Annotated in this window: 42 protein-coding genes and 1 pseudogene; 17 read left to right on the forward strand and 26 right to left on the reverse strand. The window is 45.4% G+C overall.

Annotated elements, in window-relative coordinates; all coding sequences use genetic code 11:
- Positions 1 to 450: 450 nt before the first annotated feature.
- Entirely contained in the window at positions 451 to 648 is a 198-nt protein-coding gene (locus QT979_RS19130) for a hypothetical protein (protein WP_333311401.1), read from the reverse strand.
- A 179-nt stretch (positions 649 to 827) separates the two neighbouring features.
- A complete protein-coding gene (locus QT979_RS19135; RefSeq protein ID WP_333311402.1) occupies positions 828 to 1865 on the reverse strand; it encodes an NADP(H)-dependent aldo-keto reductase in 1038 nt (345 codons plus the stop codon).
- Positions 1866 to 2053: 188 nt separating this feature from the next.
- Here QT979_RS19135 and QT979_RS19140 point away from each other — a divergent pair, with 188 nt between their 5' ends.
- The 5 genes from QT979_RS19140 to QT979_RS19160 all read left to right on the forward strand — a co-directional run bounded on the left by QT979_RS19140 (position 2054) and on the right by QT979_RS19160 (position 9060).
- Positions 2054 to 3193: a DegT/DnrJ/EryC1/StrS family aminotransferase gene (locus QT979_RS19140; protein WP_333311403.1), complete on the forward strand. Its 1140-nt coding sequence runs from the start codon at positions 2054 to 2056 to the stop codon at positions 3191 to 3193.
- A gap of 149 nt (positions 3194 to 3342) precedes the next feature.
- Entirely contained in the window at positions 3343 to 4218 is an 876-nt protein-coding gene (gene crtB, locus QT979_RS19145) for a cyanoexosortase B (protein WP_333311416.1), read from the forward strand.
- Positions 4218 to 4937 carry a cyanoexosortase B system-associated protein gene (locus QT979_RS19150; RefSeq protein ID WP_333214492.1) on the forward strand — a complete coding sequence of 240 codons (720 nt, stop codon included), beginning with the start codon at positions 4218 to 4220 and terminating at the stop codon, positions 4935 to 4937. The genes crtB and QT979_RS19150 overlap by 1 nt, the downstream gene beginning before the upstream one ends.
- A 128-nt stretch (positions 4938 to 5065) precedes the next feature.
- Positions 5066 to 6643, forward strand: a complete 1578-nt coding sequence (locus QT979_RS19155) for a polysaccharide biosynthesis/export family protein (protein ID WP_333311404.1) — start codon at positions 5066 to 5068, stop codon at positions 6641 to 6643.
- A gap of 137 nt (positions 6644 to 6780) precedes the next feature.
- Positions 6781 to 9060, forward strand: coding sequence for a lipopolysaccharide biosynthesis (locus QT979_RS19160; protein ID WP_333214496.1), 2280 nt, complete (start codon positions 6781 to 6783; stop codon positions 9058 to 9060).
- 385 nt (positions 9061 to 9445) lie between these two features.
- On the opposite strand, the gene QT979_RS19165 is transcribed toward QT979_RS19160, so the two are convergent.
- Positions 9446 to 9724, reverse strand: coding sequence for a hypothetical protein (locus QT979_RS19165; protein WP_333171805.1), 279 nt, complete (start codon positions 9722 to 9724; stop codon positions 9446 to 9448).
- Positions 9714 to 9884 (reverse strand): hypothetical protein, encoded by a 171-nt coding sequence (locus tag QT979_RS19170; protein ID WP_333214498.1) that lies wholly within the window; start codon positions 9882 to 9884, stop codon positions 9714 to 9716. The genes QT979_RS19165 and QT979_RS19170 overlap by 11 nt, the downstream gene beginning before the upstream one ends.
- Positions 9885 to 10161: 277 nt before the next feature.
- Here QT979_RS19170 and lpdA point away from each other — a divergent pair, with 277 nt between their 5' ends.
- Complete coding sequence (gene lpdA, locus QT979_RS19175) at positions 10162 to 11598, forward strand: dihydrolipoyl dehydrogenase (protein WP_333214500.1); 1437 nt, start codon at positions 10162 to 10164, stop codon at positions 11596 to 11598.
- 56 nt (positions 11599 to 11654) lie between these two features.
- Here the strand turns inward: lpdA and QT979_RS19180 are convergent, their stop codons facing one another.
- The 4 genes from QT979_RS19180 to QT979_RS19195 all read right to left on the reverse strand — a co-directional run bounded on the left by QT979_RS19180 (position 11655) and on the right by QT979_RS19195 (position 14634).
- Positions 11655 to 11828, reverse strand: a complete 174-nt coding sequence (locus QT979_RS19180) for a hypothetical protein (protein ID WP_333311405.1) — start codon at positions 11826 to 11828, stop codon at positions 11655 to 11657.
- Between the two features lie 263 nt (positions 11829 to 12091).
- A complete protein-coding gene (locus QT979_RS19185) occupies positions 12092 to 12520 on the reverse strand; it encodes a DUF202 domain-containing protein (RefSeq protein WP_333214502.1) in 429 nt (142 codons plus the stop codon).
- Positions 12521 to 12739: 219 nt separating this feature from the next.
- The gene (locus tag QT979_RS19190; protein WP_333214504.1) at positions 12740 to 14155 is read right to left on the reverse strand and encodes an LCP family protein; all 1416 of its coding nucleotides are present in this window, start codon (positions 14153 to 14155) and stop codon (positions 12740 to 12742) included.
- 104 nt (positions 14156 to 14259) lie between these two features.
- Positions 14260 to 14634, reverse strand: coding sequence for a hypothetical protein (locus tag QT979_RS19195; protein ID WP_333085806.1), 375 nt, complete (start codon positions 14632 to 14634; stop codon positions 14260 to 14262).
- Between the two features lie 245 nt (positions 14635 to 14879).
- Here QT979_RS19195 and rpe point away from each other — a divergent pair, with 245 nt between their 5' ends.
- Complete coding sequence (gene rpe, locus QT979_RS19200; protein WP_190744589.1) at positions 14880 to 15581, forward strand: ribulose-phosphate 3-epimerase; 702 nt, start codon at positions 14880 to 14882, stop codon at positions 15579 to 15581.
- Positions 15582 to 15677: 96 nt separating this feature from the next.
- On the opposite strand, the gene QT979_RS19205 is transcribed toward rpe, so the two are convergent.
- Entirely contained in the window at positions 15678 to 16460 is a 783-nt protein-coding gene (locus QT979_RS19205) for a DsbA family protein (RefSeq protein WP_333214508.1), read from the reverse strand.
- Between the two features lie 1000 nt (positions 16461 to 17460).
- On the opposite strand from QT979_RS19205, the pseudogene QT979_RS29065 reads away from it, so the two are divergent.
- A pseudogene (locus QT979_RS29065) lies at positions 17461 to 17601 on the forward strand (winged helix-turn-helix domain-containing protein); the annotation flags it as partial.
- Positions 17602 to 18514: 913 nt separating this feature from the next.
- Here the strand turns inward: QT979_RS29065 and QT979_RS19210 are convergent.
- Positions 18515 to 19921 carry an NB-ARC domain-containing protein gene (locus QT979_RS19210; protein WP_333214510.1) on the reverse strand — a complete coding sequence of 469 codons (1407 nt, stop codon included), beginning with the start codon at positions 19919 to 19921 and terminating at the stop codon, positions 18515 to 18517.
- A 217-nt stretch (positions 19922 to 20138) separates the two neighbouring features.
- On the opposite strand from QT979_RS19210, the gene QT979_RS19215 reads away from it, so the two are divergent.
- Both QT979_RS19215 and QT979_RS19220 read left to right on the forward strand, forming a co-directional pair.
- Positions 20139 to 21578 carry a hypothetical protein gene (locus tag QT979_RS19215; RefSeq protein WP_333311406.1) on the forward strand — a complete coding sequence of 480 codons (1440 nt, stop codon included), beginning with the start codon at positions 20139 to 20141 and terminating at the stop codon, positions 21576 to 21578.
- Positions 21579 to 21764: 186 nt separating this feature from the next.
- Positions 21765 to 22502 (forward strand): hypothetical protein, encoded by a 738-nt coding sequence (locus QT979_RS19220; protein WP_333311407.1) that lies wholly within the window; start codon positions 21765 to 21767, stop codon positions 22500 to 22502.
- 94 nt (positions 22503 to 22596) lie between these two features.
- Here the strand turns inward: QT979_RS19220 and QT979_RS19225 are convergent, their stop codons facing one another.
- The 6 genes from QT979_RS19225 to QT979_RS19250 all read right to left on the reverse strand — a co-directional run bounded on the left by QT979_RS19225 (position 22597) and on the right by QT979_RS19250 (position 25682).
- On the reverse strand, positions 22597 to 23220 hold the full coding sequence (locus tag QT979_RS19225) for a type II toxin-antitoxin system antitoxin SocA domain-containing protein (protein WP_333311408.1): 624 nt from the start codon (positions 23218 to 23220) through the stop codon (positions 22597 to 22599).
- Positions 23221 to 23337: 117 nt separating this feature from the next.
- Positions 23338 to 23565 carry a hypothetical protein gene (locus tag QT979_RS19230; RefSeq protein ID WP_445250970.1) on the reverse strand — a complete coding sequence of 76 codons (228 nt, stop codon included), beginning with the start codon at positions 23563 to 23565 and terminating at the stop codon, positions 23338 to 23340.
- Entirely contained in the window at positions 23555 to 23893 is a 339-nt protein-coding gene (locus tag QT979_RS19235; protein WP_333218586.1) for a DUF6972 family protein, read from the reverse strand. The genes QT979_RS19230 and QT979_RS19235 overlap by 11 nt, the downstream gene beginning before the upstream one ends.
- A 437-nt stretch (positions 23894 to 24330) precedes the next feature.
- Complete coding sequence (locus tag QT979_RS19240) at positions 24331 to 24759, reverse strand: heavy metal-responsive transcriptional regulator (protein WP_333158165.1); 429 nt, start codon at positions 24757 to 24759, stop codon at positions 24331 to 24333.
- A gap of 103 nt (positions 24760 to 24862) precedes the next feature.
- Complete coding sequence (locus tag QT979_RS19245) at positions 24863 to 25156, reverse strand: hypothetical protein (RefSeq protein ID WP_333216198.1); 294 nt, start codon at positions 25154 to 25156, stop codon at positions 24863 to 24865.
- Between the two features lie 355 nt (positions 25157 to 25511).
- Entirely contained in the window at positions 25512 to 25682 is a 171-nt protein-coding gene (locus QT979_RS19250; RefSeq protein ID WP_172186391.1) for a hypothetical protein, read from the reverse strand.
- Positions 25683 to 25849: 167 nt separating this feature from the next.
- Between QT979_RS19250 and QT979_RS19255 the strand changes: the two genes are divergently transcribed.
- The 3 genes from QT979_RS19255 to speA all read left to right on the forward strand — a co-directional run bounded on the left by QT979_RS19255 (position 25850) and on the right by speA (position 30245).
- Positions 25850 to 26440: a DUF3611 family protein gene (locus tag QT979_RS19255; protein ID WP_333216200.1), complete on the forward strand. Its 591-nt coding sequence runs from the start codon at positions 25850 to 25852 to the stop codon at positions 26438 to 26440.
- Between the two features lie 333 nt (positions 26441 to 26773).
- On the forward strand, positions 26774 to 27925 hold the full coding sequence (locus QT979_RS19260) for a helix-turn-helix domain-containing protein (RefSeq protein ID WP_333311409.1): 1152 nt from the start codon (positions 26774 to 26776) through the stop codon (positions 27923 to 27925).
- 310 nt (positions 27926 to 28235) lie between these two features.
- Positions 28236 to 30245 (forward strand): biosynthetic arginine decarboxylase, encoded by a 2010-nt coding sequence (gene speA / locus QT979_RS19265; protein WP_333216203.1) that lies wholly within the window; start codon positions 28236 to 28238, stop codon positions 30243 to 30245.
- 231 nt (positions 30246 to 30476) lie between these two features.
- Here speA and QT979_RS19270 read toward each other — a convergent pair whose 3' ends face one another.
- The 9 genes from QT979_RS19270 to QT979_RS19310 form a co-directional block, all read right to left on the reverse strand.
- On the reverse strand, positions 30477 to 31637 hold the full coding sequence (locus tag QT979_RS19270; protein WP_333311410.1) for an NDP-sugar synthase: 1161 nt from the start codon (positions 31635 to 31637) through the stop codon (positions 30477 to 30479).
- A 151-nt stretch (positions 31638 to 31788) separates the two neighbouring features.
- Positions 31789 to 31935, reverse strand: coding sequence for a hypothetical protein (locus tag QT979_RS19275; protein ID WP_333311411.1), 147 nt, complete (start codon positions 31933 to 31935; stop codon positions 31789 to 31791).
- 19 nt (positions 31936 to 31954) lie between these two features.
- The gene (locus QT979_RS19280) at positions 31955 to 32770 is read right to left on the reverse strand and encodes a segregation/condensation protein A (RefSeq protein WP_333311412.1); all 816 of its coding nucleotides are present in this window, start codon (positions 32768 to 32770) and stop codon (positions 31955 to 31957) included.
- Between the two features lie 66 nt (positions 32771 to 32836).
- The gene (locus tag QT979_RS19285; RefSeq protein WP_333216210.1) at positions 32837 to 33226 is read right to left on the reverse strand and encodes a LapA family protein; all 390 of its coding nucleotides are present in this window, start codon (positions 33224 to 33226) and stop codon (positions 32837 to 32839) included.
- 198 nt (positions 33227 to 33424) lie between these two features.
- Entirely contained in the window at positions 33425 to 34249 is an 825-nt protein-coding gene (locus tag QT979_RS19290) for a DUF3153 domain-containing protein (protein ID WP_333311413.1), read from the reverse strand.
- Between the two features lie 224 nt (positions 34250 to 34473).
- Positions 34474 to 35778 (reverse strand): TldD/PmbA family protein, encoded by a 1305-nt coding sequence (locus QT979_RS19295; RefSeq protein WP_333216214.1) that lies wholly within the window; start codon positions 35776 to 35778, stop codon positions 34474 to 34476.
- 166 nt (positions 35779 to 35944) lie between these two features.
- Positions 35945 to 36580 carry a hypothetical protein gene (locus QT979_RS19300; protein ID WP_333231390.1) on the reverse strand — a complete coding sequence of 212 codons (636 nt, stop codon included), beginning with the start codon at positions 36578 to 36580 and terminating at the stop codon, positions 35945 to 35947.
- Positions 36581 to 36657: 77 nt separating this feature from the next.
- The gene (locus QT979_RS19305) at positions 36658 to 37179 is read right to left on the reverse strand and encodes a tetratricopeptide repeat protein (protein WP_333034929.1); all 522 of its coding nucleotides are present in this window, start codon (positions 37177 to 37179) and stop codon (positions 36658 to 36660) included.
- Positions 37180 to 37226: 47 nt separating this feature from the next.
- On the reverse strand, positions 37227 to 37586 hold the full coding sequence (locus QT979_RS19310; protein ID WP_333098950.1) for a single-stranded DNA-binding protein: 360 nt from the start codon (positions 37584 to 37586) through the stop codon (positions 37227 to 37229).
- A gap of 330 nt (positions 37587 to 37916) precedes the next feature.
- Here QT979_RS19310 and QT979_RS19315 point away from each other — a divergent pair, with 330 nt between their 5' ends.
- From QT979_RS19315 to mreD, 3 genes are all read left to right on the forward strand, one after another.
- Positions 37917 to 38924 (forward strand): rod shape-determining protein, encoded by a 1008-nt coding sequence (locus QT979_RS19315; RefSeq protein WP_006632285.1) that lies wholly within the window; start codon positions 37917 to 37919, stop codon positions 38922 to 38924.
- Between the two features lie 87 nt (positions 38925 to 39011).
- On the forward strand, positions 39012 to 39818 hold the full coding sequence (gene mreC / locus QT979_RS19320) for a rod shape-determining protein MreC (protein ID WP_333231392.1): 807 nt from the start codon (positions 39012 to 39014) through the stop codon (positions 39816 to 39818).
- Complete coding sequence (mreD, locus tag QT979_RS19325; RefSeq protein WP_333311414.1) at positions 39815 to 40381, forward strand: rod shape-determining protein MreD; 567 nt, start codon at positions 39815 to 39817, stop codon at positions 40379 to 40381. The genes mreC and mreD overlap by 4 nt, the downstream gene beginning before the upstream one ends.
- Positions 40382 to 40454: 73 nt before the next feature.
- Here the strand turns inward: mreD and QT979_RS19330 are convergent, their stop codons facing one another.
- Positions 40455 to 41246 (reverse strand): HAD family hydrolase, encoded by a 792-nt coding sequence (locus QT979_RS19330; protein WP_333311415.1) that lies wholly within the window; start codon positions 41244 to 41246, stop codon positions 40455 to 40457.
- Positions 41247 to 41492: 246 nt separating this feature from the next.
- Between QT979_RS19330 and argB the strand changes: the two genes are divergently transcribed.
- Complete coding sequence (gene argB / locus QT979_RS19335; RefSeq protein WP_015174152.1) at positions 41493 to 42404, forward strand: acetylglutamate kinase; 912 nt, start codon at positions 41493 to 41495, stop codon at positions 42402 to 42404.
- Positions 42405 to 42718 lie beyond the last annotated feature (314 nt).

The following is a 42718-nucleotide window of genomic DNA, read 5'->3' on the forward strand; positions in this document are numbered from 1 at the left end:
TTTACATAAATACTTGTGTTTTACATAAATACTTGTGTTTTACATAAATACTTGTGTTTTACATAAATACTTGTGTTTTACATAAATACTTGTGTTTTACATAAATACTTGTGTGCTAAACTACACTGATACTTTTGTACTAAAAAAAGTGACTTTTATTTACGATCGCCCCTACCGATCGACACTATCCAAGTCAACAAGCGATTTGGGAGACAGCAATGAGCAAATTTCAGTTATTCGATGCAGTGAGTTTAACCGAACCCATCGCCCAAAACATACTCTTTCATTGTGGTACGGGCGTCTCGCCCTTACATCATCTGCGGTTTAAATATTCATTGACAACAAAAAAGTGCGATCGCCTATTCCCAGCGCTGGGAAGGGATGTTAAAGAAGGTTAAAATATTCATTAACCACAAAAAGGTCGATCGCCCAAAACAGCGCCAAAACAAACTACTTGCCTAATACCACAACATCCGTACTGCTAGCAAAAGCCGGATGAATAAATTCCTCCTTCTCTTCCAGCGTGATGTAACCCTTATCTACAGCTAGCTGCATCACTTCCTGAAGAAAACCTCTGAGGGTATTTAATACGTGAGTGCGATCCCATTCAAAAACCTTTTCCCAACCAGAAGTTGTAAACTTCCTCAACTAAAACTTACGCAGGGGAAGTCAGAAACCGGGTTTTTTCGGTAAAACTTCGTTACAGCCGGCAGATTCACTAAAAAACCCGGTTTCTTTGGCGGAGTGCCTAAGTTCTGTCTATGTAATTTTCGCATATTAAAGTGGTAAGTTGGGTTTTGTTACCTCAACCCAACCTACTAATAAACTTACGGTGTCGGATTCGGATACTTAGCGTGCACCGCATCGATTTCCGCTATAATCTCCCGATCCAAATTCACCTCCAAACTACCGATATTTTCCTCCAACTGTTCGAGACTTGTTGCACCGATAATTGTGCTCGTGACAAACCAGCGCGATCGCACATACGCCAAAGCCATCTGCGCCGGACTTATCCCATTTTTACCCGCAATCTCAACATACGCTTTCACCGCATCATTCAGATTAGTTTTATCGTAACGCTGACCAAATCCCGCAAATAAAGCCAACCTAGAATTTTCGGGAATTCCATTCAAGTATTTCCCGGTTAACAGCCCAAATCCCAAAGGACTATAAGCCAGCAATCCCACATTCTTAAAACGGCAAGTTTCGGCTAAATTCAAGTGAAATGTCCGATTGCTCAAACTGAAAGCATTCTGAATCGAAACAACCTTCGGCAAGCCGTGTTTTTCAGCCAACGTGCAAAACTCGCAAACTCCCCAAGGCGTCTCGTTACTCAAACCCAAATAGCGGATTTTCCCAGCTTTAATCAAGTCAGCAAATACCTCTAACTGTTCGAGAATCGGTACAGTTTCGTGCTCTTGGGCGATGTCGTAATCCGGCGCACCAAATAAGGGTACGTAGCGGTCTGGCCAGTGGATCTGATAGAGGTCGATGTAGTCAGTTTGCAAGCGCTTCAGGCTGTCATTCAGGGCTTTTTCGACATTTGGGCGATCGATCTGATTTTTACCTTCCCGAATCCACTTTAATCGAGTGCTTCTGCCCGCCACTTTAGTCGCTATAATGACTTTATCCCGCTGCTGTTTCGCCAACCATTCGCCGATATATTCCTCTGTTTTGCCCTGAGTTTCCGCCTTTCCAGGGACAGGATACATTTCTGCCGTATCGATAAAGTTGATTCCTCTATCGATCGCAAAATCGAGCTGTTGGGCCGCTTCTGCAACGGTGTTCTGCTGGCCATAAGTCATCGTACCCAAACAGATTTCAGATACTGATAAGTCACTGTCGCCTAGTTTTTTGTATTCCATGAGTTTGATTGCTGGAAAATTATCTGATTCTATATTACAGAAAAAGTTTGATTTAATTGACAGCTCCAGAAAAGTGCGATCGGCTTTCTCCTCTCTTCCTCTTTTCCTCTGCGCCCTCTGCGGTTAAAAAAAATTAAAAGATATCCGCACTTAAATGTTAATATAAATAATTAGTATTCCTCTGATGTATGAGTAGTCGCCCGCCAAAAGTTCCGTTTGTAAATCTCTCCCTGCAACACCAACCAATCCAATCTCAAATAACAGAAACAATTGGAAAAATTATCGAGCAAGGAGATTTTATTTTAGGCCAAGCACTCGCCGAATTTGAAACAGCATTTGCAGCAGCTTCGGGAGTAAAATACGGCGTAGGAGTGGCTTGTGGAACAGATGCGATCGCTCTGGGACTCCAAGCTTGCGGCATTAATCCGGGCGACGAAATTATCATACCCGCGAACACTTTTATCGCCACCGTCATCGCCGTCCTCCAAGCCAAAGCTATACCTATTCTTGTAGATTGCGACCCGGAAACCGCCCTGATTGACCTCACAGCCGCCGAAACAGCAGTTACCTCGAAAACTAAAGCAATTATCCCCGTACACCTCTACGGTCAAATGGTATCGCCTCGGCAGCTTTTAGATTTTGCGAACCGCCACGATTTAATCATATTTGAAGATGCCGCCCAAGCGCACTTAGCCGAAAGAGAAGGATACCGCGCGGGTTCCATTGGTACAGCAGCAGCATTCAGCTTTTATCCCAGCAAAAACCTCGGTTCTTTTGGCGACGGCGGGATGTTCATTACTAACGATGCAGAGCTCGCAGAAAAAATGCGAACTCTCCGCAATTACGGAGCACCTACCAAATATTTGCACACAGAAATTGGCAGCAACAGCCGCCTCGACAATTTGCAAGCTGCCGTACTCAATGTTAAATTGCCTTACTTAGAAAAATGGAATCGCGATCGCACCGCCGCCGCCCAACACTACAATACTCTACTACAACCATTGAAACACAAAGGCATTGTACCGATCGCCAACCACAGCAGCAGCGGTCACATTTATCACCTATATGTTATCCAAATTACTGAGGAAAGCTCGATCAACCGCAACACCCTTCAGGAAAAACTCGGCCAACACGGCATTCAAACAGGTATACACTATCCCGTACCTTGTCACCTGCAACCCGCCTACCAAAACTTAGGCAATCGGGGCGACTTTCCCCACGCAGAAACCCTGTGCGAACAAATTTTATCATTGCCAATGTATCCCGGATTGAGCAATACTCAGATCGAGCAAGTTGTTCGGGCGATCGTACTATCATTGAATTGCTAATTGTTCATAAAACTTATGCTGGAGTTGTTTCAAGCAGTAGGGTGCAGTTCTCAAAGCGTTTGGGTGGGAAATTAACAAATCTTTAACTCACAGTTGAAAACCCGAAAGCGTTGCGAATCCAGCGCGGCAATCTTAAAACTTCTCAAACCATGCACATCCAGCGCAAAATTCGCATTGTTTTCAAGCGATACCTCCTGGCGGAAGGTATCACTGTGCTCCTAGTGCTGCTGTACGCCCCCCTGCTAGTACACTGGTACGACGGCTGGCTCAACAAAAGCATCAGCCTCGAACACGAATATTTCAGCCACGGACTAATTGGTTTGCCCTACGCAGCTTATGTTGCTTGGATGAACCGAAAGTCCTGGCGCAGCTTGCCCCACTCACCGCATCCTTTGGGAGGCTTTTTGCTGGTACTAGCCACGCTTTTTTATCTGAGTCGCTTGAGCGATTTAGTAAATTTATCCCTCCCCGTAATGCTAGCCAGCATTTGCTTATCTTTAAAAGGAATTCCCGGCTTACAATTGCAGGCGATGCCACTTTTGTTCGTATTTCTGGCATCGCCGAACCACATTCCTTACCTCCTAGAACCCTACGCCTTACCCTTACAGCAATTTATTGCTGAAGCATCAGGCTGGATATTAATTAAGGTTGGTATCAACGTGAGAGTGGAAGAAATTTATCTGTACGTAAACGAGCGCATTGTAGAAGTTGCTCCACACTGTGCAGGCTTAAAAATGCTGTTTACCAGTCTTTACGTCAGCTTAATTCTACTGGATTGGACGGGAGTTTGGAACTCTCGCAAAAAAAGTCTTTTGTTTTTAGTGATTACATCCATTATTAGCATTACTTCCAACATTTTTCGCAATACTTTGCTAACTTACTTTCACGGAACCAACAGAGAGGCGCTTTTTACTTGGCTACACGCCGGATGGGGCGGAGATTTGTATTCTGCTTGTATACTAGGGTTATTGGTACTTCTCCTCAACGGGATGGAAAAGTATTTCCCTAGTCAGTCTGGCAATTAATGAAACAGATGATTTCAGCACAGAAACTACTGCGGCGGTATCAATTATCTAAAATTATGGTGCTGGTGTTTTTGCTGGTATTAGTTGGGGCAGTAGCAATTCCCGGCTACGCGACGGGAAGATGGCCTTGGACAAACCCACCAACCCTTGCCAACCTCAAGCAATTAAGAAGTGTGCACCAAAACGGGATAAAAATTCCTGGGTGGCAAGTTATAGCCGTTCAGAATAACGTCCAAATTGGCGCTCACAGATGGTTAGTTCAAGAAATTAAAAAAGATAAAACAATTGCCATTTTATTGCTGTTGCCTCAAAATTACCCCAAAAACCAGCCCCAAGTAGAATGGCTAGATATCGATGGATTTCACCGATGGCAAACCGATTCTCATCGCACTTTGAGGTTTACAGTTAAATTAGCACCAATACCCGGCCAGCCAACGCCTAATGTCGAGGCGAGGTTTTTCCGAAGCTGGACTCGCCAACAAACTTTTGCTGTCGTGCAGTGGTACGCTTGGCCTAACGGGGGTTCTCCAACAACCAGCCGCTGGTTTTGGGAAGACAGTATTGCTAGACTCTCGAACCGCCGCGCCTCTTGGGTTGCTGTCAGTATCATCCTTCCCATTCAACCGCAGGGGGAGATTAAGATAGCTCAACCATTGTTGGAATCTCTTGCCGAAAGTGTCCAGGCTAAATTAATTACAGAAACTTTTCGGTTTCAGTAAGCAGGTATGTGCAAATAAATCGGCCTAGGGGGTGGGCGGATTTTGCCACAATCAACTGCTTCTTAGTAAATATCTGGGTTCAACCCGCCCGAAAATATCTTATTGTTTTTTCTCGTCGCTATATTTAGATGAAACTTACAAGTCAGACCATTATTCAAAATATTACTTTTTTAAATCCTCTGAAAATGTGGCAAAAATCCCCTATTAAAAATCGCCTCGCTTTTTACTTAGCAGGCCTGCATTCAACTGCTTGGACTCTATCTTTTGCTGCTGTATTCTGGGGTTTTAATAGCAAAAATTTTTCGGAAACGGCTTTAGCTCAATCTGTTGCTCCTGGTTCCGAGCGCCTCGTGGCGCCACCGCCATTGCGTTTACCGCCACCGCCCCCTGCCAATTTCAACCGGGATATTAACCCAGCTTTTCGGAATCGGCCCTACCGCCTCGGGCCGGGAGACCAGATTTCTGTTCAAGTTCAGCGCTTCCCAGAGCTAGGTTTTACGGGTCCAATCAGCCCTGAAGGCGTAATTGTACTACCGCTAATCGGAACAGTAAATGTGCGTGGTCTTACTGTCGAAGAATCACAGCAGCGCCTCCGGGAGCGCTTTGGCCAATTTATCAAAAATCCTCAAGTCTCGGCTGCTTTGCTGGTTCAGCGCCCCGTAGTGGTGACCGTGACGGGGGAAGTTGCCAGACCGGGTTTTTATCCGTTGCAAACCCCCCAGCTTCCTGCTGCTTTGGCGGCTGCTGCTGGGACTAATCCTACGGCGGAACTGCGGGCGGTGCGGGTGCGGCGGACTCTGCCGGGAGGTGCTGTCGCGGAGCAAGTTGTTGATATTTTGACACCGTTGCAAACTGGTATTGCTCCACCGGATTTGCGTTTGGAAGATGGAGATGCGATCGTCGTACCGTATAAACAGGTTAGGCCCGATCGCAAATCCGATCAAGATTTAGCATCCAGGTACAGCCTCGCTGCTGCTGCTGTCCCCGTCCAAATCACTGTCACCGGAGAAGTCAGCAAACCTGGTTTTTACACGCTTCCGGCGGGTTCGGGTCGAATTTCGGCTGCTTTGGTGATTGCGGGGGGAGTCACGGGAAAAGCCGATTTGCGGGAGGTGCGAGTGCGGCGGACGCTGATGAACGGCTCCTCGGTCGAGGAACCAATCGACCTCTACACTCCCCTAGCAAACGGTAACGATTTGTTCGATTTTCCTTTGGCATCGGGAGATGTGATTGTCATCCCGGAATTGGACGCTAGTACCAAAAACCTAGACTACGACAAAGCTCTAGTTTCGCGGTCTACTTTGATTAAGCCCAGGATCTACGTTCGAGTTTTGAGTTACGCTAGTGGTGGTTTGACCTCGTTCTACATAGAAAATGGCAGCAGGTTTTTGGATGCTCTCAACAACTTGCCTGTTAATCTTGCTGACTTGCGGAAAATAGCCCTGATTCGGTTCGACGAAAAGCAAGGTAGAGCAATCAACCGTTCGATAGATGCTAAAGCTGCTTTGGAGGGCAATGTTTCTCAGAACCCGATGCTCGAAGATAATGATGTGATTGTGATTGGTAGGAATCTGGTAGAGCGCATTGGTTATGTACTCAACACTTTTACTCGACCATTCCGGGATACTTTGGGATTTATTCTGTTCTTTGAGCAGTTGAGAAATGGAGTAACAGATTTGTTCGGCCCGTCACGTAATGATAGGTAGTCAGTTGGCAGTTGGCAGTTGGCAGTTGGCGGTTGGCAGTTGGCAGTAGTCATTAGTCATTAGTCATTAGTCATTAGTTATGATTTATCGTTAACAATTAGCAATCTAAAATCTAAAATCTAAAATCTAAAATCGTTATGACTTTATCCGTTGTTAAACGTTATTTAATTGCTTTTGACCAATACAAGTGGGTGGGACTGGCTACTCTCGCGGTGACTGTGGGCGTGTCGGGAGTAGTGGCTATGCAGCCAAAGCCTGCGCCAGTTTACGTTGCAATAGGTACGCTGGCCTACGACAGACCGAGCGTGATTTTTTCATCCACTACTACTAAAATTCAACAGGAAGGACAAGAAATAACTAAAGATATGCTGCTGGATACAAGGGTGGTTGAACCAGCAGCAAAAAAACTCATCAAACCCGAAGGAAAATTAAACAAAGAAGAAGCGGAAAAAGTACAAGCTTTGGCTGACAAGCTGGGAAAAGATGTGCAAATAAAGATGCCCAGTAAGAATAATGACCCCAGCGCTTTGATTCAAATATTGTACAAAAATGCCGAGCGTAAACAAGCAGAAGCGGTAGTAAAGACGCTGATGAACGAAATGGTGGAACACAGCAAAAATATTAATACTTCTAGACTGCGAGAAACGATCACCCAAATCAACCAGCGTTTGCCGAAAGTAACTCAGGAACTTAGAGAGACGGAAGCAAAACTTGAAGCCTACGAAAAACGAGAAGGAACTTCAATTTTAGCAGCTCAGAGCGGTGCTTTGCCGCAAGCGATTACCAGCATCCAACAGCAGCAGCGGCAACTCCGCGTGCAGTTGGGAGGAATTGAAGCTCAAATTAACAGTTTGCAGGATCGCTTGGGATTGAATGTGGAGCAAGCTTACGTCGCTCAAGCACTCTCAGCCGATCCAATTATTGCCCAACTGCGAGTGCAATTGTTTTCGATCGAATCTCAGCTCAAAATTCTCCGCAGCGACTTGCAGGAGGAACACCCGAAAATTGTAGAATTGCTTAAACAAAAACTTGCTTTTGAGCAGCAGTTGCAGCAGCGCCAGTCTGAGGTACTCGGCGGTAACGGGGTGGCGGCTCCGCTCAGAAGTGCCGATCGAATTCGGGTAGACTCTTCTTTAGATCCGGCCAGACAGCAGTTAGCTCAAACTTTGATTGCTTTGCAAACGCAGCGGGATACGGTGCAACAGCAACTCCAAGGAATCGAGAAAACTGAAAAAGAATTGCGTCGGGAACACGCGACAATCCCCAACAAGCAGTTAGAACAAGCCCGTTTGGCCCAGCAAGTGGCGTTCAAAAAAGCTCTCTACGACAAGATGTTGTCGGCTTTGGTAGATGCTGAGGCGGCGGTAGCTGAGACAACGGGGAGTTTGAGAATCGCCCAATGGCCGCAAACTGATGACGTTGAGTCCAACAAGAGAGGTTTGCCCGTGATGCTGGCGGTGGGCGGATTTGTGGGATTGCTGCTGGGCGGGGGGTTGATATTTCTGTTAGGGATGCTCAACGGCAAGTTTTACAGTTGGGAAGAAGTGCGGGCGGCTTTGGTGGAAAAAGAGGTGCCGATACTGGCAGTTTTGCCTGAAGTGACGGTGTTTGATTCCTACGGCGATGAAATGCCTCTGGCCCTGGAGGTAAATTCTCCCTATTTGGAATTTTACGAGCGGTTGCGTACTAATTTGCGCCGGATCGGGAACAAACCGGTAAAGGTGGTGTTGCTGACTTCGGCAGCGCCTTTGGAGGGGAAAAGTTTTAGTGCTTACAATTTGGCAATTGCATCGGCTCGATCGGGTAAACGGACTTTACTAATTGAAGCAGATTTGCGATCGCCTTCTAACGTTGAATCTTTGAAAATTGCTGCTGATCCTTTGGCGACTGTGGAACCTTTGCACTATTACGGCAATATTAGCGAGTGCGTCCTTTTGGTTCCAGAGGTAGAGAATCTATACGTTGTGCCGAGTCCCGGCTTTTTGCGGCAAGCCTCCGCCGTACTAGAATCCAGCGAAATGCGGAGATTGTTTGAGGATGTTCGCAACCGCTTTGATTTTGTGGTTGTGGATTCTCCGGCGTTGAGCGAGTGCAACGATGCCCTGACGCTGGAACCGTACACGGACGGTATGATTTTGGTGGCGCGGCCTGGTTACACTTTGTCTAGTATGTTGTCTGAGGCTGCAGATCAGTTGCTGGAATCTGAGGATGAGGATTCGCATAAATCCGGGCCGCGGCTGTTGGGAGCGATTATTAACGGTGCTGATATTCCGGTGAAGTTCCGCAATGATATTGATATTGATGAATGGGAGTTGCCTGTGAGTGCGATCGGCGATCGGGCGATCGAAGTGCGATCGAGGCAATTACCGCAGCACTCAAAGCCTAAAAACAAGGCTATTAATAGTAAATTGAGATGATTTATCTGGCTTGATTCTGTAAAAGCAATCCTCAACTAAATATGAATATATTGTAGGCAGCGACATCAGCAGCTTAAGTCGAAATCAGCGTTAACAGCCAGTCTATTTTAGATTTTATATTTTAGAACCGACCCCACAGATGAATCTGGGAGGAAGAATTTTGGTCTAAAATTTTTCGTTTTCCACGACTCCTGTCTTAAAGCAAGTCTCCGTTTTTGGGCGAGTTCAACATTCAACAGCCAGTCAATTTTATATTTTAGATTTTAGGTTGAAAAATTGACTCCACAGATGAATCTGGGAGCTGGAAATTAGGTGTAAAATTGGTCACTTGTCAACCGTCAACCGTCAACCGTCAACCGTCATTACTTGAAAATGTGTCATCGCACTATTGATTGGATTCAGGGCGTTTCTGGTGTTTGCTCTGGATAAACTGTTCCAAATCGGCGATCGCATCTTCAAAATCCGACAAATTAATTTTCGCAGGTCTAGTCTTCTTCGGCAAACTCGAAGACTGACTCGAAGACTTAGCCGGAGGCGGTGGAGATTTCGGTTGTGCAGCTTGAGTGCTGTTCGATTCTATAGAATCGAACAATTCATCCAGGGACTCAAAAAATGATTGAGCCGAGGCCCGGCGTAAATCTTTCTGGTCGTCGTCATCCGTCATAAGCCACTCCATAGACTCTAAAAGTTGCCAACAAACTCTGCCCGCCCCCAAGGCGTGCAGACATGAAAACCCGACTAAAACAAGCAAGCGGACACAATTTAACCGGACGGTGGAATGCTTGCTGCTGAACTTGCTGCCCTATAAAACCTGTAGCGGGCATTGTCAGCCTTCAAACTATATTTAACTCTACACCCGCCTACTGAGTGATTTGAGACTTGGTGCAGACCCAGCTCAAAATCATTGACCCTGAAAAAATCTCAGTTACGGCTCTTTCGTTGTCTAATTAACCCTAGTCTAGTCGAGAATAAGGAGACAGGACTTATGCAACTATTACCGCTGTTCAAGGGTTGCGATGGCAACGCGCCACCCCGAAAGGACCCAGAGACGGTGTTTTTTGCTTGAGTCCTAAGATTTCAAAGGCATTAGGAGATTTTAAGGTGACTCAGGGATTTGATTACGATTTAGCAATTATCGGCGCTGGCGTGGGCGGACACGGCGCGGCCATACACGCGGTTAGCTGCGGGCTGAAAGTGGCAATTATCGAAGCGGGGGACATGGGGGGGACTTGCGTCAACCGCGGCTGCATTCCCTCGAAGGCGCTGTTGGCGGCTTCCGGGCGAGTGCGAGATTTGCGGAATGCCCACCACCTAAAGACTTTGGGTATTCAATTGGGCAGTGTGGATTTCGATCGCGGGGCGATCGCCAATCACGCTAATACTATTGTTAGCAAACTTCGCGGCGACTTGACCAACAGCCTCAAACGTTTGAACGTGGATGTCATCCAAGGTTGGGGCAAAATTGCCAGTGCTCAAAAAATTACCGTCGAAACCGATAAAGGCGAGAAAACTATTACTGCCAAGGATATTATTCTCGCTCCCGGTTCGGTTCCCTTCGTCCCCCCCGGGATAGAAATTGACGGCAAAACTGTATTTACCAGCGATGATGCAGTCAGGCTGGAATCGCTGCCGAAGTGGATCGCAATTATTGGCAGCGGTTATATCGGTTTGGAGTTTTCGGATATTTACACAGCCCTGGGCTGCGAAATTACGATGATTGAAGCTCTAGACCAATTGATGCCGACTTTTGACCCGGATATTGCTAAATTAGCAGAACGAGTGTTAATTGCACCCCGCGATATTGAAACAAAAGTAGGTGTTTTGGCCAAGAAGATTATTCCTGGTTCGCCGGTAATTATTGAATTAGCTGATTTCAAAACTAAGGAAGTTGTCGAAGTTTTGGAAGTTGACGCTTGTTTGGTAGCAACTGGTCGGGTGCCGGTGAGCAAGAATTTGGGGTTAGAAACTGTTGGCGTGGAAACGATGCGCGGTTATATCCCAGTTAACGATAAGATGCAGGTTTTGGCGGCGGGAGAACCGGTGCAAAATTTGTGGGCTATCGGCGATGTTAATGGCAAGATGATGTTAGCGCATTCTGCGTCTGCTCAGGGAATTGCTGCGGTGGAAAATATTTGCGGTCGTGCGCGCGAAGTTGACTATTTGAGTATCCCGGCGGCGGCGTTTACTCACCCGGAAATTAGCTATGTGGGGATGACTGAACCTGCGGCCAAAGAGTTAGGAAAAGCTGAAGGGTTTGAGGTCGGTTCTGTCAAGAGTTATTTTAAGGGAAATTCTAAGGCTATTGCGGAGGGTGAAACTGACGGTATGGCTAAGGTGATTTACCGGAAAGATACTGGGGAGTTGTTGGGAGTTCACATTTTCGGTTTGCACGCTTCGGATTTAATTCAGGAGGCGGCAAATGCGATCGCCCAGCGCGATTCTGTTAACACTTTGGCATTCCGAGTCCACACGCACCCGACGCTTTCGGAAGTGTTGGATGAGGCGTTTAAACGGGCGGCTGGAGCGGGTAGTCATTAATCTGTAGGGGCTGTTTTCTTGTTTTAGATCCCCGGCTTCTTGAAGAAGTCGGGGATTTAAGTATTCTGTTTGAGGGCGGTGGTAGAGTAAGTTAAAGGAGATGAAAGTGTTCGCAATTGCAATCTTTTAGTATTCTCCAGAACTGGCAAGATGCCTGTTCCACAAAGAGTAAGTTTTTTTGTGGAGTGGGCATCCTGCCCGCCCGTCAAAGGCTTATTGAGAAATGACATTCCCTCTTGGTGAATATTCCTCAATAAAGGCTCGTTGTAATGTATAAATCGCTGTTCGTCAATAATAAACAGACAGCTAATTACTTCATTTCACTTGCTTCCGCTTGTAAGTTGTACAGTATTTAAATTGTATATTTCGATGACCCGATCAAAAATCTTCAAATTCTCTCCCCATCTCTCGAACACCATAGACAATCTAGATTCACAAAAGCTTAAGGATATGGTTGGGGTTATTTTCACTTTAGCTAAGCGATCGGGTTAACTTAGAATTGAGAGTTTTTAGGAGTTGAAGTGGGAGCTATATTTCCGCGATCTCGCCATAGCAATAACGGAATGCTTAACGTTCCTAAAATCATTACAACTCCAGTCAGAATCCAAACTAGCACACGATTTGGGCGATAATCACCTCGCTCAATTTGCCAGAAAACTCGATTATAACGCCATGCTGCCAAGGCAATGACCGCAATTCCAAAAACGACCAGACTCAGCCCTAAAGTTTCTGAGTTGAAGAAGGGAGGGGAGGAAACTTCTTGCTGAGTCACTGTAGCTTGAAATTGACGGAGAAATAAACTAAACCGACTGATTGCAAACCCAAAACCAATTAAAGCGAGTGAAGTTCGTAACCATGCCAGAAAGGTGCGTTCATTTGCCTGATGTTCCCGCTGCCGGTCTATTTTAGCACCCTTGTTCATCAACCCTACCTTTATAAAATATTTTAAGCTTTCCCTCGTTGATTATTGTTTCAGTTGAGATTGCGGAGGGAAGTATCGCTATGGAGATCGTGATTCATCATCACCAAAAAATATAGTACAGTAAATCGACAAAAAGCGATCGCTTCCCTCTCATACCAACAGAAAATAAGAGGACACAGCATTGCTGTGTCCCTACAAATACTGCGGTTAAAGCCCAGTTTAAAAAGACTTAGCTGCACTGCCGGAATGAGCCTTTTTCTCCAACCAATCCTTACCCAATCTAATTGTCACGTCGGACTGCAAAGAACCGGTACTCTCAACCAACACATCTCCAAAACCCAAAAACTGGCGAATCGCTTGAGCACCTTTAATATCGCCCTGTTGAGCTACTAGAGTAGTTACTTCCAGGGGTTCCGGCCAAGCTTTATAAACCTGAACATTCCGATAACCGGCTTGAGTCAAATTATTGACAAAATCTTCAACAGCCGATGGATCTCCGGTACTATCTTGAATCGCCACGTTCAGAAAAGTCGAATCAGCATTCTCAATTGTCCAAGTATTTTGGCCGAAGTCAAAATGTTCCGCCACCATAGTTTCGATGGCATATTGGTCTGGCAACCAAAAACTTGCCTTGTAGTCCTTAGAATCGCTAAATTTGCCGGGAACCATCAACATCTGGACGCCTGCGCGATCGGTTTGAGTAGCAAAACCAGCCAAAGCTACCAATTCTTCTATACTCAAATTCGTGTCAAGGTGAGACTGAATCACCGACAAAATCTTCGGTAGTCGAGACAGCAAACCTACATTTACTTCCTGTTCCACAAAAGCCCGCATCAACAATTGCTGGCGCTGCACCCGCCCGATGTCGCCCAAATCGTCGTGCCGATAAAGCAAATATTGCACGATTTGTTCGCCGTTGAGTTTTTGCTTACCAGCCTTTAAATCTATATATAAATGCTGGCTGTTATCGGTATACTTCATGTCTTTAGGGACATTAATAGTAATGCCACCCAGGGCATCGACCAAACTTTTTATGCCATGAATATTAACTGTGACGTAGCGGTCAATTCCCACACCGCCAAGGAGTCCGCTGACTGACTTCGCTGACGAAGCCGGGCCACCGTAGTAATTAGCTTCGTTGATTTTCACGACACCCCTGCCTTCAACATAGGTGCGGGTGTCTCGCGGAATGGAAAGCACGCTTAACTTTTTATTTTGAGGGTCAAATCTAACCAAAAGCATGGTATCGGTTAAGCCCTTAAAGGAGTTTTCCCAAACCTCGTATCCGACATTTTTGTTGACACCTCCTTCGATGTCAGAGGTCAGAACTTTAAGTCCTAAAACTAAAATATTAACTGGGCGAGTCAGCTCCGGCATCTTCATGTTGAGCTTTGCCATGTCGCCTTGAGAAAATACTGCTGCTTCTTCAGGGCTCAACTTTTGTTGCTGAAGCGGCGTTGTAGAAAGGGAGACGGCTAGCAATGCTCCGGCTGTGGCTGAGAGCATGGCTACTCCAGCCAAACCAAAACCAAAACCCAGCCAGCGGCCTCGATGGGGCTGGGAAGCTTTTTTGGTTGCAGGTTGAGCAGTGGATTGTTGGATAGGGTCTTGATTAGGAATTTTTTGAGCTGGCACTGGCTTCCTCACACACAACAAAAATAAAAAAGATAATGGCAATATGTAGTATCAAGCTGAAGACGCACTCAATCAATAGGGTAGGGGCTTAAAAGAACCCTAAATTATGATAAATGTTTGCCTACTACTTGCTCGGCTAAGCGACTAATTCCGGGCAACCATAGTGGTTGACGCTTCCAGAGGCGAACCATCAGTCCCAGAGCAACGATGAAATAGCTGGTTGTTAGCAGGCTACTCATTAATAACATGGGAAGTGTCGGAGATTCCGCAGAAATCGCTCCAGCTTCTAAAAGAATATGTCCTAAGAGCCAACTAAAAGCAAGGGCAATTGCCAAGCGGCTGATGGCTTTGCGTTCGGGACTACCCTGACGGCGGTAAAGAGTCCACAGGGCGGGGAAAAAGCCGATGACTGGGATCATTAATACAAACAGACTGGCACGATCGAGTTCAGGATTTTCTAAGGGATCTGTTTTTTTCATAATTCGCTACTCAAAATTTGCAGAAGGTCAGATGTTGCACACAAGTTATTTGTTAGAGGGAAAATTTATATCCTAAACCAAAATTCCGAGAGCTGGGCTGGTGCGCGATCGCCCAACTTGTCTGTCAGAGGCAAAATTTTTCTGCCCTCCCAATCTCGCGACTGATCGTGGGCAACTTTTCGACCCGGAGACCCGTATTTTGATAAACTGGATACAGCACAGCAGTCAGGAGAACAGACTTAGCCATGACCCAATCCCAAAAACCCATTGTTATTGCTCCATCCATATTATCAGCCGATTTTAGCCGTCTTGGAGAAGAGATTCAGGCTGTCGATCGAGCTGGGGCTGACTGGATTCACGTAGATGTGATGGACGGTCGCTTTGTTCCTAATATTACTATCGGGCCGCTGATTGTTGAGGCAATTCGCCCCGTTACTACCAAGGTGATCGATGTTCACTTGATGATTGTGGAGCCGGAAAAGTACGTCGAGGACTTCGCTAAGGCGGGTGCTGACATTATTTCGGTTCACGCGGAACACAATGCTTCGCCTCACTTGCACCGCACCCTCGGCCAAATTCGGGAATTGGGCAAAATGGCTGGTGTGGTTCTGAATCCTTCGACGCCGCTGGAGTTGATCGAGTACGTGCTGGAACTTTGCGATTTGGTGCTGATTATGAGCGTCAATCCGGGCTTTGGTGGTCAAAGTTTTATCCCGGCTGTTTTGCCGAAAATTCGCCAGTTGCGTAAAATGTGCGACGACAAGGGCCTCGATCCTTGGATTGAGGTAGATGGCGGTTTGAAGGGGAACAATACTTGGCAGGTTCTGGAAGCCGGCGCAAATGCGATCGTCGCTGGTTCTGCTGTGTTTAAGGCCAATGATTACGCAGGGGCGATCGAGGGTATCCGCCACAGCAAGCGCCCGACTCCTGAGTTGGCTGCGGTTTAATCAAAGATTTTTCGAGTTTTTCTGGTTTTTCTCGTTCCCAGCCTACTTTGGCTGGGAACGCATTTTTAGACTCGGTTTCTAAGAGTCAGGAATTACTTATTTCGAGACAGAGGCGAGAATGCTTTCCATCTCAGAAAGCTCGATCGCCCCGGAGAAAGTTTTGCCGTTCATAATAAAGAAGGGAGTGCCTTCAATGCCTAGTTGTTGAGCGAGTTGCACGTCTTTGGCAATGGCGGCTTCTGCAGCGGGGCTGTTGCGATCGGTGTTAAATTTATCTAATTTTAGATTGAGCTTTTGGGCGATCGATGCGTACAATGGCTCGCCTAAATCTTTCTGCCCTTCAAACAAAGCGCTGTAATATTCCCAGAATTTGCCCTGCTGGCCCGCCGCCCAAGCTGCTTTAGCTGCTGGCAGCGCTTGAGGGTGAATAGAAGTCAAGGGAAAATGCTTGTAAGCTAAAGTAACTTTGTCCTGGTGCTTTGCCATAAACTGCTTGACAGTATCGTGAGCGCGCGCGCAAAACGGACATTGAAAGTCAGAGAATTCTAAAAGTACAATCTGCTGCGAAGCTGAACCCGTGGTGGGAGAATCCCCTATCGAAGATTTGGGATTAGTTTTCATCTCCTGCAAAAATGACTGCTGCGCTGCTTTGAGAGACTGCTGCTGTTGTTGCTGGTACGCTTGTACCGACTCTAAAATTGCTTGGGGATTTTCGCGGATCACCTGCAAGACTTGCTCTTTCAACTTGGGATCGACTGAATTGCCAGCCGTTGACTGTGCGGGGGAACAACCGATAAATACCAGGCAACCTGCCAGGAGTACAGCCAAGCAGAAGGCTTGCTGGCTGCGGAGTTTTCGCCAAATAGTGGATACGTTCATCTTTTTTTTCTGATTCACGGCAACACTTAATCCTACATTTAATTTTGCGGAGTGTCAGGTATACCGCTGTTGACTGCTGTGCAGTTCTTTTTATCTGTGACCAATATTTATTTAGTGGCGATCGGTAATTCGTAGTCGGTAATTGGGAAAGGTTGTGAATCACACGAACACCGACTAACCTAATAATTAAGATTTAAATAATGGGAATTTATTATAATATAATTTCGCCTCAACAATACTCCGGACACTTTTTAAAGAGGGAGGCGATCGCAATACCGCAGAGAAGTGAAAAAAGTGAGTGCAATCTGAACCCAAAATCAACATAAAAAAAGGGACTCTTTTAGGCTAAGCTATAAAAACACACAAGCTCAACAGATTGCCTTATGAAAATTATTGAATCCATAGTACAACAAATGTCGGATTAGTCAACCCCAAAAGAAGTTTTTAATCACTTTATTTTCAACTATTTTGCTGGCCTATGGCAAGGTCAACTTCACGAATCTCCGTCGTTATAGCAATCCTAAATCATTATCAAGACTGTGATACAATTATATGCAATACTTAATTATGACAAAAAAAAATGAATAACTTCCAACGTTCACAAAAAAAAATATGGAAAAAAAAATAAGCTGTTACGCATTTAAATTGGAAAATTGGGACAGGCTAGAAGCCCGTCCCACAAGAGTTTTATTGATTTTCGACACACAGTTTAAATGTAGAACAGCTTAGCCCAATTAGAAGATTTTATTAAAAGAAAAGCGATATCGATGCAAGAGAACTAAAACGAGCAATAGCTGTAAGGATGGGGCTTTCAGGTTAAATCTACCATGAAATCAGCAAAATATTAGGTGTAAGTAAGTTTTTCATTTGTTATTGGAAAAAACAATTTAAAACCAAAGGCATCGCCGGAATAAAACTAAGACATAAAGGGTCAAAAGGGTATTTAACAGCTCGGCAAAATACTGAAGTAATCGAGTAGTTAAAGAATAAAGAATATTGGAACTTAGATGAGTTGGTTACTTATTTAGCTCAAGAATTTGGTGTGATATATAAATCAAAAGAGAGTTACTATCAACTTTTCGACCGGGCGAAAATAAGTTGGAAAAAAACTCAAAAAACTAATCCTAAATTTGATAAATAACTGGTAACAAAAAAACGGAAGAGATTAACGATATTTTATTCAAAAACAAAACAAGGCTGGTATAGAGTCTGGGGAAATAATAGTATTGTTTTTAGATGAATGTCATCTACTTCATGGTGATCTGACTGGTTATGTTTGGGGTTAATCAAAAATTAGAATTGCAGTCCCAATTACCAATGAAAAAGATAGACAAACTTATTTTAGCGCAGTCAATTATTAAAGCAAAGATTCCATGTTCAGAGCCATCCATCTGGTGATAAAAAATCCACAGTTAAATTCATAAAATACTTACAAAATAAATATAAAAATCGCAAGATTATCTGGATTTGGAATGGAGCTAGTTATCATAAATATGGAGAATTTAGAGAGTTTTTATTAGAACTAAATGGTGACAAAGAACCTGATAATTGGTCAATTACTTGTATTTTATTTGCTCCCAATGCTCCCCAACAGAATCCCGTTGAAGATATTTGGTTAAAAGTTAAAAACTTTTTAAGAAAGTATTGGTATTTATGTAGGTCTTTTAAGATTGTCAAATTTTTGTTTGAATTTTTTAAGCTGTTTAGCATTTAAACTGCGTATTTCAGAGCCTGAAACCCTTTACTGGCCTAGATAGCCTCTGAGATTTAAATGGTGAACAGCTTACTAAGGAACATAAATTTGATTTTCCCAAAATACGTCAATATACTTACACACAGAAAATTATTTAGGATTGCTCTAGATATAGAAAATCATTTATAGCAAAACCATTTGATTTGTAAACAATCGATTCAATCATCACAAGCATTTCAGGTTGTTCTACATTCACAACTCAAATAGACTTGCTATAGGATTGCTATATTCAATTACTGTAATTAAACTTCACTACATATTTATTACTACCGGATTGAGTTGAGGTTCCAGGTGGCGATTTTCATTTTTTGTTTGTTATATACTCTCTGATTACTGGCCCGATCGTAAAGTGCGATCGCCCGTTTTGTTTGACTGTTTCAACTAATGACCGTCGTCCTAAAGATTGCATGACTTTCAAGAGTTCGGGCGGTGATAGTTGCAGGTTTTCTGGTATTTTTGAGATGTCGGCAGGTTCGGGGGTATTGGCTAGCCATGCGATCGCCTGTTGTTCGGATGCGGTTAGGCGATCGAAATGCTGGTGCAGGAGTGATTCTAAGTCTCCTAAGAATAGGGTATCATAGGAGAGGAATTCGGAAACGCTACCGCCGAATAAGTCTTGAATCAATGTGGCAACTATATTTAACCATAAGGGATTGCCTCGGTAAAGGTCGATTAGTTCTGACCATTTCTCCGGTTCTGCTAATCCTTTTTCTCTGAATATTTCTTGTGCTTCGGGGCCTAAACCGTTAAGTTGCAGAGATTTGCAGGGGCGGTTTTCGCCTTCTAAGGTGGCGATTTCTCTGGGTTTTTCCCAACTCAGGAGAATGAGGCAACTGTTGTGGGATGATTCTGTTATTTGTTTGAAGAATGCGCCGTAATTTTCATATCCAGGTTGGTAATTTCCTGCGAGTTGTTGGCTGCTGAAGATGGTTTGGATATCATCGAGGATGATGAGACAGCGGTGCGATCGTAAATATTCTAGTAGGGGCAATCCCCCCGTGGTTGCCCTTTCTTCGGGATAGGGAACGGGCACGGGGACACCGCCCCTACAGAATTTAATTAATTCGGTTTGGAGTGATGCCAGCGGTGGAGAGTTGCGGAGACTTCGCCAGATGATGCGATCGAATTCGTGTTGAATTTGTGAGATTAGTTGGAGAGTAAGGGCGGTTTTGCCAATACCGGATAAGCCTAAGATGGTGATGAGGCGGGTGCGGCCTAAAATCCAGTTTTCGAGGGTGGTGAGTTCGGATGTGCGGTTATAGAATAGGTTGGGTTCTGGTGCATCAGCTAAATCTAAATGTATTTTCCGTTCGGAATTGCTTGTTTTTTCGTTAAATTTATTCTTGTCTTGCGGTTCAGATTGTGAGACTTCTGGGGAGGGCAAACTTTCAGAAGAGAGGTTGCCAATATGGATACAGCCATTCCCGACGAGTGAGACAATATTAGAAGCTTGTAAATTTTCCAGTTTGGCTCTAAAATTTGCTTTAGATACTTGTTCCTTGCCTAATGCAACTGATAAAAGTTTCCATAATTTAAAGCCAACTTCTTTAACGTATTTCTCTGAACGGTTGTGATGCTGTGCAATTTCTTTATATTTCTGATTGTCCCAAGCACCGCGTAATATAGCTTTTTGCAGACTATCTAAATGTTTTCCCGTAGTAGTCAAAGCTAGATGGTCTACAAATTCTAAGGCTTCTTCAACGTCCATCGGTCAGGGAGATGCAAGGGGTTGACCTGATTGTAACCCAACTAAATATGACTTTTTCGCTAGCAACCAACTAAATGTGACTTTTTATGACCTAGTTGGGATGGAAAACAACTACTAAATATGACTTTATATGGCTTGACAAGCTTTGGTATTTAGGAAAGAATTTATACTTAAGACAACAAAACGTTTTGCTAAGCGCTACCGTTCTCTACCTGTTATGACACAACCGAATATTTTGGAACTCGCGAAACAGGGAGATGCAAAGGCGATCGCGCTTCTGCTGAACCGCCAGCTACAAGCTAAGGGCATCACCGCCGCAGCTTCCCTTAAGGATGGGTGTTTACAGGTGATGCTGGAAGCGGCAGAAGCGCCTAGTCAGCAAGTCTTGGCCCCGTGGGTGAGTAAGTCGATCGCTGGTTTGGGGGCTGCATCGATTGAGAAAGTCAAGGTTTACGGGCGACAGACGGCCGCAAAGGTGCCGGCGTGGAGTCAAGAGTTTGAAGTGGCTGGGTCAAATTTGCCTGTTACGGATGTTACAGAGGGGCGGACAAGTCCTGGTGAAAATACGGAGTCAAATCAGCTTAGTTTGAAGGAACGGGCTAAGCTTGGAGATGTGGAGGCGATCGCCAGTCTGTTAAATCTTCCGTTACAGAATAAGGGAATTAGTGCGACTGCGAGTTTGCAAGATGGTTGTTTGCAAGTGATGCTGGAGGGCGATCGGGTTCCTGATGAGGAGGCTTCTATCAGGATTGTCCGCAGGGAGTTGACGAATTTGAAGGCGGGGGCGATCGCTTCTGTGAGGGTTTACGGGCAGCAGGGGGGTGAGGATTTTCCGGCTTGGAATCGAGAGTTTGAGTTGGTGGCACGAGCAAGTCAATCGTCCCATAATTTAGGAGTGAATACTACAAATCAGCTTTCTACTAATAATTCGTATGCAGAAAAAAGCCAGGAGCAATCCTCAATACAAATTCTTAATGAAACGTCAACAGAACTATTGTCAGACAATCAATGGAATGCTGCATTTATAATCTTGAGTATAATAGCATTTTTCGTGCTTTTTGTGAATTTTACCTTGGCATTTATTCTAGCTATTGCAGCAAGTATTGCTTATGTAAAGTATCAAAATACTCCGACTGGGAAAGCTGCTGCTGCTAAGCGAAAGCTAGAAGCTTTACAAAAGGCTGAAGAAGCTGAACAGGAAAGATTAAGACAGGAAGAACAAAAAAGAATCTTGATTGAGACGGCTCAATCCGAAGCTAAATTATTAACAACTAATCTTGCTCATATAGCCTTAGATGAATTCAAAAAAGTTAATGCTAGAACAAGCGTAGGCGTTAGCTATACAGATTTACCAGGTGTGATAGCTCCAGCTAAATTCGCAACTCAGAAGTTTGAAAAATCCAAGGATTACAAGGTTTGCCCATACTTAAGTGAGCTTATAAGTAACAATATGTTATACTATGAAATCACTCAGGAATGCTTTCATAAAAAACTAACATATAAACCTTTAAATTCACAATTCCAAGCAATCATAAAAACTGAATTTCCCGAACTAAAAGGCGCAAGTTTGGACTTGGTTATCAGTACAATTTGGGCGAAAGCTGACCGTTATTCCGATGAAATAGAAGCAATACTTGAATCATCAGACACGGAGTGATTAACCATTATACCTAGAAAAAGGGGCTAATAAAGCAGATTTCAAGATAGCTGCTAAAAGTATGTTTAAGCAACTTAAAGGAGAGTAAATTATCTTTAACATTGAAAACATTGTCAACGATAAGGATTATGATTTTATCGATGAACATTCAAAATTTCAAACCCATTATTTACTCATAAAATAGCTATGACTGACTATCCTATAAGCGCAACTATTTACACAGATCACTCTCACGCAAGCCTGAATGATCTTGAGGTGAGTCATCAATTATCATTTAGCCATATTAAAGCAGCAGCTCACTTTGCAAAGTTAAGTTATGAAAAAGAAGATAAGTATGATGACAGCCAATATTCATCAGAGTTGTTTGATGAACATAGATCGTATGTCATAGGTTCCATAATCACTGCGGTCTGCTATCTTGAGGCTACAATCAACGAATTGTTTACGGATGTAGAAGATATTTCCAGTTCTAATGAATGGAGTCTTGATGTTACCCAAAAAATGAAAGAAACGTGGCGTGATGAACGAAGCTTAAGACTTATAGACAAATACGAAAAGGCTCTTTGTATAGTAAAATCAGAAAGCTTTAATAGAGGAGCAGAACCTTATCAATCTGCTGCTTCACTCATTTCCCTACGGAATGCTTTAATCCACTATAAACCTGAGTGGATTGGAACTGGAGAAAGTTATAATCAGACGCTTAATGAAAAATTAAAGAAAAAGTTAGAGAATAAAATCAAAAAGCTTAACCCAATGACACAAGAAGGAAGCCTTTTCTTCCCGCACCGATGTCTGGGATATGGTTGCGCTAAGTGGGCTGTAGAATCTTCTCTAAACTTCTCTAATGAGTTCTTTTCTAAAATAGGCTTACCTTCTAACCTAGATCAAGATTACCAATTAAATTTGAACTTACCAGAGATATAAGCTCGCTCCCTAGCTTCTGATATCCTAGTTACTACAAAAGCGCGATCGCCCTTACATCCCAATTTGTCAAAAAGTGCGATCGCCCTCACTTATATTATTTAGAGAAAACACGACCAGAATAATATTTTTTCATCGACTCTTGAGAAATAATCGCATGACAAGATTCATCTCTCGGTAAATCCCCTCTCGCTTCTAGCCAAGGCATTTCACTGCAAATCATTCGTTCCAAAGTTTCATCATCATACTCAAAATATGCCTCAGCAACTTCTTCGATAAATTGCCCAATTTTTTGGGGAAGTTTCGGTTGTTCGATTTTCTCTGTAATTGGTTCCCAACTAAATTGGCATTGGTACTTCTCTAATAAATCAGGAATAACCGGGCCGTGAATCCAGGCTTGAAAATCTGCATCAAATAGTGGCGTGCCGTAAACTCCTAAATACCAAGCTTGAGCGTAATACACGAGTTTTTGTAGCTTGTAGACGTTGATTGCTACATCAGTTTGCGCGGCTAACCAAATCAAAGCATTTGCAATATCTCGATCGCTGATTTTTTCCGAATTAGTTGGAACCGCAACAACTTTCAGTTGACCTTCGCCTATCTGTTCCAATAGTTCAGAAACTGACAAGTTAAATTCTCCGGCAATTTGCTCAACTCTTTGCCAAACTGGAGAACTCACTGTTATTTGATATTCAGTTGTTATGGAGGTAGCTTGAGTCATGGCAGTCCTTAAAGCTGACTTAAATAATTGTAGCAAACAGTGCGGAATAATGACGTAAAAGCGATCGCCCTTACATCCCAAATTGCCAAAAAGCGCGATCGCCCCTACATGAATTATTCAAACTAACTCCGACACACTCAGCCGCCCTTCTACGGGTTCATACTCATCCTCTAAAAGCCAATACTGCGCCTCATCATAACTCTGACTAGAAAACACAACTTTATAACCCTCAGCCGGATCGTATATCCGACAATTTCCCTCAGCGTCACTTAGTAACAAAAGCAGATAAGGCGGTGAAAGATTTGGATCTATCCATACCTCTGTAAATTCCCAGTTATTCTTCACTAAATCGGCTTCGAGGCGTAACGTGGTATCGGTTTTCTGCATCAACTTTTATCTCTCCGTAGTAAAGTAAAAGACGGCTACCATCCGGGTCAACTCTATAACCAATTGATTCAGCAAAAAACATACCATAACGATCGTAGCCCCGAATCGTACCTGTAAATTCTCCATCTTCTATTATGGCTTGAGCTACCTGATTCATAGTAGCCTCATCGTTAAAAATATGAGCAGCACGTCCTTTATTAAGCAGTCTTCTCATTTGTGGCGTGTCTGGCAAGTGTTTAGCAATGTGCCTGCTGTCAAGGGTGATTTGGCGATTAATTCCACTCATTAATTAATTACTGAGCATACAAGTATGATTAAATCATGCGATCGCCCTTACATCCCAAACTGTCAAAAAGCCTGTAGGCGTAACCAGCCGCAGGCAATGGGCGCACAATCCCTATGTCTCTAGCAAATCCCCATCAGTCAACAGTTGATACTACGAAATATCGCTCTAAAAAATACTTGACAGTCAAAATCTGGCGGTGTATTATAGAAGTAGTGCAAAAAATGAAAAACATGAGACTAAAAAGTTGGGAGTCTCCCCGCAGCGAGGGTAGAAACTCCAAAGGTAAAGGCGGCTCAGCCAGAGCTCGGCAACTCAAAAAACAACAGCAAACTCTGCGAAAACAGTTAAAAGCTCAACACGATCGACAAAACCACCAACAAAACCATCAAGGGAAGGAAACCCATAATTCCTTCCCTTTTTTTGTATCTTTCCGCTGCTCAATCCCGCTGAATGTTCGGACAAATCGTGCTAGTAATGCTCGCCTGCGAGGGTTGCTCTTGCCAGCAGTTGAGAATGCCTTGCAACTCCCCCTTCAAAGTTTCTAAGGCTGCAATTTGCACGGAAATTTCCTCTACCTTAGCCGTTAGATGCTGCTTCGCTTCAGAGCAAGGCAAGTCTCCCCGATCGCGAACCTGTAAAATATCCTTAATCTCCTGAAGGCTCAAACCCAGAGCCTGAGAGCGTTTAATAAACGCCAACCTATTAAATACCGTTTCGCCAAACAAGCGATAACCAGCGGGCGATCGCTTTACCGCAGGAGACAGCAAGCCCATCTCCTCATAGTAACGAACAGTTTTCACCGACAAACCACTACAGGCAGCTACAGAGCCAATTTTGTACAGTTTCTCGGCCACAGAAATATTCATAAACTCAGCATCCAAGATCGAAAGACTTTCTTGCCCGATCTTTTAGTGCCTCAGATCCAGGGAGTCGATCGGCACCTCGCCCAGTCACCATTGCCCGGTAATCTTAATAAGGAGGATTTTTTTTAGACACATTAAGCACGGGCAACTGAGGTCTAGAAGACTGAGGAGGAAGATAGTATTCAGGAGCAGGTGCGGGTTGTTCGGCTCCAGAGCGGTAAAATTGCCACCAGCGGAGACCCATCGCCACCCCAGCCGTACCCAGTCCAAAAGCCAATAAAGAGCCACTCGCACCCATGCTGCCGATGGCTGCATCGACAATGCCTACTGTCACAACAAAGCTGGTAATTGGTTCTCTACGGTAAGCTGACCTCAAAAGTCGCGTCCACGAAGCATTCATTTGGTTTTACTCTGTTCTATATTTATTTACAAGCTCTAAAACTTAGAGTTGGCGGAACGATCGGGATTTCTAGCAAGGGAGACTAGCTTCACCTAAATTAATCTTCTCGCCTGTGGGGAATTGTACGGGAGCGAGGCAAAATTGCCAAGCTTGTCAAATCAAAATTCCACCCCATATATACCTCCAAAAGCCAGCGATTGCATTCGGGAACAGATCTCTCTCAACAGAGAAGTCGCTGGGCTTGTTTCTAATTAATATTTTAATCAATTCCCGAATTTGTCGCGGTCAGCAGAACTCACACCCCCTGCCGTTTGAGTCAAGACAAAGTGTAAGGCTGACCGCGCCATTGCTAAAATTAGTTGAGACCTAACCAGGACAGCAAGCCCTGGCCTGTGACATACTCGATAATTAAAGTTAGAGAAAAACCGATCATCGCGGCTCGACCGTTAAGGCGTTCCGCATAGCTGTTGAAGCCAAACTTAGGCTGTTCCAGTTTGGGAGTGACGGTGGGTTGTAGTTGTGTCATTGCTTTGGGTACCTGGCGATCGACGCTATTCAAATGTGAAATTCAATGTTAGTTACAAATCTTAAACATTGCTACTTCTATTATAAAGAGGGTTAACCGCCGTCAACCGTCCCGGAAGAGAAAAAACTGCCACCAACTAATGCCAATTAATTATACCCGCTCAAAATATGACTAATCAGTTAGATAACGATAAGCTTCCTGTCGCCGTACAGCGAGTAGCCTTTGCCCTTCGTACAACAGGCTGGATTTGCTTCTGGGTACAGGTAGTGCTAGGGGTGGTAGCGGCGATCATTTTGCTCTTTGCCATCCCCTTCGCCCTCCCCAGGGCTAGCGCCGCTGCGGGTTCAACCAGTGCCGGCACCGGCGGCGGCGTATTTTTTGCCATTTGCGGGCTGGCCGTACTTGCTTACAGCGTATATCGCTCTTTCCGCTTCACCCGCTTGTCGAGACAACTGCGATCGCCCGCTAACGCTGTCCGCCCCAAAAAAGCAGACACGATCAAAGAGGTGCGACTGGCACTGATGAGCAACTTGTCAGGAATGGTGCTGACGCTGATAGGCGCAGAAGCCATCAGCGGCACGCTTTTAGCCAAATCTCTAGCTCAGCCGCAAGCCTTGTTCGGTGCCGCAGTCGATGTGGGCCGATTTATTCAGCCCCTAGATATATTTGTGGTACTCGCCAATACTCACGCCACTGTTGCCCATTTTGTCGGGATTTTCGGGGCTCTGTGGTTGCTCGATCGCATCCACAAGCAATAGTTCTGGGGAATTGGGCATGGGGCATGGGGCATGGGGCATGAGCCTTCCCAGGGAATGGGGCATGGGGCATGAGCCTTCCCAGGGAATTGGCCCGCGCAGGGCATGGGCATGAGTGGGAATTGGTTATAAGTTATTGGTTATTAGTTATTGGTTATGCGTTATTGGTTATTTGTGAGGGCCTACTAATGCCCGATGCCCGATGCCCGATGCCCGATGCCCGATGCCCGATGCCCGATGCCCGATGCCCCACTCTCCCCCAACCTACATCCGGAATCACTGCCAACCTGTCGAAGAACGTACTCAGATACCTTCTACCAAGACAACATGAATATCATGGCACTGAAACCCGAGGCTTATTTTGGGGTGACAGATCACCCAACTATTGAAATTTCTCAAGAAAGTTTTCGTTCTGTCCTAGGTCAAATAGAAGCTGAACTCGTATGTAGCGACACCTATAGCCAAGCTCTAGCTAGCTTGCAAACAATGTTGGGTGAAGCAGCCTCCGCTGCCGAAATTTTAATTAGAGCAGTTAGCAGAGAAGCCGTCAAGCTCGCATTCGATCGATTTCCCAAACAAAACAAAATTGAACCGCAAGTAGCCCCAGAGAGTTTTACTGCTGTAAGTCCCGCCATTGAGACGGTGACAGAAATTCAAGAATTGGAGCCACCAGTAGCTGTTCCTGTCTTCTATTGGCGCAGCGCTAGTGTGGAAGCGCCGCCCCAAACCGAGTCCGACACAGAAGAAAATTCCGATCGAGACACTGACACTTCTGAAGACAGCAAAGAAGCGCCCCAAGACGAAATTAAATTCGAGTCTGCTCCACCTGCAACTGTCACCGTCCCCGGAAAATCCTTCCCAGGGTTTGGTTTTCCCAAAAAGCCGAAAAAACTCACCAGGGAAGAAGAAGCAGCAATAGCAGTTCAACAGCGAGAAGAGTGCCTGCGGGAGTTGGGTGGAGAATTGCGTAAGGGACGGCAAATTCGCTCCTTATCTCTGCTGCAACTTCACAGTCAAACTCTTGTGCCGGTTCACCACATCGAATCGATCGAAAATGGGGAAATCCACAAACTGCCCCAAGATATTTACGTTAGAGGTTTTATCCGCAGACTGGGCGACGCCTTGGGACTAGACGGCAGCGCTATGGCGAATGCTTTGCCCAAACCCGCTCCGAGTCCAATTCCCAGTATGTATGTGTCTGTTTCCGATTCCGACTCAGGCGAAGGCTTTCAAATGCGTCCGGTGCATTTGTACATCGGCTACACCGCTTTGATGGCTGGGGCTGTAGGGGGTTTGGGTTGGCTGTCGCAGCAACCCGTGGTGCCAGGAGCACAGGCAGTACCTCAACCGCAGGTGACACCGCCAGCCTCAGTTGCACCGGCTCAGAAGACCCCAGAAAAAGCACCTCAACCGGGCTTGAAGAAGTCTAATAACGGGGGATTGAGGATGGGGGCTGACATGGCCCCGCCGGAGGTGATTTTTGGTTAGTGTGTGTCGGGCGATCGATCGTCCGACCACTCTCTTGGTGCAGGTGAACTCGGAAACCAGGTTTCCGAATTCACCTCCATACGCATACTTGCTTGAAGAAATAAGTCCAGGAGAGCAATTACGGTTGAGATTTTAGTTCAATCCCCCACCTTCATCCATCTGTAGAGTCAATTCTAAAATCTAAAATCTAAAATCTAAAATCTAAAATCGCCAGCCCGTGTACCCAAAGTGATTTTTCAACTGCATCAGGAAACCCGATATGTGCGATAAACTATCTATTTGACCACTCCTAAAAGAGGTTTCCGATAAGATGAGTTCCCCAGCCACCGCTGCTTTCTCCGATCTCGATCCGCTATCGACTCACTCGCCAACAGCCACGAGTTTGGCGGCACCAGACACTGCTTTGGTAACGGCGGCTCAACTGCCAAAAGCATCTTGGACAATAGAAGATAGTGAGAAACTCTACCGAATTCAAGGTTGGGGCGAACCGTATTTTTCGATCAATGCAGCCGGTCACGTTACAGTGTCTCCCAAGGGCGATCGCGGCGGTTCCCTCGACTTGTGCGAACTGGTAGACTCTCTCAAACAGCGAAATTTGGCTTTGCCCCTGCTGATTCGATTTTCTGATATTTTGGAAGACCGGATCGAGCGCTTAAATTCTTGTTTTGCCAGAGCGATCGCTCGGTACAATTACAAAAATGTCTATCGCGGTGTGTTTCCAGTCAAATGCAACCAGCACCGACAATTAATTCAAGATTTGGTGCGTTTCGGTCAACCCCATCACTTCGGACTGGAAGCCGGCTCGAAACCAGAATTAATGATAGCTTTGGCGACCTTAAAAACCCCAGGCGCTTTGTTAATTTGCAACGGTTACAAAGATCGCGAATACATCGAAACTGCTATTTTGGCGCAGCGGCTAGGCCAAACTTCCGTAATTGTGCTGGAGCAAATTGAGGAAGTAGAACTCGCTATCGCCGCGAGCAAAGCATTAGGAATTAAACCGATTTTGGGAGTGCGAGCAAAACTCACTACCAAAGGCGTTGGCCGCTGGGGAGGCTCCACGGGCGATCGGGCAAAATTTGGCTTGACAATTCCTGAAATTATCCGCGCAGTCGGCGAACTAGAAAAAGCTGGAATGCTCGATTGTTTGCAGTTACTGCACTTTCACATCGGCTCTCAAATTTCCTCAATTAGCGTCATCAAAGACGCCATTCGAGAAGCCAGCCACATTTATGTAGAATTAGCTAAATTGGGAGCTAATATGAACTACTTGGACGTAGGCGGCGGACTCGGCGTTGACTACGACGGCTCTAAAACAAACTTCCACGCTTCCAAAAACTACAATATGCAAAACTACGCTAACGACGTAGTAGCGGGAGTGAAAGATGCTTGCGACGAGCGGAAAATCCCGGTTCCCATTATCATTAGCGAAAGCGGGCGGGCGATCGCTTCTCATCAATCAGTGTTAGTTTTTGACGTACTCGGTACTAGCGATGTCCCCAGAGAAGTACCAGAACCAGTAGATGAAAACGCGCACCAAATTCCGCGAAATCTCTACGAAATTTACCAATCTATCAGTCCCGAAAATTACCAAGAAGTTTATCACGATGCTATCCAATTCAAGGAAGAAGCAGTCAGTTTATTTAACTTAGGCTATTTGGGAATGGCGGAACGGGCGAAAACCGAACAGTTGTACTGGGCTTGCTGCGATAAAATCCAGATGATCGCGCGGCAAAAAGAATATGTATCTGACGATTTGGAAGACTTAGAAAAGGTGATGGCGTCTATTTATTACATCAACTTATCTGTTTTCCAGTCAGTACCAGACAGTTGGGCAATTAACCAATTATTCCCAATTATGCCAATTAACCGACTCGACGAAGAACCAACTCAACGCGGTATTTTAGCTGATCTTACCTGCGACAGCGACGGCAAAATCGACCAATTCATCGATTTGCGAGATGTAAAGTCGGTTTTGGAACTGCATACTCTCAAACCAGGAGAACCGTACTATTTAGCGCTATTTTTGGGGGGTGCTTATCAAGAAATTATGGGCAACCTTCACAACTTATTCGGCGATGCAAATGCAGTTCATATTCAGCTAACACCTTCTGGCTATCATATCGAACACGTTGTGAAAGGAGACACTATGAAAGAAGTCCTCAGCTACGTACAGTATGATTCAGAAAATTTGGTTGAAAGCATCCGCCGTCAGACAGAAGCAGCTTTGCAGCAAAATAAAATTACTCTTTCCGAGGCCCAGCTTTTGCTGCAAAATTACGAGCGGAGTCTCAGCCAATATACTTATCTTCAGTCTTAAAATGTAGGGTGTAACTGAGATGTTCCACCACGGTCAATAAGCCTTTTATGAACAGGCTTTCCGGCCTGTTCACAAAGAGTAGATTTTATTGTGGAACAGACCGGAAAGCCTGTTCTTGAGAATGGTGGAAGATGTGAGGTACAACCTAAGCACATTACCAGAATTAAAAGCTGAGCTTATAAATGTAAAAGTAGGGTGCGCCTAGCGCACCTTACCTTGAGCAATTACCAATTATTCAGGACGGAGAATTTCTGCGATCGCCCGCCGCTCTTCTCCCTGCTGAGTTGGTAAAACTTGGCGAGCGTCAGTAATCAGCCAATCGAGAGCCGCCGCTTGCAAATCGATCGCAGCCCCGGTTTTATCAACGCAGTAGCGCCCGAACACCAGTTTGTCAACCAACCGCACCTCCGGGCCTAAACGAGAATACTCAAAAATCACGCTGTTTTCCACAGTGGCGCCACTGCAAAGCCAACAGTTTGGGCCAATCATTGTCGGGCCGACAATTTTTGCTCCATCCTCAATGATCGTCATTCCACCAATGTAAACAGGCCCAGTAATATCAACCTTATCCCAGTTGACAGCTACATTCAAACCAGCGTAAATGCCGGGGCGCACTTCAATTCCCGGAATCGAAACATTTTTAACTTGTCCCAGCAGCACGCTCTGAATTGCCCGCCAATAGTCAGGAACTTTGCCGATATCCACCCACTCAAAGTCCATGCTAATCCCGTAAAAAGGTGCGCCTTCTGCTACTAGCTTGGGAAATAACTCTGAACCGATATCATATTCCTGACCCGAAGGGATGTATTTGAATATTTCCGGTTCAAAAATATAAATACCAGTGTTAATGTCGGTACTCAGAGCTTCTTCTACAGAAGGTTTTTCTTGGAAAGCTTTAACTTTGCCAGACTCGTCTGTTACCACCACTCCGTAACTGGGAACCTCTTCGCGGGGAACCGATTTCATAACAATAGTAGCGATCGCCCCTTTTTCCCGGTGCCACTTCACAGCAGCAGTCAAGTCCAAGTCAATCAAAGCGTCGCCGCACAGCACCACAAAAGTATCATCAAAAAACGGCGAGAAGTCCTGAATTCGTTTCATGCCACCAGCCGAACCGAGAGCCTCTCCAATCAGTTCTCCCTCCTCAATTCGCCCTTCAAAAGAATAGGCAATTTGTACGCCAAACTTTTGACCGTCACGGAAGTAGTTTTCAATCACATCTGCCAAGTGGGAAACATTGACCATAATCTGGTCAAATCCGTGCTGTCGGAGCAATTCAACCAAAAACTCCATCACTGGCTTTTGCAGGATGGGAATCATCGGTTTGGGTATTGTCTGAGTAATGGGACGGACGCGAGTGCCTTTACCGGCCGCCAGAATCATCGCTTTCATTCTTAACTTCCTCAACCCTCTGTTAATTGATATAAACTCAACAATTAGATGCTAGCGGTTGCGATCGAATCGATCGAGCGCGGCAAAATCCTGACCTGTTTATAGGCGACATCGTACCAGGCTATCAATGACTCTTCCCTATTTGCTTGATTTAAGAAACCAGGAATCGGGAATCAGCAAAAACTTCGCACTCCCGCTGTCCGCATTCGAGACTCAGCAGCAGAATGTCGGCTAGCGAGGTTCTGTCTGGAATTTTAACCGACGCAGCGGCCCAGTTATTAGTTTCGCTTCGCCCCATAACCTAATACCCTGCAAGCTCAAAGCGCGCGGATTTTGAGGTCTTGGTAAAACTCCTCTTGAAGCAACTCTACTTTAGACTGAGCCGATAGCAGCAACAACGCCCAAAAAATACCCACGCGGTCATGATTTGGCAAGTGAACTTCCCCAGTCGATACCGGGTGTTCTGGGTTGACAGGAGAGTGCAAATCGTTATGATGCCAGAGCTCTAGCAATTTGTCCAAGTCCAGCCAACCCTCGTCAATTTCCGCGCCCCGCTGAGCCAGAAACCGTTCGAGTTCACTAGCAGTTTCAACGAGATTTTCTTGGTGAGCTAGCTCAAAGATAGCCTGTGCCGCTTGCGATCGCATTTTTGAAGTAGGGCGGCGTCGGGGAGTAACTGTCTGCTCCATTGCTGCTTTCATTAGCTGCAACTGCTCAATCAGTTCTGGGAGAGTCACCGGGCGTTTTTGCGGTAGTTGAGCTACACCGCGACGGCGCAATTGTCGCTCTAAATGCTGCGGCAAGTGTCGCCCGCCTGAGTGTTCTGCGTCTTCTACTGCCGGCTCGTCGGCCGAGTCGGGATTCGCGGGGGGTTCGGAGAGGACGATACTTTCTGCTTTGAGCAACACCAGCATTGAAGCGTACAAAAACGCTTGGCCGGAGTGGGACAAATCGGAGAAATCCTTACTCTGATCGGCATCGCAGGCGTTCGTAAGCTTGCTCAGACATCGATCGAACACTTCAATTACCTTAACGTCCCAAGGATCAATTTCTCCCCGTTCGGCTAGGTCAATTAAAATTGCGATCCCCTCAGAAATCGTTTCTAACCCATCTTGGTCTCGGGAAACGGCCATTCGATTTTAGATTTTAGATTTTAGATTTTAGATTTTGCCTCTGGGAAAACGAGAGAGCATATCAAATTAAGTGGCGGTTATTTCAGCAGCTTTGGCATCAATGGCTGCTATTTCTAGACTTATCGGTTCAGCACTTTCTAACAAAGGTTGTTGGCCTTCTACTTCGGCTTTATAGCGTTCAAGATTTTGTTCTAATTCCTGAATCCGCTGCTCTTTTTCGCGAACTTGGCGAATCTCTTGGCGCAACGCGAGGGTTCGCTGCATTCTCGACCACAGACTGAACAGCCACGCTAGTGTTGCCCCTAATCCGGTCGCTACAATTAGTTCTACGCACAGCGGAGCTTTAACTTGGACGCCTTGGATAACTTGAATCGCAACTGGCTCTGTATTTTCGATGCTGAATAATACTAGAGCCAAGCAAATCAGAAAGATGAAGAAGAAATTTAGCGATCGCATTTTCTCTGTTCCTAATTCTCAATTCAGGTTAAGCAAATTATTTACCATTTGTCAACTTTTTTTGGCAGATCTTCTCAGTTTTTTTGATAAGATAAAATCGGGTTGATTGACCATACTATCCGGGGAGGGGCGGGTTTATGGGAGTTCTGAGAGTTGATTGAAGATATTGGTTAACCGCCCCTGCAGGAGATATCCTCTTTAGGTTTGACCGATGTTTTGGGGTTTCTTGCCGATTCCCAGTGCTGGCAATATTTGATATTTCAAAGCAATGCCCGCGGCTACAAACAAGGCAATAATCAGCGCCCCAATTCCTACCGGGCTGGGAATCCAGAATATCGCCTCCAAATAGTTAACTTCTCCGGGTTTGAGCTTCCAAACTAACTGTTTTCCTTGCTGATAGCTTTCGGGAACCAGCGCACCGGCGACTGTTTCAATACTTTCGGCGCCCCAAGGCGTGTTCAAGCTAAAGTCTAGCTCCAAAAGTCCCCCCGGACTCAGCAGCAGACTGCCATTAGAAGAAAGCAGAGAAAGAGAGCGCAAATCCAATTCCAAACTCAACCGATTTCGCAGCATTAATAACAAATTATTCTGCTTGACACTAAGGTGAGATTCAAACTTCGGCAAATCGGTTTCTAGCGGACTTGCCTCCCGATATTTTGTGGTTGGTGCGATCGGATTGTAAAATTGGTTGAACTTGTCTTGCAACTCGGCTCCATTATTGAAAGGAATCCTCACTAGAACTTCTGTGGGGGAAACCCGTTTAGTTTTTCCGTCCAGCAACCTCACCCGGCTTTCTACGCTTTTCAACCATTCTGCAACAGTTTCGCTGCTGAAGCTCGTCAACCTTTCCCCTAGTTTTATGTGCTGCACGATTTCGCCACGAGTTTGACTCTCAAAGTTGACCCCGACATCGTACTGAACGCATCCAGTCACTAGAGTTAAAAGGCAAAAAACCAAAGGTAAAAGAAAGAAAAAGCGCTTTTTCTTCTTCCCAGTTCCATCCTTGACATTTTGCTCTTTCATTATACATTTTTCCCTATTTTTACCTATTTGCATGAATTAGCAAAGCGTTGAATTGCCGACACTGTTTCTATGTTTGTTTTGCACGTTAACTGGTTCCTAGGCTCTGCGTGGGAACCCATGTCCAGAGGCTTTGCCTCGCAAGCTTTCATCCAAATTCGAGGCAGAGCCTCATGATTTGTATTACCAGGCAGAGCCTGGTAACGAGTAAATTAACCGCACTGAACTTATTGCCTGGAAGCTACACCCAACTGTTGAAACAGCATACTCGGCAAATATGCCGCACCGCCTACCCATTCGGCTTCGCTGCTCAAATCTGCCAAATTTTTAAAGGCTTCAAAAATGCTGCCTGCCACCATTGTATTCTTGACGCGGCCGACAATTTTGCCTTTTTCTACTTTATAGCCTAAGTCCAAATTGACAGAAAATTCGCCAGCTAACTGATTGGACTGACCGGCACCTAAAACCTGCTCTACTATTAGACCTTCATCCATGCTAGCAATCAAGTCTTGAGTGGCGGTATTTCCTGGTGAAATGCAAAAGTTAGTCAAATCAGGGCCTGGGCGAGACAATCCGCCACGAAAACCGTTGCCGGTTGATTGTACACCGGCGCGAGCGGCCCACCTGCGATCCCAATAAAATCCGGTGACAGTACCTTTGTCTATCAAGACTTTGCGGGTGGTGGGCGTACCTTCGTCGTCAAAGGGACAAGCAGAAGGGCCTAAAGTGGGGTCTTCAAAAAAGGTAAAGCGTTCGTCAAATAAGGTTTCGCCGATTTTGTCGGCTAGGGGAGAGGCTTTTTGAACTACTGCTTGACCTGAAAGGATGGTATCAAAGAGGCCGCCGAGGGTGCTAGCAGCGGCATTGGGGGTAAATAATACTGGGTAGGAACCGCTGGCGATGGTGGCTGAATGTTCGGCGAGGCGGTATTTTTCGAGGAGTGATTGGAGGATGCTGTTGGTGTCGAGGGGACGATCGCGCGCAACGTCGTAACTGTATGCTTGCATAAAGTCTTCTCCCTTTACCAAATTTCCCGAGATCGAGCCGCTGACTATTTGGCTGCTTCTTTCGGCATACAAATCTCGCGTCGTGGCAATTTTCACGCGGCCACTGCGGACGTGGAAACCGACATCTACCATAATATCGGGATTGTAGGCGTGAACTTGCTCAATCAGGTTTTTGCCGTTTTCGACTAATTCTTGAGTTGTGGGCGGAGTGTAGGTGGTTTCCGGGCCTTTTAGGTGGAAGTTGGAGGCGAGTTCAAATTCTGCGGGGTCGCCGATTTCGGCTGTTTGAATCGCTGCATCGACTAAATCGTCTATCCGCGTTAAGTCTGTGGAACTGGCAAAACCGATTTTGCCGTTGTAAATCAGCCGGAGTGCGACACCTTGCAGTGCTTTGGTTTGCAGGGATTTGAGGCGATTGTTTTCAAATTCGATCGGGGTGTCTTGACTCGACAGGTAGTATACTTCAGCGGCATCCGCGCGTTGAGATGCCAATTTTAATATCTGTTCTATGGTTGAATCGCTCACAATAATCGCCTTTCTGGTTGGGTCTTTTTTTATTTTAGCAATTATCGCTATTCAACTTCTGACTCCTGCCTCATGCTCGATCATTAATCCGTGTATCCGTGTCAAAAGCACTGGTGGTGTCTTCCTTATTTCTTCATCCTAACCTGCGCTACATCCGTTACATCCGTTAAATAATCCGTTGCCGAACTTCCTTCTCCTCTAATTGTAATTCACACTGTTTAAAAACATAGTTAACTGCTGCAAACAGCCGATCTAAGTCCTGAATTGTATAGAAAATTTTATTTTGAGTAAACATTTCTAACTTGAGCTTGCCAAACTGCCACATTGCCCCATTAGAAACAATCCCAAAGATAGTTTGTTCTGGTTCATTGTTAAGTCGTTGCACGGCGATCATTTCTGCCAAACACTGCCCCCATCCTTCATCAAATGCGCTCTCTTTCTTGGCTTCAACTAATATGAAATAGGGCTTGTCAAAAACTACTGTGCCGAGGGGGGAGCGCTTCGCCAATATATAATCTGGAATTCCTGACAGATTCTCATTATAGACTAAGGTTTGGTGACTCCAGAGGAGAAAATTACTTCGATAATTTTTCCAAACTTCTTTTAATACAGGATAAATGATATTTTCACAAATGGCGATTTCCGAGTTGTCAAATACTCCCTCATTGAAAATCAATTCTAATTCATTCCTAAAAACGTCGCTGACTGCAAATTCTGTTTCGACAATGAAATTATCCCTTCTGCAATTAATTTGGAATTCTTGGGCGACCGCGCTGATACTTTTATAATTGCTAAAAGGCATTGCTTAACTTCTCTCAGTAGGGGTAAGGTGCGCCTCGGCGCACCCTAGAGATAGGGTTTGTGCCAATGAAAAAATGATTAATAACTAAGAAATAAGCCGCCTAAAATTAGCCCGATAGCAATTAACGCCACCCAGATAAACCTATTATCTTTCGTATTAACCTGACTCAAATCTACAGGCTCTGGTACGACTGGCTTGGGTTTAGCGTACTTGATATCAGCGTTCGGATTGGCTTGAAAACTGATTGATTGATTTTCATCTAAAGCTGCCAAATCAGGGATTTTCACCATCCATTCAGGAGGGATAGTGAGTTTGGGAGCTTCGAGAATGAACAGCAAGCGCTTTGCTTGTTGGCGGGTTTCTTGGCGGGGATGGCGGGTGAGCTTGCGGCAAAGCTCGATCGCCCTTTCTGTATTGCCAGAGGCTTCGTAGGCTGTCACAAGCCACATCTGCACCTCACCGCCCAACCGGGAATTTCGATCGACTAAACCGGTAGCTGTTTCTAAACTCTGCACAGCTTGAGCATACCGGCCACTCTCAAAAGCTACTTGCCCAGCTTGGTACTCAGTTTGAACAATTTCTAACTTTTCTGAAGTCACGAGCACCCACCCAATTCACAAATATTAATTCCCAAATTCCCCAAACGCTAGAATTCGCTGTTGTGTTGCGGCATACCCGACTCGTTGTCGCGTTTGGAACCCAGCAAGTCTAAATGGTCTACCTTAATTACCGGCTTTGAGCGATTTGAACCGGTATTGCGGTCTTGCCAGCGATCGAACTTCAAAGAGCCTGTTACGCCAATTAGAGAGCCTTTGCGAACGTAGTCAGCAGCAATCTGCGCTGTTTTGCCCCAGATTTCCAGATTAAACCAGTCTGGTTGATCGCTGTTCTTGGTTCTGCGATTCACTGCCAGCGTCAAACTACACTTAACTGTACCCGACTCAAAATACTTAACGTCCGGGTCGCCGCCGACGCGGCCTACTAAAGTCACAACATTAAGACTCATAAACTTTTTTGGGAATGTGGTCGATCGGTGATGTAGTTAAACAGTCCACACGCGCATTAGCCTCCAAACTGAACTTGGAACAACGCTTGTGAGGCTTCATCCTGATTGTACACCCAGTTAGCAGAACATATTGATAGTGGATGATTGGCGAGTCTGCGCTCAACCTGAGCTCGACAATGTACATTTCTGACTAGACTCAGGATGAAAAACGTAATAGAATCCACCTCGGTTACACTTTTGTAACAACATTATTGCACACAATAGTATTTTAGTTTTTGGGGGGGGTACGAATCAGTGGGTCTTCTCAATCGATTTTCGTTATCTAGAGATATGGGTATCGACCTCGGTACTGCTAACACGCTCGTTTATGTATCGGGCAAAGGTATTGTTCTGCAGGAACCTTCTGTAGTGGCGATTGACCAAGATTTAAAAATACCGCTGGCTGTTGGAGAAGAAGCTAAGAAAATGCTCGGGCGCACGCCAGGGAATGTCATAGCACTGCGCCCGCTTCGCGACGGGGTAATTGCAGACTTCGATACGGCGGAATTGATGCTCAAGACTTTTATCCGCAGAGTTCACGAAGGCCGAAGCTTAGTTTCGCCGCGGATAATTATTGGCATCCCCAGTGGTGTCACTGGAGTCGAGAGGCGTGCTGTCATTGAGGCGGCGACTCAGGCCGGTGCTAGAGAAGTACGGTTAATTGATGAACCCATCGCTGCGGCGATCGGAGCTGGACTGCCTGTTGCTGAGGCGACTGGCAATATGATTATAGATATAGGCGGAGGTACGACGGAAGTTGCGGTTTTGAGTTTGCAAGGTACGGTGATCAGTGAGTCTGTGCGGGTAGCCGGCGACGAACTCAATGAGGCGATCGTCCAATACATGAAAAAAGTTCACAATTTGGTCATCGGCGAACGCACTGCTGAAGAAATTAAGATTCAGGTGGGTTCTGCATATCCAACTCCAGAGGATGACGACGTAATGATGGAAGTGCGGGGCTTGCACTTACTGTCGGGTCTGCCGCGAACTGTTACTATCAAAGGCCCAGAAATTCGCGAAAGTATGTCGGAACCGCTTTCAGTAATTGTGGAAGCTGTCAAGCGTACTTTGGAACGCACCCCCCCGGAACTAGCAGCAGATATTATTGACAGGGGAATTATGCTGGCTGGTGGTGGGGCGCTGATGAAAGGTTTAGATACTCTGATCAGTCACGAAACCGGAATTGTCACTCACGTAGCGGCCGATCCGCTGTGCTGCGTGGTTTTGGGAACTGGTAGGGTATTGGAAAACAAACAGTTGGAACGGGTTTTCAGCGGGCAGTCGTCGCGTAATATGTAGTTAAAAAATTTGGGATTGTGGATTCAGAAATACGGCTGCAATCTCAAATCTAAAATCCTGACTTAACAATTTTAGATTAGTGAAATTATGCTAAAAAATACATTCCGAAAGTGGTGGGATCTGCGGCTGCAAATTGCTCTTTTAGGTTTAGCTGTAACTGCCGCTTGGGGAGTTCGACAAACACAAGGTGCGGCAGTATTTGAAGTTTACAATTGGGTGACTCGTCCGTTTCACGCCAACGGCTCTGGGCAAGAGGAACTCATCTCGGCGCGCACTCAAGAATTGCAAGCGCAGCTATTAGAAGTAGAAAATCAAAATCAGAAGCTAAAAGAGCTTTTAGGTTACGTTTCGGGTAAGAAACCTCAAGGAATTGTAGCTCCTATTGTCGGTCGCAGCGCCGACCACTGGTGGCAGCAAGTAACCTTGGGCCGCGGCAGTAAGGATGGCATCAAAACAGATTTTACTGTGATGGGTCCCGGCGGTTTAGTAGGCAGGGTTGTCAGCGTTACTCCTAATACTAGCTTGGTGCTGTTAGTCAGCGACGCTACGAGTCAATTGGGTGTGGGAATTACCCGCAGTCGCCACATGGGTTTTATGCGCGGGAAAGGCGGAAATCAGGCGGTGATGGAGTTTTTTGAGAATGTTCCCAATGTCAAGCCTGGGGATGTGGTTTCAACTTCTTCTTACAGTCAGTTGTTCCCTCCTGGTTTGCCTGTGGGAAAAGTGGTTTCGGTGGATATGAATAAAACTCCGGCTCCAGAAGCTGTGGTTGAGTTCTCTGCACCGATGAATTCTCTGGAGTGGGCGGTCGTTTACCCCCACTCTAAGCAAGCCGAACCGAAGGATTCGCAGAGTCAATCTTCAGCAGCATCTGAGGGAGCACAGCAACAATGAAAGCTTTATCTCGGATGTCTTCGCGATCGCGCCAATTTCTCAACTTCGCAGTTACATTTCTATCTGTGATGCTGTGCATACTGATATTGCCCACTCGGATGCCGGGAATGGAATTGCTGGGAATTGGACCTAACTGGCTGTTAATTTGGTTGGTAGCTTGGAGTATTAAGCGGAAACGTACAGTTTGGGGAGCTGCTAGCATGGGCTTGGTTTTGGGGTTTCTTCAAGATGCGATGACGGCTCCTCATCCCAGCCACGCTGTGAGTCTAGTTGTTGTAGGAGTCTTAACAGTTGTTTTGCAGAAAACCTGGTCGATTCCGGCAGATATTGTTGAGAGAGATCCGATTCCGATCGCGCTAATTGTGTTTGGGATGGCGGTGTTAGCGGAAACGGTGATGGGGCTGCAATTTTTTGCTATGGGCGATCGGGCTTTACTCGAAATTTGGAGCTATCACCAGCGAGTGGCTTTGTGTTCTGCTATTCTTAGCAGTCTTTGGGCTCCGGTGATTTATTTTCCGCTCAATCGCTTGTGGGAAATGACCAGGAATGTAGAAAAATCTTAGTCATTAGTCATCAGTCATTCGTTAACAGTCATTCGTTAACAGTTAACAGTCAACAGTCAACAGTTAACTTTAGTCATTCTACTATTAGTTGTTGTCCGGAACCTAATAAGTGATGAACGGCAATAATCAAGTTGCTGAGAATGAAATTAGGCTGGTGCTTTTGGAGTTGATAGCGGCTGCGAATTCCGCAGGTAACGGCAATTGTAGGTATTCCCAATGCTTTTCCTGCGAGGATGTCTGCTTCTGTATCTCCGATCATCCAAGCCGAACCCAGCGATGACTCAAATTCTTCTGCAACTTCAGCCAACAATTCAGTTTTTAAGGCTGTATAGTTGTGATAGGCGGCATCCGCCATCTGAGTTCCGCGAATGCTGGTAAACAGTCTGGCTAAACCGTAATTTTGTAACAGTTGAACGGCTTGATTTCTCGGCCGCAGGGTGACTAAAATCAGCCGCACGCCGCGGGAGTGCAGAAGTCCGATCGCCCATTGCACTCCCGGCTGGATGCGATCTAAGTGCAACAAGTCTGGCTGATTGACAATCTGACTGACGCATCCGAGAAAAACGTGAATTTCTTCTCCCCACAAGCCGGAACTTTTGGCTATTTCAGCATCGGGTACTCGGTTTTGTTTCATTTGCCAAAACTGCTGTTTGGTGAGGATTTGAAGGTTGAGGTTGATTCCCCTAGTAAGATAAACTGCTTGAGTATCGGCCAATCCCTGTTGATAGGTGGCATAGTAGCGATCGGACACATCGACTATGGGCCCGTCTAAATCGCAAAATACCGTCATTCGGGGGGATGAGTCAGTCTCTGATGGTAGCTTGTACTGAAGGTTTTCGGAGTCTTGGGCGACAGCAGTTAACATAAAACGTTAAGTAAATCAATGGAGCTATACATTTCTTGACTGTAGCAAAAAATGTATAAGTTATAATACATAATTTTTAATGCTTTTATTAAAAAAACCTATTAAATTTTTGAGGATGGGGTTCAATAAAGGCGATCGAGCCTGTGCGTCCATAACTTCAAGGGAAAAAGTGATCTTTGTGGCTGTTAATATGTGCTTTAGCCATTAAAGTTTAGAATTAAGTTTTTAGTCTTTTGTAATTTACCCATGCTCAAACAAAGCGATTTTGTTAGGAATTCGGACACTAATCGAGTAGAGGTGCTGTCCGAAGCACTGCCTTATATTCAACACTTTGCCGGTCGCACAATTGTGGTCAAATATGGTGGTGCGGCAATGAAAGATAGCAATCTCAAAGACAAGGTAGTTCGGGATATTGTGCTGCTAGCTTGCGTGGGGATGCGTCCGGTTGTGGTTCACGGCGGTGGCCCGGAAATTAATATTTGGCTGGAAAAATTGGGAATTGAGCCGCAATTCAAGGATGGTTTGAGAGTGACTGATGCGGCGACAATGGAAGTTGTAGAAATGGTTTTAGTGGGGAAAGTAAATAAGGAAATTGTTTCGTTAATCAACCAAGCTGGCGGCAAAGCAGTGGGACTGTGTGGCAAGGATGCCAATCTGATCCAAGCTCGTCCAGATGGCCGGGAAGGAATTGGATTTGTTGGTGAAGTCAGCGGCGTGAAAATCCAGATTTTGGAGTCTTTGGTGAACAGCGGTTATATTCCGGTGGTGTCGAGCGTGGCAGCGGATGAAAACGGTCAATCTTACAACATTAATGCTGACACGGTAGCTGGGGAAATTGCCGCTGGTTTGGGAGCGGAAAAGTTGATTTTGATGACCGATACTGCGGGAATTTTGGAGGATTATCACAAGCCAGAGAGTCTGATTGCTAAGTTAGATATTCAAGAAGCAAGAGAGTTGGTTGAGTCGGGAGTTGTCTCTGGGGGGATGATTCCGAAAGTTAATTGTTGTGTGCGGAGTTTGGCTCAGGGTGTGAAGGGTGCTCACATTATTGACGGTCGAATTCCTCATGCTTTGCTGCAAGAAATATTTACGGATGCGGGGATTGGGTCGATGATTGTGGCTTCTGAGTTTAGCAGCGCGAACTTAAGGCCGAAGTAATGTGTAAATCCTAGCGTGGGGAGGGCGGGTGCGTGAAAGGTGTAAACTCGCTGCGATTGCGTATATCCTAACTAAACCTGCCCCTAAAAACCTTGAGAATGTACTTCGGGGAAATTACTTCAACTAATTCTAACCGTTGTTGAATTTCAGCTTTTCTGAAACTATAATAAAACACTTTAGAGTTTTGGATGCTGTTGCGCTTCTTAAGCCGATTTCAAATACGCGATTAGCGCTAAGTAGGGCTTGCTGAAAAAGCCTAAAACCCTTACATCAAAAGACTTTGGCTCCTGACAGCGCTGAGCATGTGTAAGATT

It is taken from the genome of Microcoleus sp. w2-18bC1 (assembly GCF_036700365.1).
Classification (GTDB): domain Bacteria; phylum Cyanobacteriota; class Cyanobacteriia; order Cyanobacteriales; family Microcoleaceae; genus Microcoleus.

Excerpts from the sequence above, each read along its gene's own strand:
- QT979_RS19135 (WP_333311402.1), bottom strand. The coding sequence starts at position 1,865 with ATGGAATACAAAAAACTAGGCGACAGTGACTTATCAGTATCTGAAATC.
- QT979_RS19140 (WP_333311403.1), top strand. The coding sequence starts at position 2,054 with ATGAGTAGTCGCCCGCCAAAAGTTCCGTTTGTAAATCTCTCCCTGCAA.
- crtB (WP_333311416.1), top strand. The coding sequence starts at position 3,343 with ATGCACATCCAGCGCAAAATTCGCATTGTTTTCAAGCGATACCTCCTG.
- QT979_RS19150 (WP_333214492.1), top strand. The coding sequence starts at position 4,218 with ATGAAACAGATGATTTCAGCACAGAAACTACTGCGGCGGTATCAATTA.
- QT979_RS19155 (WP_333311404.1), top strand. The coding sequence starts at position 5,066 with ATGAAACTTACAAGTCAGACCATTATTCAAAATATTACTTTTTTAAAT.
- QT979_RS19160 (WP_333214496.1), top strand. The coding sequence starts at position 6,781 with ATGACTTTATCCGTTGTTAAACGTTATTTAATTGCTTTTGACCAATAC.
- QT979_RS19165 (WP_333171805.1), bottom strand. The coding sequence starts at position 9,724 with ATGACGGATGACGACGACCAGAAAGATTTACGCCGGGCCTCGGCTCAA.
- QT979_RS19170 (WP_333214498.1), bottom strand. The coding sequence starts at position 9,884 with ATGCCCGCTACAGGTTTTATAGGGCAGCAAGTTCAGCAGCAAGCATTC.
- QT979_RS19180 (WP_333311405.1), bottom strand. The coding sequence starts at position 11,828 with ATGTCATTTCTCAATAAGCCTTTGACGGGCGGGCAGGATGCCCACTCC.
- QT979_RS19185 (WP_333214502.1), bottom strand. The coding sequence starts at position 12,520 with ATGAACAAGGGTGCTAAAATAGACCGGCAGCGGGAACATCAGGCAAAT.
- QT979_RS19195 (WP_333085806.1), bottom strand. The coding sequence starts at position 14,634 with ATGAAAAAAACAGATCCCTTAGAAAATCCTGAACTCGATCGTGCCAGT.
- rpe (WP_190744589.1), top strand. The coding sequence starts at position 14,880 with ATGACCCAATCCCAAAAACCCATTGTTATTGCTCCATCCATATTATCA.
- QT979_RS19205 (WP_333214508.1), bottom strand. The coding sequence starts at position 16,460 with ATGAACGTATCCACTATTTGGCGAAAACTCCGCAGCCAGCAAGCCTTC.
- QT979_RS19210 (WP_333214510.1), bottom strand. The coding sequence starts at position 19,921 with ATGGACGTTGAAGAAGCCTTAGAATTTGTAGACCATCTAGCTTTGACT.
- QT979_RS19215 (WP_333311406.1), top strand. The coding sequence starts at position 20,139 with ATGACACAACCGAATATTTTGGAACTCGCGAAACAGGGAGATGCAAAG.
- QT979_RS19220 (WP_333311407.1), top strand. The coding sequence starts at position 21,765 with ATGACTGACTATCCTATAAGCGCAACTATTTACACAGATCACTCTCAC.
- QT979_RS19225 (WP_333311408.1), bottom strand. The coding sequence starts at position 23,220 with ATGACTCAAGCTACCTCCATAACAACTGAATATCAAATAACAGTGAGT.
- QT979_RS19235 (WP_333218586.1), bottom strand. The coding sequence starts at position 23,893 with ATGAGTGGAATTAATCGCCAAATCACCCTTGACAGCAGGCACATTGCT.
- QT979_RS19240 (WP_333158165.1), bottom strand. The coding sequence starts at position 24,759 with ATGAATATTTCTGTGGCCGAGAAACTGTACAAAATTGGCTCTGTAGCT.
- QT979_RS19245 (WP_333216198.1), bottom strand. The coding sequence starts at position 25,156 with ATGAATGCTTCGTGGACGCGACTTTTGAGGTCAGCTTACCGTAGAGAA.
- QT979_RS19250 (WP_172186391.1), bottom strand. The coding sequence starts at position 25,682 with ATGACACAACTACAACCCACCGTCACTCCCAAACTGGAACAGCCTAAG.
- QT979_RS19255 (WP_333216200.1), top strand. The coding sequence starts at position 25,850 with ATGACTAATCAGTTAGATAACGATAAGCTTCCTGTCGCCGTACAGCGA.
- QT979_RS19260 (WP_333311409.1), top strand. The coding sequence starts at position 26,774 with ATGGCACTGAAACCCGAGGCTTATTTTGGGGTGACAGATCACCCAACT.
- speA (WP_333216203.1), top strand. The coding sequence starts at position 28,236 with ATGAGTTCCCCAGCCACCGCTGCTTTCTCCGATCTCGATCCGCTATCG.
- QT979_RS19270 (WP_333311410.1), bottom strand. The coding sequence starts at position 31,637 with ATGAAAGCGATGATTCTGGCGGCCGGTAAAGGCACTCGCGTCCGTCCC.
- QT979_RS19275 (WP_333311411.1), bottom strand. The coding sequence starts at position 31,935 with ATGGGGCGAAGCGAAACTAATAACTGGGCCGCTGCGTCGGTTAAAATT.
- QT979_RS19280 (WP_333311412.1), bottom strand. The coding sequence starts at position 32,770 with ATGGCCGTTTCCCGAGACCAAGATGGGTTAGAAACGATTTCTGAGGGG.
- QT979_RS19285 (WP_333216210.1), bottom strand. The coding sequence starts at position 33,226 with ATGCGATCGCTAAATTTCTTCTTCATCTTTCTGATTTGCTTGGCTCTA.
- QT979_RS19290 (WP_333311413.1), bottom strand. The coding sequence starts at position 34,249 with ATGAAAGAGCAAAATGTCAAGGATGGAACTGGGAAGAAGAAAAAGCGC.
- QT979_RS19300 (WP_333231390.1), bottom strand. The coding sequence starts at position 36,580 with ATGCCTTTTAGCAATTATAAAAGTATCAGCGCGGTCGCCCAAGAATTC.
- QT979_RS19310 (WP_333098950.1), bottom strand. The coding sequence starts at position 37,586 with ATGAGTCTTAATGTTGTGACTTTAGTAGGCCGCGTCGGCGGCGACCCG.
- QT979_RS19315 (WP_006632285.1), top strand. The coding sequence starts at position 37,917 with ATGGGTATCGACCTCGGTACTGCTAACACGCTCGTTTATGTATCGGGC.
- mreC (WP_333231392.1), top strand. The coding sequence starts at position 39,012 with ATGCTAAAAAATACATTCCGAAAGTGGTGGGATCTGCGGCTGCAAATT.
- mreD (WP_333311414.1), top strand. The coding sequence starts at position 39,815 with ATGAAAGCTTTATCTCGGATGTCTTCGCGATCGCGCCAATTTCTCAAC.
- QT979_RS19330 (WP_333311415.1), bottom strand. The coding sequence starts at position 41,246 with ATGTTAACTGCTGTCGCCCAAGACTCCGAAAACCTTCAGTACAAGCTA.
- argB (WP_015174152.1), top strand. The coding sequence starts at position 41,493 with ATGCTCAAACAAAGCGATTTTGTTAGGAATTCGGACACTAATCGAGTA.